At 60.2% G+C, this 57,167-nt stretch carries 53 protein-coding genes, 3 tRNA genes and 1 other RNA gene (1 of these 57 running past the window's edge); 26 read left to right on the top strand and 31 right to left on the bottom strand.

The genetic code is table 11. The features are described from left to right. A protein-coding gene (locus L1C91_RS06190) for a VIT1/CCC1 transporter family protein (RefSeq protein WP_234858496.1) crosses the window boundary here: on the top strand, window positions 1-229 show its final stretch. The gene continues 824 nt to the left of window position 1, outside the view; only the last 229 of its 1,053 coding nucleotides appear in the window; its start codon lies off the left edge, out of view; it ends in the stop codon at window positions 227-229. Between the two features lie 78 nt (window positions 230-307). Here L1C91_RS06190 and L1C91_RS06185 read toward each other — a convergent pair whose 3' ends face one another. Then, window positions 308-751 carry a Fur family transcriptional regulator gene (locus tag L1C91_RS06185; protein WP_328219595.1) on the bottom strand — a complete coding sequence of 148 codons (444 nt, stop codon included), beginning with the start codon at window positions 749-751 and terminating at the stop codon, window positions 308-310. Between the two features lie 541 nt (window positions 752-1,292). Here L1C91_RS06185 and L1C91_RS06180 point away from each other — a divergent pair. Continuing rightward, entirely contained in the window at window positions 1,293-2,672 is a 1,380-nt protein-coding gene (locus L1C91_RS06180; protein ID WP_234858495.1) for a glycine--tRNA ligase, read from the top strand. A gap of 4 nt (window positions 2,673-2,676) precedes the next feature. Then, on the top strand, window positions 2,677-3,231 hold the full coding sequence (locus L1C91_RS06175; RefSeq protein WP_234858494.1) for a hypothetical protein: 555 nt from the start codon (window positions 2,677-2,679) through the stop codon (window positions 3,229-3,231). A 5-nt stretch (window positions 3,232-3,236) separates the two neighbouring features. Here L1C91_RS06175 and L1C91_RS06170 read toward each other — a convergent pair whose 3' ends face one another. Continuing rightward, a complete protein-coding gene (locus L1C91_RS06170) occupies window positions 3,237-5,258 on the bottom strand; it encodes a TPM domain-containing protein (protein WP_234858493.1) in 2,022 nt (673 codons plus the stop codon). An 83-nt stretch (window positions 5,259-5,341) separates the two neighbouring features. On the opposite strand from L1C91_RS06170, the gene L1C91_RS06165 reads away from it, so the two are divergent. After that, window positions 5,342-6,613: a deoxyguanosinetriphosphate triphosphohydrolase gene (locus tag L1C91_RS06165; RefSeq protein WP_234858492.1), complete on the top strand. Its 1,272-nt coding sequence runs from the start codon at window positions 5,342-5,344 to the stop codon at window positions 6,611-6,613. 7 nt (window positions 6,614-6,620) lie between these two features. On the opposite strand, the gene L1C91_RS06160 is transcribed toward L1C91_RS06165, so the two are convergent. Next, the gene (locus tag L1C91_RS06160) at window positions 6,621-6,863 is read right to left on the bottom strand and encodes a hypothetical protein (protein WP_234858491.1); all 243 of its coding nucleotides are present in this window, start codon (window positions 6,861-6,863) and stop codon (window positions 6,621-6,623) included. A gap of 34 nt (window positions 6,864-6,897) precedes the next feature. Continuing rightward, entirely contained in the window at window positions 6,898-7,425 is a 528-nt protein-coding gene (locus L1C91_RS06155) for a ribonuclease domain-containing protein (protein WP_234858490.1), read from the bottom strand. A gap of 58 nt (window positions 7,426-7,483) precedes the next feature. On the opposite strand from L1C91_RS06155, the gene dnaG reads away from it, so the two are divergent. Continuing rightward, window positions 7,484-9,403, top strand: coding sequence for a DNA primase (gene dnaG / locus L1C91_RS06150; RefSeq protein WP_234858489.1), 1,920 nt, complete (start codon window positions 7,484-7,486; stop codon window positions 9,401-9,403). Window positions 9,404-9,412: 9 nt separating this feature from the next. Here the strand turns inward: dnaG and L1C91_RS06145 are convergent, their stop codons facing one another. Further along, on the bottom strand, window positions 9,413-9,655 hold the full coding sequence (locus tag L1C91_RS06145; RefSeq protein ID WP_234858488.1) for a hypothetical protein: 243 nt from the start codon (window positions 9,653-9,655) through the stop codon (window positions 9,413-9,415). 123 nt (window positions 9,656-9,778) lie between these two features. Then, window positions 9,779-9,852 (bottom strand) — tRNA-Ile (locus tag L1C91_RS06140). Between the two features lie 188 nt (window positions 9,853-10,040). Here L1C91_RS06140 and L1C91_RS06135 point away from each other — a divergent pair. Both L1C91_RS06135 and L1C91_RS06130 read left to right on the top strand, forming a co-directional pair. Beyond that, window positions 10,041-10,113: transfer RNA gene (locus L1C91_RS06135), tRNA-Asn, on the top strand. Between the two features lie 64 nt (window positions 10,114-10,177). Continuing rightward, window positions 10,178-11,086 carry a trimeric intracellular cation channel family protein gene (locus L1C91_RS06130; protein WP_234858487.1) on the top strand — a complete coding sequence of 303 codons (909 nt, stop codon included), beginning with the start codon at window positions 10,178-10,180 and terminating at the stop codon, window positions 11,084-11,086. Here L1C91_RS06130 and L1C91_RS06125 read toward each other — a convergent pair. Then, a complete protein-coding gene (locus tag L1C91_RS06125) occupies window positions 11,083-11,487 on the bottom strand; it encodes a hypothetical protein (RefSeq protein ID WP_234858486.1) in 405 nt (134 codons plus the stop codon). The genes L1C91_RS06130 and L1C91_RS06125 overlap by 4 nt on opposite strands. 7 nt (window positions 11,488-11,494) lie before the next feature. On the opposite strand from L1C91_RS06125, the gene L1C91_RS06120 reads away from it, so the two are divergent. Next, complete coding sequence (locus tag L1C91_RS06120; protein WP_234858485.1) at window positions 11,495-12,361, top strand: serine hydrolase domain-containing protein; 867 nt, start codon at window positions 11,495-11,497, stop codon at window positions 12,359-12,361. A 27-nt stretch (window positions 12,362-12,388) separates the two neighbouring features. Here the strand turns inward: L1C91_RS06120 and L1C91_RS06115 are convergent, their stop codons facing one another. Further along, entirely contained in the window at window positions 12,389-12,568 is a 180-nt protein-coding gene (locus L1C91_RS06115) for a hypothetical protein (protein WP_234858484.1), read from the bottom strand. Here L1C91_RS06115 and L1C91_RS06110 point away from each other — a divergent pair. Next, a complete protein-coding gene (locus tag L1C91_RS06110; RefSeq protein ID WP_234858483.1) occupies window positions 12,567-12,800 on the top strand; it encodes a hypothetical protein in 234 nt (77 codons plus the stop codon). The genes L1C91_RS06115 and L1C91_RS06110 overlap by 2 nt on opposite strands. Here the strand turns inward: L1C91_RS06110 and L1C91_RS06105 are convergent. Further along, a complete protein-coding gene (locus tag L1C91_RS06105) occupies window positions 12,797-13,036 on the bottom strand; it encodes an acyl carrier protein (RefSeq protein ID WP_234654015.1) in 240 nt (79 codons plus the stop codon). The genes L1C91_RS06110 and L1C91_RS06105 overlap by 4 nt on opposite strands. Window positions 13,037-13,061: 25 nt before the next feature. Between L1C91_RS06105 and L1C91_RS06100 the strand changes: the two genes are divergently transcribed. Beyond that, entirely contained in the window at window positions 13,062-13,973 is a 912-nt protein-coding gene (locus tag L1C91_RS06100) for an alpha/beta fold hydrolase (protein ID WP_234858482.1), read from the top strand. Here L1C91_RS06100 and L1C91_RS06095 read toward each other — a convergent pair. The 4 genes from L1C91_RS06095 to aceE all read right to left on the bottom strand — a co-directional run bounded on the left by L1C91_RS06095 (window position 13,912) and on the right by aceE (window position 19,876). Next, window positions 13,912-15,471, bottom strand: coding sequence for a carbohydrate-binding domain-containing protein (locus L1C91_RS06095; protein ID WP_234858481.1), 1,560 nt, complete (start codon window positions 15,469-15,471; stop codon window positions 13,912-13,914). The genes L1C91_RS06100 and L1C91_RS06095 overlap by 62 nt on opposite strands. Window positions 15,472-15,522: 51 nt before the next feature. Beyond that, window positions 15,523-16,362, bottom strand: coding sequence for a polyphosphate polymerase domain-containing protein (locus L1C91_RS06090; RefSeq protein WP_234858480.1), 840 nt, complete (start codon window positions 16,360-16,362; stop codon window positions 15,523-15,525). Then, window positions 16,355-16,882 (bottom strand): DUF4956 domain-containing protein, encoded by a 528-nt coding sequence (locus L1C91_RS06085; protein WP_234858479.1) that lies wholly within the window; start codon window positions 16,880-16,882, stop codon window positions 16,355-16,357. Before L1C91_RS06085 ends, L1C91_RS06090 begins: the two co-directional genes overlap by 8 nt. Before the next feature lie 270 nt (window positions 16,883-17,152). Continuing rightward, entirely contained in the window at window positions 17,153-19,876 is a 2,724-nt protein-coding gene (gene aceE, locus L1C91_RS06080; protein WP_234858478.1) for a pyruvate dehydrogenase (acetyl-transferring), homodimeric type, read from the bottom strand. A 143-nt stretch (window positions 19,877-20,019) separates the two neighbouring features. Here aceE and L1C91_RS06075 point away from each other — a divergent pair, with 143 nt between their 5' ends. The 5 genes from L1C91_RS06075 (at window position 20,020) to cbiB (ending at window position 25,090) form a co-directional block, all read left to right on the top strand. Continuing rightward, window positions 20,020-20,472, top strand: a complete 453-nt coding sequence (locus tag L1C91_RS06075; protein ID WP_234858477.1) for a DUF3052 domain-containing protein — start codon at window positions 20,020-20,022, stop codon at window positions 20,470-20,472. 82 nt (window positions 20,473-20,554) lie between these two features. Then, window positions 20,555-20,630: transfer RNA gene (locus L1C91_RS06070), tRNA-Val, on the top strand. 58 nt (window positions 20,631-20,688) lie between these two features. Continuing rightward, window positions 20,689-22,797: a M3 family metallopeptidase gene (locus L1C91_RS06065; protein WP_234858476.1), complete on the top strand. Its 2,109-nt coding sequence runs from the start codon at window positions 20,689-20,691 to the stop codon at window positions 22,795-22,797. 51 nt (window positions 22,798-22,848) lie between these two features. Then, window positions 22,849-24,114 carry an acyl-CoA thioesterase/BAAT N-terminal domain-containing protein gene (locus L1C91_RS06060; RefSeq protein ID WP_234858475.1) on the top strand — a complete coding sequence of 422 codons (1,266 nt, stop codon included), beginning with the start codon at window positions 22,849-22,851 and terminating at the stop codon, window positions 24,112-24,114. 13 nt (window positions 24,115-24,127) lie between these two features. After that, window positions 24,128-25,090 carry an adenosylcobinamide-phosphate synthase CbiB gene (cbiB, locus tag L1C91_RS06055; protein WP_234858474.1) on the top strand — a complete coding sequence of 321 codons (963 nt, stop codon included), beginning with the start codon at window positions 24,128-24,130 and terminating at the stop codon, window positions 25,088-25,090. Here cbiB and L1C91_RS06050 read toward each other — a convergent pair. The 6 genes from L1C91_RS06050 to gabT all read right to left on the bottom strand — a co-directional run bounded on the left by L1C91_RS06050 (window position 25,087) and on the right by gabT (window position 32,120). Next, entirely contained in the window at window positions 25,087-26,055 is a 969-nt protein-coding gene (locus L1C91_RS06050; protein WP_234858473.1) for an SURF1 family cytochrome oxidase biogenesis protein, read from the bottom strand. The genes cbiB and L1C91_RS06050 overlap by 4 nt on opposite strands. Window position 26,056: 1 nt before the next feature. Then, window positions 26,057-26,557 carry a low molecular weight protein-tyrosine-phosphatase gene (locus L1C91_RS06045; protein ID WP_328219591.1) on the bottom strand — a complete coding sequence of 167 codons (501 nt, stop codon included), beginning with the start codon at window positions 26,555-26,557 and terminating at the stop codon, window positions 26,057-26,059. An 11-nt stretch (window positions 26,558-26,568) separates the two neighbouring features. Then, the gene (locus L1C91_RS06040) at window positions 26,569-27,891 is read right to left on the bottom strand and encodes an MFS transporter (protein WP_234858472.1); all 1,323 of its coding nucleotides are present in this window, start codon (window positions 27,889-27,891) and stop codon (window positions 26,569-26,571) included. A 66-nt stretch (window positions 27,892-27,957) separates the two neighbouring features. Then, window positions 27,958-29,178: an aromatic amino acid transport family protein gene (locus tag L1C91_RS06035; protein WP_234858471.1), complete on the bottom strand. Its 1,221-nt coding sequence runs from the start codon at window positions 29,176-29,178 to the stop codon at window positions 27,958-27,960. A gap of 146 nt (window positions 29,179-29,324) precedes the next feature. Beyond that, the gene (locus tag L1C91_RS06030) at window positions 29,325-30,791 is read right to left on the bottom strand and encodes an NAD-dependent succinate-semialdehyde dehydrogenase (RefSeq protein WP_234858470.1); all 1,467 of its coding nucleotides are present in this window, start codon (window positions 30,789-30,791) and stop codon (window positions 29,325-29,327) included. After that, window positions 30,792-32,120: a 4-aminobutyrate--2-oxoglutarate transaminase gene (gene gabT / locus L1C91_RS06025; protein WP_234858469.1), complete on the bottom strand. Its 1,329-nt coding sequence runs from the start codon at window positions 32,118-32,120 to the stop codon at window positions 30,792-30,794. It lies immediately after the preceding gene. Between the two features lie 135 nt (window positions 32,121-32,255). Here gabT and L1C91_RS06020 point away from each other — a divergent pair, with 135 nt between their 5' ends. The 6 genes from L1C91_RS06020 to rnpB all read left to right on the top strand — a co-directional run bounded on the left by L1C91_RS06020 (window position 32,256) and on the right by rnpB (window position 38,246). Then, on the top strand, window positions 32,256-33,803 hold the full coding sequence (locus L1C91_RS06020; RefSeq protein WP_234858468.1) for a PucR family transcriptional regulator: 1,548 nt from the start codon (window positions 32,256-32,258) through the stop codon (window positions 33,801-33,803). Window positions 33,804-33,817: 14 nt separating this feature from the next. Then, window positions 33,818-34,960 (top strand): aminotransferase class I/II-fold pyridoxal phosphate-dependent enzyme, encoded by a 1,143-nt coding sequence (locus tag L1C91_RS06015; protein WP_234858467.1) that lies wholly within the window; start codon window positions 33,818-33,820, stop codon window positions 34,958-34,960. Window positions 34,961-34,998: 38 nt separating this feature from the next. After that, a complete protein-coding gene (locus L1C91_RS06010) occupies window positions 34,999-35,898 on the top strand; it encodes a Nif3-like dinuclear metal center hexameric protein (RefSeq protein WP_442872266.1) in 900 nt (299 codons plus the stop codon). Window positions 35,899-35,921: 23 nt separating this feature from the next. Further along, on the top strand, window positions 35,922-36,644 hold the full coding sequence (locus L1C91_RS06005; protein WP_234858466.1) for a zinc ribbon domain-containing protein: 723 nt from the start codon (window positions 35,922-35,924) through the stop codon (window positions 36,642-36,644). Beyond that, window positions 36,644-37,765, top strand: coding sequence for a bifunctional RNase H/acid phosphatase (locus L1C91_RS06000; RefSeq protein WP_234858465.1), 1,122 nt, complete (start codon window positions 36,644-36,646; stop codon window positions 37,763-37,765). Before L1C91_RS06005 ends, L1C91_RS06000 begins: the two co-directional genes overlap by 1 nt. Window positions 37,766-37,812: 47 nt before the next feature. Next, window positions 37,813-38,246, top strand: an RNA gene (gene rnpB, locus L1C91_RS05995) — RNase P RNA component class A. A gap of 34 nt (window positions 38,247-38,280) precedes the next feature. On the opposite strand, the gene L1C91_RS05990 is transcribed toward rnpB, so the two are convergent. After that, a complete protein-coding gene (locus tag L1C91_RS05990) occupies window positions 38,281-39,504 on the bottom strand; it encodes a galactokinase family protein (RefSeq protein ID WP_234858464.1) in 1,224 nt (407 codons plus the stop codon). Window positions 39,505-39,586: 82 nt separating this feature from the next. On the opposite strand from L1C91_RS05990, the gene L1C91_RS05985 reads away from it, so the two are divergent. Continuing rightward, entirely contained in the window at window positions 39,587-39,799 is a 213-nt protein-coding gene (locus L1C91_RS05985) for a hypothetical protein (protein ID WP_020976671.1), read from the top strand. A 35-nt stretch (window positions 39,800-39,834) separates the two neighbouring features. On the opposite strand, the gene L1C91_RS05980 is transcribed toward L1C91_RS05985, so the two are convergent. Next, window positions 39,835-40,428: a CYTH domain-containing protein gene (locus tag L1C91_RS05980; RefSeq protein WP_234858463.1), complete on the bottom strand. Its 594-nt coding sequence runs from the start codon at window positions 40,426-40,428 to the stop codon at window positions 39,835-39,837. 38 nt (window positions 40,429-40,466) lie between these two features. After that, a complete protein-coding gene (locus L1C91_RS05975) occupies window positions 40,467-41,558 on the bottom strand; it encodes a DUF2786 domain-containing protein (RefSeq protein WP_234858462.1) in 1,092 nt (363 codons plus the stop codon). Between the two features lie 63 nt (window positions 41,559-41,621). Here L1C91_RS05975 and L1C91_RS05970 point away from each other — a divergent pair, with 63 nt between their 5' ends. From L1C91_RS05970 to L1C91_RS05960, 3 genes are all read left to right on the top strand, one after another. Further along, on the top strand, window positions 41,622-42,953 hold the full coding sequence (locus L1C91_RS05970; protein WP_234858461.1) for a glutamine synthetase family protein: 1,332 nt from the start codon (window positions 41,622-41,624) through the stop codon (window positions 42,951-42,953). A gap of 7 nt (window positions 42,954-42,960) precedes the next feature. After that, a complete protein-coding gene (locus L1C91_RS05965) occupies window positions 42,961-45,999 on the top strand; it encodes a bifunctional [glutamine synthetase] adenylyltransferase/[glutamine synthetase]-adenylyl-L-tyrosine phosphorylase (protein WP_234858460.1) in 3,039 nt (1,012 codons plus the stop codon). A gap of 73 nt (window positions 46,000-46,072) precedes the next feature. Further along, entirely contained in the window at window positions 46,073-46,726 is a 654-nt protein-coding gene (locus L1C91_RS05960; RefSeq protein ID WP_419178724.1) for a biliverdin-producing heme oxygenase, read from the top strand. Here the strand turns inward: L1C91_RS05960 and L1C91_RS05955 are convergent. From L1C91_RS05955 to glnA, 5 genes are all read right to left on the bottom strand, one after another. After that, on the bottom strand, window positions 46,695-47,930 hold the full coding sequence (locus L1C91_RS05955) for an MFS transporter (RefSeq protein ID WP_234858458.1): 1,236 nt from the start codon (window positions 47,928-47,930) through the stop codon (window positions 46,695-46,697). The two genes, L1C91_RS05960 and L1C91_RS05955, sit on opposite strands and share 32 nt — an antisense overlap. A 2-nt stretch (window positions 47,931-47,932) precedes the next feature. After that, complete coding sequence (locus L1C91_RS05950) at window positions 47,933-48,721, bottom strand: sortase (RefSeq protein ID WP_234858457.1); 789 nt, start codon at window positions 48,719-48,721, stop codon at window positions 47,933-47,935. Next, window positions 48,718-49,842: a hypothetical protein gene (locus L1C91_RS05945; protein ID WP_234858456.1), complete on the bottom strand. Its 1,125-nt coding sequence runs from the start codon at window positions 49,840-49,842 to the stop codon at window positions 48,718-48,720. The genes L1C91_RS05950 and L1C91_RS05945 overlap by 4 nt, the downstream gene beginning before the upstream one ends. Before the next feature lie 40 nt (window positions 49,843-49,882). Next, window positions 49,883-50,440: a hypothetical protein gene (locus L1C91_RS05940; protein WP_234858455.1), complete on the bottom strand. Its 558-nt coding sequence runs from the start codon at window positions 50,438-50,440 to the stop codon at window positions 49,883-49,885. A 210-nt stretch (window positions 50,441-50,650) separates the two neighbouring features. Next, window positions 50,651-52,087 (bottom strand): type I glutamate--ammonia ligase, encoded by a 1,437-nt coding sequence (glnA, locus tag L1C91_RS05935; RefSeq protein WP_046203959.1) that lies wholly within the window; start codon window positions 52,085-52,087, stop codon window positions 50,651-50,653. Window positions 52,088-52,212: 125 nt separating this feature from the next. Here glnA and L1C91_RS05930 point away from each other — a divergent pair, with 125 nt between their 5' ends. Next, window positions 52,213-52,683, top strand: coding sequence for an RDD family protein (locus L1C91_RS05930; RefSeq protein ID WP_020976661.1), 471 nt, complete (start codon window positions 52,213-52,215; stop codon window positions 52,681-52,683). A 34-nt stretch (window positions 52,684-52,717) separates the two neighbouring features. Here L1C91_RS05930 and L1C91_RS05925 read toward each other — a convergent pair whose 3' ends face one another. The 4 genes from L1C91_RS05925 to sucB form a co-directional block, all read right to left on the bottom strand. Beyond that, a complete protein-coding gene (locus L1C91_RS05925) occupies window positions 52,718-53,461 on the bottom strand; it encodes a DUF4191 domain-containing protein (RefSeq protein WP_234858454.1) in 744 nt (247 codons plus the stop codon). 74 nt (window positions 53,462-53,535) lie between these two features. Next, window positions 53,536-54,579, bottom strand: coding sequence for a lipoyl synthase (lipA, locus tag L1C91_RS05920; RefSeq protein ID WP_234858453.1), 1,044 nt, complete (start codon window positions 54,577-54,579; stop codon window positions 53,536-53,538). Between the two features lie 78 nt (window positions 54,580-54,657). Continuing rightward, window positions 54,658-55,392, bottom strand: coding sequence for a lipoyl(octanoyl) transferase LipB (lipB, locus tag L1C91_RS05915; protein ID WP_234858452.1), 735 nt, complete (start codon window positions 55,390-55,392; stop codon window positions 54,658-54,660). 102 nt (window positions 55,393-55,494) lie between these two features. Next, window positions 55,495-57,167: 2-oxoglutarate dehydrogenase, E2 component, dihydrolipoamide succinyltransferase (gene sucB / locus L1C91_RS05910; RefSeq protein WP_234858451.1), on the bottom strand; the 1,673-nt coding region annotated here is incomplete at its 5' end.

Below are 57,167 nucleotides of genomic sequence, written 5' to 3'. Positions count from 1 at the left end.
TTTCTTCGCCACGGGGGCTCTACTGCCCATCATCCCGTTCATCTTTAACCTGCCCACCAACACAGCCGCGATTTCTTCCACCGTGATCGTCAGCGTGGCGCTACTGACTACGGGAGCGATCGTCGGTTTACTATCCGGCACCGCGCCGATGCTCAAGGCGCTCAGGCAACTTGCAATCGGTCTTGCAGCTGCGGCCACCACCTACGGCATAGGGTCGCTCTTCGGGTAGAGGAGTACCAGCAGCTAGCAAAAAGAGAGTGGGGCATCCCCTGGCTCAAGGGATGCCCCTCATGTGTGAGCGCGTGGCTTACTTGCTTTCGGCCTCTTCCTTTTCCTGACACTCGGGGCACAGGCCAAAGACCTCGGCGGTGTGGTTGGTCAGGCGGTAGCCGTGCTCGACTGCCTGCTCTCCAGCCCACTGCTCGACGGGGCCGCCATCGATTTCCTTGGTCTTGCCGCACTTGGTGCAGACCACGTGATGGTGATGGTGGCTGCTAGCGCAGTGGCGGTACAGGGTTTCACCGGTGTGCATGTGCAGCACGTCGACGGCGTTGATTTCTGCAAGAGACTGCAGGGTGCGGTACACGGTGGTCAGACCAACGCTCTCGCCGCGGACGATCAGCTCATCGTGGATGTAGCGAGCAGAGTAGAAGTTCTCGAGATCTCGAAGGACCGTGACCACAGCTGCTCGCTGGCGGGTGCTGCGGGCGCCCAGCCTCGGCATGGGCGGGTTCTTCTTGTCCTTGCTCATGTTTCTGACAGTGTGGGTTTGTGCCACAGTTATCCTCCATGTTGAAAAGTGCGAAATGTGCGAACCAAACACAACACAAAACAGACACAGTACATCGCAATCAATCGGAGCGGCTCGCCCGATCGTGTCTGCTTTTTCTTGGATCGTGCTTGTTTGGGGATCGTTTCAATACTAAGCGCGTTTAAGCGTTTTCTTAGAATTGCGACCCGCTGAGCGTGCGGTGGGCGTGTAAGCCAACGCATACTAACACCGCAGGTTAAGTCCGATTTTTGTCGATATGACCACAAAATGAAAGTGAAAAACGTTATTCATCTGCTGTGCGGAGGCATTTTTGGAAGCTGTTGTGGCGTAAGTCATGCGCTTTCATGTGACGGTAGGACTGTGGGAAGTGTCATGAGTATTCTGTCACAAAGCCCCCGCAGGCCTGCACATTGGGTGGCATTGAGGTTGGCAATTGTCCAAGCGCACCCCAGGGTGGGGCAGGGTGCGGCGATCTATTAGACTCCTAGGTCTATACCTGTTATCCAACCTTGGGAGAATCGTGGCTTCTGTAATCGACACCGTTGTCAATCTGTGCAAGCGACGCGGTCTGGTCTACCCGTGCGGTGAAATCTATGGCGGCACTCGTTCCGCATGGGATTACGGCCCACTCGGCGTCGAGCTTAAAGAGAACATTAAAAAGCAGTGGTGGCGTTCCATGGTCACCTCCCGCATGGATGTCGTGGGCCTCGACTCTTCCGTTATTCTCCCTCGCCAGACCTGGGTGTCCTCCGGCCACCTGGAGGTCTTCACCGACCCGCTAGTGGAGTCCTTGCACACCCACAAGCGCTACCGTGCCGACCACCTGTTGGAGGCCTACGAGGAAAAGCACGGCCACCCGCCGGCAAATGGCCTGGCTGATATTCCTGACCCGGAAACTGGCCAGCCGGGTAACTGGACCGAGCCCCGCGAGTTCTCCGGCATGCTCAAAACCTTCCTCGGCCCCGTCGATGACGAGGAAGGCCTGCACTACCTGCGCCCGGAGACCGCACAGGGCATCTTCGTGAACTTCAAGAACGTCATGACCTCCGCGCGTATGAAGCCTCCGTTTGGTATCGCCCAGATCGGTAAGTCCTTCCGCAACGAGATCACCCCGGGTAACTTCATCTTCCGCACCCGCGAGTTCGAGCAGATGGAGATGGAGTTCTTCGTCAAGCCCGGCACCGACGAGCAGTGGCACCAGTACTGGATTGACCACCGCTACAACTGGTACGTCGACCTCGGCATCAACCCTGACAACCTGCGTTTGTACGAGCACCCGCAGGAAAAGCTTTCCCACTACTCCAAGCGCACCGTCGACGTGGAATACGCTTTCCACTTCGCTGGTTCCAAGTGGGGCGAGCTCGAGGGCGTTGCAAACCGCACCGATTACGACCTGTCTGTGCACGCCAAGGGCTCTGGTGAGGACCTGTCCTACTTCGACCAGGAGACCGGCGAGCGTTGGATCCCTTACGTCATCGAACCTGCGGCGGGTCTGGGTCGCTCCATGATGGCCTTCCTTGTGGATGCTTACCACGAGGACGAAGCCCCCAACGCTAAGGGTGGTGTGGACAAGCGCGTCGTGCTTAAGCTTGATCGCCGCTTGGCGCCTGTGAAGGTTGCCGTGCTGCCCCTGAGCAAGAAGGACACGTTGACGCCCACAGCGGAGAAGGTTGCGGAAACCCTCCGCCAGCACTGGAACATTGAATATGACACCTCCGGTGCGATTGGTCGACGCTACCGCCGTCAGGACGAAATCGGCACTCCTTTCTGCGTGACCGTCGACTTCGACACTTTGGAGGACGGCGCGGTGACCGTGCGCGAGCGCGACACGATGGAGCAGGAGCGCGTCAAGATCGACGAGCTTGAGGCCTACCTAGCCCAGCGTCTGATCGGCTGCTAGCACCATGCACTACCTAGAGTGGAGCGGTCGCACAGAGTTGCATCGGGGCACCAGCCGCCTGGATCAAGCCCCGGAGCACCTGGCTTCTTTCACGGATACCTCCGCCACCATCGGCGAGCAGGTGTACACCCTTGATGCCTCCACCGGATCGTTTTCTGGTGATGATGCCGCGTTTTCTGCTGTCGCAGACAAAGGCTCGCTGAAGAAGGCTAAGCAGGTCACCACCACCTTGTCGGGTGGGGAGTACCAGTTGCTGAACGAGCGGAAGAAAGAATGGGTGATCCTGCACGAAGGTAACTTTGTCGCGCAGTTCACCGGTGATGATGTCCGCAACATGCTCATTCAATTTGGGCAGGCGGATGAACAAGGCCAGCCGTTGGAGACCCCCGAAGCGCTTGCTGAGCAAGCGGCCCTGCCAGAGATCACCCCGCTGGAGGAGATTTATCTGGCGTGGCTGGCCCGCACCGTGGTGGAGCAGCGGTTGGTGGGAACGACCACTATTTTGATGTGGTCGCTTATCGCCCTTACCCCGTTTATTATCCTCGTGTTTTTGATGTAGCTGGCTTAGAAGCTGCCGCTGTCAAAACCCCAGTCGCCGCCACCGAAGTCCCCTCCGAAACCTCCGCCGAAGTCTCCTCCGAATCCGCCGCCAAAGCCGCCGCGGAAGGAGGAGCTGAGGATGTTTCCGAGGATGAGGCCGGTGACAAGACCATTGCCGCCACCACCAAAGCCGGACATGTTTTGGTTTTGGTATCGGCGCACATCGCGAGTTGCCTCATCGAGAGCCTGCTTGCCCCACATCGCCGCCGAGCGCGCATGCGTGATACCTGCATCAATGCTGTTGCTGTCTGTCAGGCGCTCGGCCTCGGCCCAGTACTGCTGCGCCGTGGCCAGGCTGGTGCGTGCAGCAGAGCCCACCATGGAACCGCGGGTGTTGATGATGTCAGTCGCAGCCTGCAATTGGGCGTGCGCGTTAGCCATCGTCTGATCAAACACCTGACGCTGCACACTGTAGTCCGCAGCAGTCGAGCGAGCCTGCGCCAGAGCCGAAGCCAGCTGAGTGCTTGCCTCCAACAAACCCGTGTAGGAAGCCAAAGGATCCGCACCACCATCAGCGACCTGCAACGCTTGTGTCGCCTGATCCACCGCGGCGTCAATATCCGACAAATCCACCTCCGGGGAGGACTGCTTCAACGCGCGAGCATCCGCAACATTAGCGCGCACGGAGGCCGTCAACTGCGGCAGATCAGCATGGGCGCGACGGATGGTGTCATCAGCATGCTCCACACCAGATAGCAACATGTCCACCTGCTGCAGCGTCGTTTCCACAGCGCGGATATCGTCCACCAAACCCTGCTGCTGGCCGGCAGGTTTCGCAGCCACAGTGCGTGCGTGCTCCAGCACCCGGTCGGCGTCATTCAAGTGGCTAGAGGCAAGCTCAACGTTATCGGCCACAGAGGCGACCGATTCGCGGCCATAGGCTTCAATGAGCTTGTCCAACGCCGCCGTGGCAGCAGGGACGCGCGAGCGGCCATCAACAATCTTGCGGGTCAAAGAATCCAACGTTTCAGGGGCAGCCAGCAAAACACTGCGCATCTGCGCAAACTCTTCGGCCTGAGCATCAAGTACATCATCAGCCATGCCGCACATCGACACGATCTGCACTAAGGTGGCGTGCTCGTCCTGAGGCGTCATCGCCTGCTTTAACGCAAACGCCCGTGCCAGCGTCACCTTTGACGACTCCAACGCCTGGGTGAACTGAGCAACCCGCGCCGGCCCGAACTCTTCGCGGGCACGCTCGAGCTCTTCAGATGCGCGACGGATGGACTCGTCGGTAGACACCAACTCCTCCGCCGCCAAGGTGCGCAAGGTGGCAAGATCCTGCTGCTGCAACCCACGGGTATCGGCAGGATCCATCGAACGCGCAGCCTCAAGACGTTGCTCGTCGCCCTTCTTCCGCCGACGGCGCGCATAAGCCACCGCACCACCGGCGACCGCTAGAGCACCACCGCCAGCCAACGCAGCACCACCGGCATCAATACCGCCCCCATCAGCAGAAGACGCAGAGCCACCGCCTTCGGTACCCTTCACCGCCGAAATCGCTGCAGAAGCGGCATCAAACCACTTCTCATCAGACAACAATGACGTCGCGGCCTTCGTGATCTGTTTCGACACCTCCGGGTCAACACCCGGGCCATACACCGTGGTGTAATCCCGCTGCTGGGTGGCCACAGCAAAAATCACGCCCCTCTGCCCGCCATACGCGTCATACAGATTCGTAGCGAACTCTTTAGCGGTCTGTCCCTCAAACGTCGGCACAAACACCACGCGTATGTTGACGCCGGTGGATTCCGCGACGTCATTAATCTGATCCCGCAAACGAGAAACCTCGTCACTGGACAACACACCAGAGGTGTCCGTCACCGAACCAGTCAACTGCACAGCACCCCCACCCGACTGAGCCAACAACATAGTGTTGGGGGCAGCCAACGCCCCAGTGGGCGCCAGAACACCCACCCCAGCAACGCAAGCAGAAGAAACAACAGCGAACACAGCAACACGAGCGCGACGCGAAAGCTTAGACATGCCCTAGATCCTACGCCAGTTATCCACACAAACCCACCCGCTCAATCGCAAACAGAACCCACAGCATTAGCTACAGTAAACCTGTGCACTACCAGTACAGTTCGCTCGATGAACAACGCCGCCACCCCGAAGAAGCCAAAGGCTCGACCGTCAGCGGCACCCTGCCCGACACCAGGGGAGCGTTCGCACGAGACCGCGCCCGCGTGCTCCACTCCGCAGCGCTGCGACGACTGGCAGACAAAACCCAAGTGGTTGGCCCCCGTGACGGCGACACCCCACGCACACGCCTGACACACAGCCTCGAAGTCGCGCAAATTGCCCGCGGCATCGGAGCAGGTGTTGGCGCCGACCCCGACCTGTGCGAACTCGCCGGCCTGTGCCACGACATCGGCCATCCACCCTACGGACACAACGGGGAAGTGGCGCTCAACGAACTTGCCGGCGACATCGGCTTCGAAGGTAACGCCCAAAGCCTAAGGATCCTCACCCGGCTCGAACCCAAGATCCGCGACGCCGAAACCTCCTTCGGACTAAACCTCACCCGCGCAGCCCTCGACGCAGCCTGCAAATACCCCTGGACACGCAGCCAAGCTGAAGCGAAAAACACCAAAAAATACGGCTGCTATGACGAAGACGCCCACATCCTCGAATGGATTCGCAGCGGCAACGACACCCACCCCAAGCCCCCCATCGAGGGCCAAGTGATGGACATCTCCGATGACGTGGCCTACTCCGTGCACGACGTTGAAGACGGCATCCTCGCCGACCGCATCGACCTCAAAGTCATGTGGGACCTCGTCGAACTCGCAGCACTGGCAGAAAAAGGTGCACGCGCTTTCGGCGGAAACCCTGATGAACTCGTGGAAGCCGCAGACAGGCTGCGCCAACTCGACGTGGTCAGCCGCGCCGCCGACTATGACGCAACCTTTCCGTCGCTCGTCGGGCTCAAAGCCCTGACCTCTGAACTCGTAGGCCGATTCGTCGGCGCAATCATCACCGCCACCCGGGAGAACAATGGTGAAGCCCTCGGCCGCCACAATGGCCAGTTAGTCGTCCCACCGGATGTAGCCGCAGAAGTTACCCTGCTGAAAACCATCGCGGTGCTCTACGTGATGGACGAACCCGTCCACCTGCGCCGCCAAGACCGCCAACGCGAACGCATCTACAGAGTGTTCGACTACCTGAGCATGGGCGCGCCGGGTTCCCTGGACCCAAGCTTTGCTCACTGGTATGTGCAGGCAGATAGTGATCAGCAACGACGTCGCGTCATCATCGACCAGATCGCCAGCCTCACTGAATCCAGGTTGGAACGCCTGGCCCACCTCGCAGCCGGCGTATCCGGTTTCTATGGTTAAGGGGCGTCTAGCGTAGGTGCCATGCAACGCTGGAGTCTTTAAATACCTCCGCGACCAGCACGGTCTCTTCCAAGGTGCCCTGCCAATCCGGGGAATACACGCAGCGCACACCTGCTGCCCGGGCGTCTCTGAGCCAGTCAGCCAGCGCATCCAGATTGCCCGCACACCCCATGAGGGCCTGCGCTAATGCGCGGCGGTCGGCCACCGCGGCGTCAACACGCACAACACCTTGCGCTGTCATGGAAAACACGTGGCCCGACGGTGGGCAAGAATCGGGGTGGAGATTATTGTTCGGCATCGGGGATCTCACAGAAACTCTCGTAATGGTCGTCGGTATAGAACCACACATCGGGGTCGTTTTTAGAGCCGCCGCCCACCACAATCCGCCGGGCACCGCGGTGCTTCAGGCCAGGCGTGTCCACGGTGTATTCGCGGTAGTAATTGCGTGATTGTTGCGGCAGGACGTGCTCGTAGTTTCCAAAGCGCACCCCATCGTTGTCGGGGTGGGCGAAGGGGCCGCCGTTCAAAATGTCGTCGACCACATCCTCAGCCTCGGGAGGTAGGGAGGACAGCGGGCAGACATCCTCTTGGGTGTCTTTTGCGCGCTTGCCGGACTTGGATGCGGTGCCGGACTTGGATGCGGTGCTGGATTTGGGGGCGGTGCTGGGCGCGGACGTTGTACTGCGGGGTGCTTCGGGACGCGCGTCATTGCGTGCGGGGGAATCCACGCCGAACCATGCGGCGGCGGCAGCGACGGCAACGGCCGCGGCCGCACCAGCGACCTTTTTGTACAGCCCATTGGGACTAGACATAGCCGATAGCTTAGTAGGCCGTGGCGCAGAGAGGTTCAAGCACGTAATGTTTAGCCTTATGGGCAAAGGAAGGATTCCGGAAAGCGATATTCAAGCTATCCGTGAACGCACAGCGATTGAAGAGATCGTCGGTGAGTACGTCCAGTTGAAGCCGGGGGGCAGCGACTCGCTTAAAGGCCTGTCGCCGTTTAAAGACGAAAAGACTCCCTCCTTCCACGTTCGTCCCTCACGCGGCTACTACCACTGCTTTTCCACCGGCAAGGGTGGGGATGTGTTTAGTTTCCTCATGGAGATGGAGCACATTAGTTTCCCCGAGGCTGTGGAAGTGTGCGCGGAAAAGATCGGCTACCAGATCAACTACGAGGGTGGTGGGCCTGGCCGCAGGGAGGAGCCGGGTACTCGCCAGCGTCTGGTGGCCGCCAACAAGGCAGCCCACGAGTTTTATAAGCAACAGCTCGAAACTGATGACGCCGCGACGGCTCGCGCTTTCTTGACTGATCGCGGTTTCACTGCCGAGCATGCACATGAATTTGGCTGCGGTTATGCGCCGGCGGGCTGGGATACCTTGACCAAGCATCTCATGCGCAAGGGCTTTGATTTTAAGGAGCTCGAGGCTGCAGGGTTGTCGACGATGGGCCGCAGGGGGCCGATCGATCGTTTTCATCGGCGTCTGCTGTGGCCTATCCGAAACCTGGCGGGCGACGTCATCGGTTTCGGTGCCCGGAAGTTGTTTGATGACGACAAACTCGGCAAGTACATGAACACGCCAGAGACGATGCTGTACAAAAAGTCGAAGGTGTTGTTCGGCTTGGATATGGCTAAAAAGTCTATTGCGGCGGCGCACCAAGCTGTGGTGGTGGAGGGCTATACGGACGTCATGGCCTGCCACGCTGCGGGGATTACCACCGCTGTCGCGGCCTGCGGTACCGCCTTTGGCGAGGAACACCTGCAAATGCTGCGCAGGTTGATGCTGGATGACAACTTCTTCCGCGGTGAGCTGATCTACACCTTTGACGGCGATGAGGCCGGGCAGAAGGCAGCCATGCGTGCCTTCGAGGGGGAGCAGCAGTTTACTGGCCAGTCCTATGTGGCCGTGGCCCCGGATGGGATGGATCCTTGTGATCTTCGCCTGCAGAAGGGCGATGCTGCAGTGCGCGACTTGGTAGCCAGCCGCGTGCCCATGTTCGAGTTCGTTATCCGTTCGCTGGTGGAAAGCTATTCCTTGGACAGTGTTGACGGTAGGGTGCAGGCGATCCGACGGGCTGTGCCGGTAGTGGCCGGGATTCGTGACGAAGCCTTGCGCAATGAGTACGCCCGTCAGCTGGCCGGTTGGACTGGGTGGGGTGACCCAGCGGAGATTGTGGCGCAGGTTCGGGCGGCCAAAGCTGCCCCCAAGGCTGTAACGAAGCCGTTGCGTGCACGCCGCTTCGAGCAGGCGAGTTCTGCGCCTGTGGACACAGCACCGGCGTCAACGTTGGTGCTGCCTGATCCTAAGAACCCACGGTTGTGGTGCGAGAGGGAAGCACTCAAAGTTGCTTTGCAGTACCCCTCGTTGGCGGGCAGCTTCTTCGATGGGCTTGAACAAGGGTGCTTTAGCAACCCCGCGTATCAGGCGGTGCGCCAGGCGATTATCGACGCCGGTGGTAGCGCCACGGGTGCGACGATGAGCGATAAGCAGTGGGTCCCGGAAGTATCCGGCAAGGTCGATGATTTGGTGGCGCAGTCGCTGATCGCTGAACTGGCGGTGGAGCCGATGCATGTCAGCGACGACTCTTTGGAAGCCTACGCGGATAGTGTCTTGGCTCGTTTGCAGGAAGTCCGGGTGGGCAATCAGATTGCCCAGTTGAAGGGGCAGCTGCAGCGCATGCGCCCCAGTGATGATTCTGCAGCCTACAACTCTTTGTTCGCAGATCTGGTGGCTTTGGAGCAGGTGCGCAGGCAGCTGCTTGACCGGGCGATCAAACCCCAGGTGCGCTAGGGTGTGCGGCTAGTCTTCGTCTGGTTCGAGTACGGTATGCCCGTCTTCGGTGCGCAGGTCGCGGACTTCCTTCATGCGCGGTTGTGGGTCGAGCTTGTCTGCGAGGGCTTTACGCGTCACGCTGACTGCTTTTTGGGTCACGGGGGAGTTGACGGTTGCGAGATAGCCTTTTTTGATTTGCTCGTAGCGCTTGCGGCCGGCTTTGGTGCCGAATACGTAGCCTGCGGCGGCGCCGACGACGAACTGAATCATGGATTCTCCTTTGTGCTTTTTTGTGCCCCAACCACTGTAGCGATTTTTAGGCTGGTGGGCGGGCAAAACAGAGAAAAACCCCAGCTAGAGGCGCTCTGCTGGGGTGTGTTTCTGTGTTGTCTGTGGGGCCACCGGGGCTCGAACCCGGGACCAACGGATTATGAGTCCGCGGCTCTAACCGACTGAGCTATAGCCCCAACCATCACCCCGCGGTTAGCGAGGTAACTCAATCAGTATAGAGGCGGGGCCGCTCAGGGTTAAAAGCCGTAGAGAAAGAAGCTGTCGAGGTGGGCTATAAGGTGCAGATTTGCGCCAATTCACGCGAGGGTTATATAGTCTTATCTCGTTGCAGTGAGCACCCCAGCGGTTGCTTAAGCGCAAGTATTCCCCCATAGCTCAATTGGCAGAGCATTCGACTGTTAATCGAAGGGTTACTGGTTCGAGTCCAGTTGGGGGAGCGTTTCACCCCCGACACGTTACTAACGTTGTGTCGGGGGTTTTGTCGTATGTAAGTTATCTCTCATGCCCACTGTAGATCCCACCATTCTCGCTCTGTATCGCAGCTTGGACTTGATTGGTGTTGTGCTCAATGGCGCCATTGGCGGCACGATCGCACGCCAGCGTGGCTTTGACATCATCGGTTTTAGTTTTTTGGCGTTGTTTTCTGCACTCGGTGGCGGTATGTTGCGCGATACGTTGATGCAGCGGGGGACACCGGCGGCGATTGCAGAGCCTATGTACATGGGTTTCGCGATTTTGGGCGGCCTGTTGGCGATGCTGATTTACCTGCGGGGCCGGGCGTGGGAGTTGTTTGAGGCCCACGCGGATGCCGTCATTTTGGGGGTGTGGGCGGTCACTGGTTCGACTAAAGCTCTGACCTACGGGATGCCTTTGGCTAGTGCGCTGTTTATGGGTGTGCTGACCGCTGTGGGCGGCGGCATGATTCGCGACATCGCAACGGGGAGTGTGCCCGCGATTTTTGGTGGCAATAAGCTGTATGCGACACCCGCTTTGTTGGGTAGTGCGGTGATGGTTTTGTTCCACATGATGGGTCATGACGCCGCGGGGATGCTTGTCGCCACGACGGTGGGCGCGGGATCTGCGATTTTGGCGTATTGGCGTGGGTGGGTGCTGCCGACTAACCCGGATTGGGCGCCGGTGAATATGACTGCCCGGCAGTTTAAACAGCGGTTGAAGAGTGCCCGTGCGCAGGGTCGTGAGCAGGGTATAGCCCAGGAGCGGCAGATGTGGGAGGATGCTCTGCATATCCCGGAGGATGTGCGTGAGGATTTCGCGGAGAAACTTGCTGAGAGCCTGCACGATGCCGGAATTGGGGACACCGGCGGTGGAGATGCTGGTGGTGGACAAGCCGACGCGGGGGAATCACCGGCTCAGGATGCGGAAGGGCAGAAGCCTCGCGAGGACAGTTAGGCGCGGGCGCGCAGGTAGCGGTTGAACCAATCCACAATCATCGCGTCGTTACGGAACACCATGTATTCGTGCCCTTTCTGCAGCGCGCCGTTGGGGTTCGGTAGGTTGCTGCGAATCAGAGTGGCGGTGGCTTCTTTGCCGGAGGTCGTGTAGCTCAGCAGTTCCGCCCGCACACCGGGCACGCCCAGTTGCTGGGCGGCCTCTGGGGGGGGATGAACAGGCGCATGGGCTGGGCACTCAGCAATTGTGACGCCCCAGTTGACTGCGCCGTCAGTTGTGCCGGTGTTACTGACGCCGCAGGGCTTAGGCTGGCCACGACGGCTCCGGTGGCAGCAAGGGAGATGAGGGAAGCAGAGCATGTCGATAGCAGTTTCCTCCAGCGCATGGGATCCATTTAGCATTAGGGGTATGCAGCAACCTCCCCACACAGACCCCCTTGCTCGCACGCTCGCCCAGGTTGATGATTGGCCGGTGGACGCGGTCGCCGCTGGACTCGTCGACCAGGGGAGCACCTACTATGCCGGCACGGTGGATGCCGACCACCGTTTCGCCCTCGCGAGCGTCACCAAACCACTGGTGGCCTATGCGGTTGCGGTCGCTGTCGAAGAGGGCGTCTTCGAGTGGGATAGTCCTTGCGGGCCGGAAGGATCCACCGTCCGGCACTTGCTTGCCCACGCATCAGGGGTTGGGTTTGATAGCCCGGAGCCGCAGAAACCCGTGGGGCAGCGGCGCATCTATTCCAACGCTGGTTTTGAGCTGCTCGCAGACGCAGTAGAAGCGGAAACGGGTATAGCCTTCCCCGAGTACTTCCGCCAAGCCCTCTGCGAGCCCTTGGGGTTAGGCGCCACGCTAGATGGTTCCGCAGGCCATGGGGTGACCGCAAGCCTGCGCGACGTCATGACGTTTGTTAAGGAAGTTCTGCAGCCGAGCCTCATTCACCCCAGCACGCTGGAAGAGATGCTGCGCGTCCAGTACCCGGAGTTGGCAGGTGTGGTTCCCGGGTATGGATCGTTTAGCCCGTGCCCGTGGGGGCTGGGCTTCGAGGTCAAAGGCAGCAAGGGGACGGCCGGCAAGGAGCATTGGACAGGCACGCGCTTGCCTGCGCGCACTGTCGGGCACTTCGGACAATCGGGCACCTTCATGTGGATTGATCCGCAAGCCGAGCGGGGTTGTGTGGTGCTGACGGATCGGGCGTTCGGCCCTTGGGCTAAGCCCCTGTGGGCGGAGTTCAACGACGAGCTCAGCGGCGCATTAACACCCCCATATGCTGGTTAAAGTTGTGGTTTAGAGTTGCTGGTGGGGCTATAGTTGCCTACCTTTGAGACTGTAGCGCGGGCACACAAGCCCGCAGGCTTCGAACGCGACAACGTTGGGGAAGACGACTGTCGAACCGAAGCGAAAGACCCCACCCGTGAACCAGGAAACAAACACAACAACCACCCCACCCACCCACACCACCGCACTGCTAGAAATAACCAACATGCCACGCACGCTACGTCGGCACGTGGAACAGTTGATGCTGCAGCGCCTACCAACCCCCGCGGCGTCATCATGCGACTACCCAGACCCGTGCACGCAGTGGCGCCGGTCCCACCTGCCGGCAACCATCGGCTGCACCCAACGCATCGACGCTGCCACCGATGAACTAGACGACTTTGCCGACGCACTGACCCAGCTAGCGCAGCAGCACGGATTCAGCGCCTGCCTGAGCTAACGGCTGCTATGGCCGTCGACAAAATCCACCATGTCGGCGATGGTTCGCCAACCCAGCGCGTCCTCGTCGGTGATGCGCACACCGAACTCGTCTTCGTAGCGGACGCAAATATCAATCAGCGACAGTGAATCGATGCCTAAACCATCGATGGTCGACTCAGGGGTGATCATCGGTGCATCAAGCCCCGTGGCGTCGCTAATGATGTTGACGACGCGGGGTGTAAAAGAATCAGACATAGCTTCCAGAGTAGTCTCTACAAACATGCAGTTGAAGAAGCGGACCGGCCTCACGCCCGGCTGGTGCGGTGACCTGCCGGTGCGCTACTACCACAGTCAGGGCAGTGGCCCCGTGACGGTGGTGTTCATCCACGGGTTCACCCTCACAGCACAGTCGTTTTTCCAGCAGGTGGACTTTTTGCACTACCGCTACCCGGAAGTCAGCTGCCTCTTGCTGGATCTACGGGGGCACGGCGAAAGCGGCGAAATCGATCCAGAACTGTGCACGCTGGATGCCACGACTGATGACGTCGCGTCAGCTATCCGCACCGCCGCACCTACAGGCCCACTCGTGATTGTTGGGCACTCCCTAGGTGGGATGGTTGCGCTGAATTTCCTGCGCCGCTACCGTGACTTGGCGGGCAGGGTGCGCGGCGTCATATTAATTTCCACCGCGGTGGAATCATTGTCCAGCCAAGGCGTGCCCCAAGTGCTGGCATTGCCTGCGGCGGAGAAAATACACAATGCGGTGGAGGCCTCCCCGAAGGAAGCCCAAGCCTTCCGCACAGAAGTGGCGGCCTTGCTGGCCCCAGCGTTGGCAGCGACAGTGTTCTACCGCGATGGAGTCGCCTACGACCTGGTGCAATTCCACGCGGCGATGATTCAAAACACCCCGCTGAAAACGATGGTTGGTTTCTTCGACGACCTGCAGCATCATGAGGAGCTCGAAGCGATCGACGAGCTCAACGAAGTCCCCGGCGTGGTGATCGTGGGGGAGGAAGACCACTTCACCCCACCCAGCCAATCAGAGGTCATCGCCGACGTCTGGGGCAAATCAACCCTGTACCGATTAGCTGATGTGGGGCACATGGTCATCCTCGAGGCACCAGAAATTGTTAACGGCGCGTTGGAGCAGATGATTCGGCGCGCGACCCCGCAACCACAGACACAGAACTAGCACCAGCCTTGACCGTGTAGCTCTGGCCTGCGCTGATCTTGTCAGAGGAGTACTGCACCAGTGTGAACGGCTTGTCGCCCGCCTCGATTGTGGCGATCACCGTGCCGGAGGAATCCTCGATGGTGACGGCACCACTGGTCACCGAGCTATCAAGATGGGCGCTGATGAAGCTTTGGGTGCCGCCGGTCGGATCAGCGGGCATACCCGCAGAACCCAACCCGATGACGGTGCCGCCATCGATGCTGAAGCTACCCGCATAATCGAAGGTTCCGTTAGCGCTGTCGCTCGGGCCAAACACCAGCACGGTCCCGCCATTAATGCGTAGATCTCCATTGGAATCGATTCCATCGCCGGCCGCATTAACCTTCACTGTGCCACCACTGATCACAATCTGCTCTCCTGTGGATTGTTCCATGCCTGCCCTGGGTTGCCCACCAGAGGTGCCACCCTGCTGCGGAGGTTGCATGCCCTCCTTCGGCTGCTGCATAGCTTGGGGCGGCTCTTGTATGCCTTGGGGCGGCTCTGGCATACCTTCCGGTGGTTGTGGTCCTGCAGCTTCTTCTGACTGCTCCTGCTGCTCTTGCTCCGTTGCGGCATCGACGCTGGTGGCCCCGGAGCCGTTAATTCCATCGTCACTGGAAGTTAAGTCCACAGTGCCATCGCTGATGCTTAACAGCCCGGCTTCCAAACCTTCGGTGGAGGACGCGACGGTGACATCCCCGCCGTCGATAAGCAGGGCAACATCAGAGTGCACCCCATCGGCGCCCGCATTGACATCAACGGTGCCGCCGCTAAGGTGCACGGCGACATCGCTGAGCACACCGTCATCGCCGGCGGTGGCATCAAGGTGGCCGCCGAGCATACTGGCCGAATCCTTCCCCCGGAAAGCATCGTCTGCGGCCGTCACCTTCCACGTGCCGCTGTAGAGCGCTAGATCATCCGAGGAAGCAATGCCATCGGCACCCTCACCCTCAGAGTGCACGGTGACCGTCCCGTCACCGCTGAGCACAAGATCCGCATGAGAGTAGATCGCCGCCGAATCAGGGGCCGTCGCCGTCACCGTCGAAGAACCCACCGCATGCACCTGCACCTTATCGGCGCTCACAACGTTGATCTGCCCAGCAATGGTGGCGTTGTCCAGTATCAGAACCACGTCCGCATCACCCGCGTCCACGATGACGTCGCCCTGCTCACCGCTGATGCGGTAGGTTCCGGCCTCCGTGATGGTTCCGCCGTCGTAGACAGTGGCCGACGCGACGTCAGGGGAATCCTCCACCAACTTTGGGGTTTTAACTTCGGACGCCACAATGTTCTCGGCAGAGGGGCTGCTGCTTTGTTCGTTAGTTACGGTGCTTGTTGTTGCAGTGTTGTGTGCCGCAATCGCTGCGGTACTGCTGGCGTCCAGAGGCGCACCATCATCGGTGTGCGCGCACGCGGTTAGGGCCACGGGAAGGGTCGCCGCCAGGGCGAGGGAAGCAAGGCTTGAACGTTTAGTCATGACAATTACATCCTTCAAAGTGCAGTAAGGGGTTCGAGTAGATACGCAGCGTCAGGCTGCGGCAGGAAGATCAAAATGATGCGTGAGCGTCGAATGCCACCGATTACTCGGCAAGTGCGGGTAGACCGCTGCCATGCCTGTTGCGTACTTGGAGATCCGACAAGGCCGTATACCGTTGCGCCACAGCAGGCGGTCGATCGCGCCGGGCTGGGCCCCAGACTTGGTCTCGATGATCACCATCTCTGGGGCATCCAGGCGCGGGCACTCTGCGTCGCTGGTGCTGACGGTGCTGTCGGAGTAGGAGCGAAGCCCAATCCAGAACAGTCCGCTGTCGATGGTTGCTCGACCATTGTCAGTGAGCAGGCAGCAGCGACGGTATCCACCGTGCAGCGTTGGGCTGACCGCGGCGTCAACACCAACACGCTGTAGCTGTGCGGCCGCCCAATCCGCCTGCGGCAGTGCGTCCGGCACACCGGTGTGAAACTCGGTGGCCACCCGGATTTTCGCCGTCAGGCCCCGGGGGCCTTTATGTTTGAACTCCACAAAACTTAAACCCGAGTCCAGGTAATTGCGGGTGCGCAACTTGAAGCGTTTGCGGCGCCCGTAGGCTGCGCTGAGATAGCTGTCCAGGCCACAAGTGTCGAAATAGACCGATTCGTAGCGCTGCGACAGGGCACCACCGATGCTCATCACGGATGTTTCATCGGGCAGTTGGGCGAGTATGCTTGCGCATTGGTCGCTGCTGAGCACGTATTTTCTATCCATGCGGCTCATCATGCGGGCACGCTGATTGACCTGCTTGAGGCTTACTGTGGGCAGTGGGCTTAACAGTGCGTCGACGCTCTGCCTCAGTGCTGCGTTGAGGATCGGGAGGTCAGCTACGCTACGCATAGGTCACACTCGCAATGGTGAGGTCATTAACAGTGTCAATTTTCTGGATGCTGATGTCGCGGAGGGTGACGTCTCCAAGAACATCACGGACCATCGCTTCCAACTGCTTACCGTAGGTGGCTTTGTCGATATGAACGTCGACGGTTGTGGTTGAGGGGATGATCAGAAGGTCCACCACTGCGATGGCCAGGATGATGGTGGCGGCCAGGCTCGCTTGAGCCACAATGCTGGTGGGCATTGCACACACCAGGCCGAGGGCCAGGGCGCCGAAATAGTAGGCGACGTGGCGTTGGGTGATCTCTGAGCTGCGCAGCCGGATGATGGACAGGACACCAAACAATCCGAGCCCTAGGCCTGCGGTGATGGAGGAGTCGGTGAGGACGGAGGTCACTGCGAAGACACCGGCGTTAATTCCGATGAACGCGACAGCTAGGTCACCGCGGCGGTACCTGGGGTAGAAGACCGCGAAAACGAGGACGCCGATGGATAGGGCGTCGAGGAAAAGCTGAGGGAGGTTCATGAAAGAAGATCCTTGCTGTGTAGTAGGTCCCCGTGGTGCGGGGTTAACTACTATTGAAGACCCTCAACTTGGCAAAACACCTGGGTATAGGTGGTGCGTTCTTAGGAGAATCCTTTCAGCGCTCGAAGGTTAAAAGGCTTGATTTTTCAGGATTTTCAGGATGCTTACAGTCTTTCTCGGCATCGTCTCAGCCGGGGCTTGGCAGACAAAAAAGAGGGGCTTCCCACAGTCAGTGGAAAGCCCCCCTAGTTAGGTCGCTAGCGGCGGGTGTTAGACAGCAGTCGGATCGGACAGGTTGAAGTCCTTAGCAGCCTGGGCTGCGACAGACTTGTCAATCTTGCCTTCACGTGCCAGGCCGGACAGTGCTGCGACAACGACGGACTCGGCGTCAATGTTGAAGAAGCGGCGTGCGGCGGGGCGGGTGTCGGAGAAACCGAAACCATCCGCACCCAACGTGGTGTAATCGCCCGGGACCCACTTGCGGATCTGCTCCGGCAGTGCGGTCGCGAAGTCCGAAACAGCAACGAACGGGCCAGAAGCCTTGGACAGCTGTTGTGCGACGAAGGGTTCTGCAACCTCACGATCCGGGTGGCGCAGCTGTTCGCGCTCGAGCTTGTGGCCCTCACGAGCCAACTCGTTCCAGGAAGTGACCGAGAAGATGTTGGCCTTAACGCCGAACTGCTCGGCCAGGATCTCCTTGGCCTGGAGCGCAGCCTGCATGCCGATACCGGAAGCCAGGAGGCTGACTTCGTGGCCCTCACCCGAAGCAGGGGAGTACAGGTAGATGCCCTTGTGCAGGCCCTCAACGTCGAGGTTCTCGGGTTCTGCAGGCTGGTGGGTGGGCTCGTTGTAGATCGTCAGGTAGTAGATGACGTCCTCGCCGCGGCCTTCGCCATACATGCGGTCGATGCCCTCGCGAATGAGGTGCGCGACCTCGTAGGCAAAAGCGGGGTCGTAGGAGATCACTGCGGGGTTGGTGCCGGCCAGGATGGGGGAGTGGCCATCCATGTGCTGCAGGCCTTCACCGGTCAGGGTGGTGCGGCCGGCGGTAGCGCCGAGGAGGAAGCCGCGGGCCATCTGGTCGGCGGCAGCCCAAACGGAGTCACCGGTGCGCTGGAAACCGAACATCGAGTAGAAGATGTACAGCGGAATCATCGCTTCGCCGTGGGTGGCGTAGGAGGTACCAGCTGCGATGAATTCGGCCATGGAGCCGGCTTCGTTGATGCCTTCGTGCATGATCTGGCCGTCGACTGCCTCGCGGTAGGACAGCATCAGGTCATGGTCGACCGGGGTGTAGTTCTGGCCGTGGCTGTTGTAAATCTTCAGCGTCGGGAACCAGGAGTCCATGCCGAAGGTGCGGGCCTCGTCGGGGATAATCGGGACGAAGCGCTTGCCCAGTTCCTTGTCGCGCATGAGCTCTTTGAAGGTTCGGACAACAGCCATGGTCGTGGCGACCTGCTGCTTGCCGGAATCCTTACGCATGATCTTCAGATCATCCATGCTGGGAACCGACACGGGCTTGTAGGAGGTGCGGCGCTCGGGCACCCAGCCGCCGAGGTCTTTACGACGTTCGAGCATGTACTTGATCTCCTCGGAATCCTTACCGGGGTGGTAGTACGGCGGCAGGTAGGGATCCTTTTCCAGGACCTCATCGGAGATCGGAATCTGCTGCTTGTCGCGGAAGAGCTTCAAGTCCTCGAGGGTGAGCTTCTTCATCTGGTGGGTAGCATTGCGGCCCTCGAAGTTGTGTCCGAGACCGTAGCCCTTAATGGTGTGCGCAAGGATGACCGTGGGGCGGTCCTTGGTTTCCATGGCGCGCTTGAATGCAGCGTAGATCTTGCGGTAGTCATGGCCACCGCGGGGCAGACGCCAGATTTCCTCATCCGTCATGTCCTCGACAAGCTTCGCGGTGCGGGGATCACGGTTGAAGAAGTGCTCACGCACGTAGGTGCCGTCATTTGCCTTGAAGGTCTGGAAGTCACCGTCGGAGGTGTTGTTCATCAGATCAACGAGGGCACCCTCTTTGTCCTTTTCGAACAATTCGTCCCACTCGCGGCCCCACACCACCTTGATTACGGACCAGCCGGCACCACGGAAGAAGGATTCGAGCTCCTGGATGATCTTGGTGTTACCGCGCACAGGGCCGTCGAGGCGCTGCAGGTTGCAGTTGATGACGAAGGTCAGGTTGTCGAGGTTGTTGAGAGCAGCCTGTTGGATGAGGCCGCGAGACTCCGGCTCGTCCATTTCGCCGTCACCAAGGAACGCCCAGACATGCTGCTGAGAGGTGTCTTTGATGCCGCGGTTGTGTAGGTAGCGGTTGAACCGTGCCTGGTAAATCGCATCCATCGGGCCAAGGCCCATGGACACGGTCGGGAACTCCCAGAATTCAGGCATGCACTTGGGGTGCGGGTAGGAAGGCATGCCGCCCTGTTCGCGGGAGACTTCCTGACGGAACCCGTCCATGTCGTCTTCACTGAGGCGGCCTTCGAGGAAAGCGCGGGCATACATACCGGGGGAGGCATGGCCCTGGAAGAAGATCTGGTCGCCACCGCCCGGGTGGTCCTTACCGCGGAAGAAGTGGTTCATGCCCACTTCGTACAGCGGTGCGGAGGAGGCGTACGTAGAAATGTGGCCGCCGACACCAACACCGGGGCGCTGGGCGCGGTGAACCATGATGGCTGCGTTCCAGCGGATCCACTTGCGGTAACGCTTTTCGATGTCCTCGTCGCCGGGGAAATCGGGCTCCATTGTCGTGGGGATGGTGTTGACGTAGTCGGTGGAGGTCAGTGGAGGAAGCGGCACGCGCTTAGCGGTTGCTCGTTCGAGCAGACGGAGCATGAGGAAGCGGGCGCGGTCAGGGGATGCTTCTTCCAGGAGGCCATCAAGGGACTCCATCCACTCCCGGGTCTCTTCGGGGTCGGAGTCGTTGAGGTAGGACGCCACGCCATCGCGGATCATCGCGAAGTTGGTGTCGTCGAGTGGCTTGTCAGCCATGAATTCCTCCTGTGTGGAAATCGTTAAACAAAATAATCGCTAACCCCTAGGATACGGGGTTAACCATCGGGGGCGACATATCCCCTCGCTGAGGGGCACTTTTTCGCACATTTGCCGGGTTACTACAGTAAAGTAGTTAAACCATGAGGCCTAAAACTGAGGAGGAAACTCGCGTGGGCAGTGCCGAAGCGGCAGCCCAGAAGGTAGCCAACATCCTAGGGGTGCGCCCCGGTCAGCTGATCCAAGAGATCGGTTGGGACGAAGATTGCGACAGCGATATCAGTGTCGCTATTGAAGACGCTATCGATGACGATCTGCTGGGGGAGGATTCCCTCGAAATTTGTGACGTGGTTGTGCTGTGGTGGCGCAACGACGATGGGGACTTGGTCGACGCTTTGGTCGATGCCCTCCGCAACCTTGATGAAGGCGGATGCATTTGGGTGCTGTCCCCTGGGGCATCACAGTCGAATGCTTTGCAGCCGGGTGAGGTCGCTGAGTCTGCCCAGCTGGCGGGCTTGGTACAGACTCGTAATGAGCGAGTAAATTCTTGGCAGGGTTCTTGTCTTGTTCGCGGCGGAAAAAACGTGCGCGGCTAGTTGTTTTTAGCTAGTGCTAGCCGCCTTATGGTGCGGTTTTGTACATCGTGTTGGATAGCGTGCTAAAGTTGCTATCCGTTGCGCGCCTTTAGCTCAGCTGGAAGAGCAGCTGGTTTACACCCAGCAGGTCGGCGGTTCGAACCCGTCAGGGCGCACCAAATGAAAGCCACCGCCCACCATCGCGTGGGCGGTGGCTTTTTCGCTAGCATGGCGGATGTGGCTACTCAGACAGATGCCCATCGCGACACCGACAGTTTTTCTAACCCCCTTATCGCTCCTAGTGAGCTTCCTTTCCAGCTGCCGCCTTTTGCGGATATAAAGATCGAGCATTTCCTGCCGGCGTTCGACACCGCCCTGCTTGACCACGAAGCGGAAATCAACGCCATCGTTAACAACCCCGAGCCGGCAACATGGGCTAACACCGTGGAAGCCTTGGAGGCCTCGGGCCGCGCACTCGAGCGCGTCAGCGCGGTGTTTTTCAACCTGCACGGCACCGATTCTTCCCCCGAAATGGACGCCATCGCCGAGCAGATTATCCCGAAACTGTCTGAACACAGTGATGCCCTCTACCAGAACGAGGTGCTCTACCAGCGCCTTCAGCAGGCCACCCCGCCAGCAGATGATGGGGAAGGGCAGCGCCTGAAGGACAAGTTGTTGCGATCCTTCCGTCGCCGTGGTGCCGAGTTGGATGCGGCAGGCAAAAAACGTTTGAGTGAACTCAACAGCCGACTTGCTGTGCTGAGCGAACAATTCGGCAAAAACCTGCGGGAGTCCACCGCGGCCCTGGCCGTTGGTTTAACGGAAGATGACGTCGCGGGCTGGGACGAGGCACGCAAAGACGCCGCCCGTAAAACTGCGGAAGATTATAAGGACAATCCGCAATTAGCGTCCTTTGAATATGTGGTGCCTTTGGGTTTGCCAGCGGTACAGCCTGACCAAACTGACCTTGACAACCCTGCGGCACGCAAGGCGCTCATGGAAGCGTCGCTGAAACGCGGCGTCATTGGTGGTGACAATGGTGCCGTGGTTACCGAAATCGCCGCACTGCGTGCGCAGCGTGCGCGCCTGCTCGGCTACGACACCCATGCCGACTACGTGCTGGAAGAAGAAACTGCGGGCAGTACAGATGCCGTGATGCAGCTGCTGCGCGACCTTTCCCCCGCAGCCTCCGCCAACGCAGCAGGGGAGTACAAGCTGCTGGTTGAGGAAGCACAGGCAGCTGATCCGACCGCCACGGTGCGTGACGCCGATTGGTCCTATTGGGAGTCCAAGGTTAAGCAGCGCGACTACGGCCTGAATGAGGCAGAACTGAAAAAGTACTTCCCATTGGATCAGGTTCTGCGTGATGGCGTGTTTTTTGCCGCCAACCGTTTGTACGGCATCACCGTGGAGCCCCGCGATGATCTGCAGGGCTACCATCCGGAAGTCGCCGTCTACGAGGTTAAAGATGCGGACGGCTCCAGCATCGGGTTGTTCCTCACCGACTATTTTGCGCGCCCGTCTAAGCGCGGCGGGGCATGGATGTCGAGTTTCGTTGATCAATCCCGCATCCTGGACACCAAGCCGGTGGTCGTCAACGTCATGAACATCACCAAGCCAGCCGACGGTAGCCAACCGCTGCTGAGCATCGACCAGGTCCATACCCTGTTCCACGAATTTGGCCACGGGTTGCATGGTTTGCTGTCGGATGTTCGCTACCCGACGTTCTCCGGAACTAGTGTGCCCCGCGACTACGTTGAGTTCCCCTCTCAGATCAACGAAAATTGGGTGTTTGACCCGGCTGTGGTGCGCAACTATGCGCGCCATGTCGACACCGGTGAGGTGATTAGCGATGAGTTGATCGCAGCGGTTGATGCGGCCTCCAAATTCGGCCAGGGGTTCGCCACTAGCGAATATCTTGCGGCGTCGATTATTGACATGGCGTGGCACACCTTGACCCCCGAGCAGGCCGCCGCCGTCGACGATATTGATGCTTTTGAACGCGCGGCTCTTGCAGACGCTGGCCTGGAAGTCGACAATCTGCACGCGCGCTACAAGTCGCGCTTCTTCAACCACATTTTTGGTGGCGGTTATTCTGCAGGCTACTACTCCTACTTGTGGGCCGAGGCCCTGGATGCCGATGGTTTCGAGTGGTTTAAGGAAACCGGTGCGGCAGGTGATTCCAGTGATGATGCCGCGGCACGTGCGGCCGGCGCGCGATTCCGCGAGCTGGTGCTGTCCGCCGGCGGTTCCAAGGATTATGAGCAGGCTTTCACCACCTTGCGTGGGCGCCCAAAGGATGTCACGGCATTGCTCGAACGCCGCGGTCTAGCAGGGGCGCGCTAAAGCCCCTGTGAGCTTTGGCCCTCGGCAAGCACTGAGCCTAGGCTTGAACACATGGAACTGCAGGTCGCCCCAATTAGCGGAATCAATTCGCCGATGCCCGTCGTGGTCAGTGGGATCGCACCCGGGGCTGACCTGGAGCTGAAGGTCAAAGCGGTGGACGCCGCCAATCGGATTTTCAGCTCCACCACTGTGTTCAAGGCCAACAGTGACGGGGTCGTGGATACCTCCAAGCACCTTCCGCAGGACGCCGGGTGGGTGAACCCCAGCAGTCTTGGTGTGCTGTGGAAGATGATGGCCCAGGACGGTAAAGACGCCACCTTCGCCGTCGATGGTTTGAACCCCATGCAGGTTGAAATTCAGGCTCGCGTTGAGGGACAGAAGGGCAAGGGCACGCACGTCACCAGGACTATTTCCCGCACTGCTCGGGAAATTACCCCGCTTCCGGCCTCGTGCCGGGGTCGTGCCTTTTGTCCCGACGAACCCGGCCCTTTCCCCTTGGTCGTGTTGTTTGGTGGGGCCGGTGGCGGGGTAGATTCGGCCAGCGCCGCGGCCCTCGCGCATCATGGTGTGGCCGTGTTCAGCTACGACTATTTCCCCACGAAGAAGGGCGGCGTGGTCGACGTTGATGCCGTTCGCCGGATGCTCCGGGGGATCCGCCTGTTGCCGGAAATTGATTCCAGTCTGCCGGTGGCATTGTGCGGAACCGGCCGCGGCGCGGAGCTCGCACTGCTGATCGCAAGCTTGGAGCCGAACCTCGTCGGTCCCGTTGTTGCGCATTCGCCCAGTGACGTGTTGAGTGCGTGGCCGGACAAAGACTCGCAGCCGGATGTGTTCGTCGGTTCCGGGTTGCCGAAGGTCACCATCAAAGCCCCCGGTAAGCAGGATGTTGCTGCGGATTGGCATGCGTTTATTCAGCCGAAGCTCAAAGGCCAGCCCTGGCGCTTGCGTGCCTATTATGATTCCGCCCGCGAGCACACCAAGGACATTGAGTCCGCGGCCATTGAGGTGGAGAAAATGAGCGGGCCGTTGTTGCTTACAGCAGGCAGCGAGGACGCCGTCTGGGACAGTGCCAGCATGTCGCTCACCCTGCAATTACGTGCTTCGGACGTGGAGGTTTTCCGCTACGTCGCTAAAGGCGCGGGCCACAATGTTGGTTATCCTTTCTACTTCCCGGGGCTGCCCGCGCAGAAGACGATGAACGCCTACGGCTATCGCATTGCTCTCGGCGGGCATAGCGTGACCAATGGCCAGGCAAGTGTGGACAGCCGGGTGCAAGTCATCAGCTTCTTGCGTAGCGCTTTCGGTCTTGAGGATTAAGGTGCGCGTGCCAGTGAGTTTTCCATGGGGCCTGGTTGCCGGGATCGCTGCCGATAGTGTGTTCGGTGACCCCAAGCGCCACCACCCGGTGGCCTGGTTTGGGCATTACGCCACATGGTTGGAACGCGCACTGTATCGCGACACACGCACCGCCGGCGTCATCTATTGGGTGGCGGCGGTTGCTCCACCGGTGGCAGCGGCGGTTGCGTTGCAGATGGCTGCCCGCCGATTGCCGACGCCGCGTGCCCAAACCATCGCGCGGGAAGGCCTGCTGGGCCTTGCTGTGTGGGCCTCCCTTGGTGGTCATACGCTGCGCTGGGTGGGGCGGAGCATCCACCGCGACCTCTATGTCGAGTCAGATATTGAGCGCGCACGCACGTGGGTGCCGTGGCTGTGCTCCCGCGACCCTCAGCAGCTCGATGCTCAGGGCATGACGCGCGCGGCAGTGGAGTCGCTGGCCGAAAATACCTCTGATGCTGTCACCGCGCCGTTGGTGTGGTCCCTACTGGGCGCACCCGGGGTGGTATTCCACCGCTGTGTAAACACGCTGGACGCAATGGTGGGTTACCGTAGCCCCAGGTATGAGCGTTTCGGTTGGTGCAGCGCTGTTATTGATGACGTCGCGGCCTACCTGCCTGCACGCATGAATGCGCTGAGCAACACGGTGTATGCTGCGTGCGCTCGACCGGCAGGCTTGGAGGGCTTGCGGGCGGCTTTGAGCGCGTGGCGTGATGACGCACCTAAGCATCCAAGCCCCAATGCGGGCCCAGTGGAGGCGACAGCGGCAGCTGCCCTTGGCGTGCAGTTGGGCGGGCGCACAGTGTATGACTATGGGGTGGAGCACCGGCCTGAGCTGGGGCACGGCGCCGCACCTGGTGAGCAAGCACTGCGGGCGAGCATCCGGCTGTCGCGGTGGAGCCAATCAGCGGCGGCCTTGGTGGTTGGCGGGCTGTCGGCTATGCGCAGACGGCGCTAGAAGCGTTCTTCGTTTTTCTCAGCCAGCTTGCCCCAGTGGTCCGAGCGGGTGCCGCCGTATCGGCTACGCTGCCGGCGGGCTGGGGTCGTGGGAATGCTGGCGGGCTGGACTGCATTGTGCTCGACGCTCGCGTCGGTGGGTTCTTCGGAGCTTTCAGAGCCTGCAATACTGGGGGCAGATAGCTGCGTGCGGTCGCGATCCTCGCGGCGTCGTTCCTTGATCTCAGCCCACACAAAATACGCGAGGCCCAGGGGCGCCATGATGCCGAAGGCAATCCACTGCACACCGTAGGACAGGTAGGGGCCGGAATCCAGCTTCGGCAGGGGGATCGCTGTGACTTCCCCGGGCTGGCCCTCTGCTAGTTGGATCCAGTCGTGGGCCAAGTGCACTCCAAGTTCGCGACCAATCTGCTCGGTGTTGATGCCGCTAACCTGCACGGGGTCCACGTTGGTCAGTGGTGCGTTGGCTGGTGGGTCTTCGTCTAAACGGGCATAGCCGGTGATGGTGGTGACGACACTGGGCGGTGTGTTCGCCGATGGGCTATCGCCTGCGCTTTCATAACCACGGTTGACCAGGAAGGTTTCCCCGGTAGTGGTTTCGAACGGTGTGAGGAATTGGTAGGCGGGCTCGGAGTTGACTGGTCGCATCCGCAACACTGCTTGGTTGTTCAGGTAGTGCCCGGCCAGCGTTACTCGCGTCCATTCCTTATCCGCGGGGATGGAGCCTTGGGTAAAAACGGAACTGTAGGCAACGGGGTCTGCGTCGAATGCTGCCGAAACTTGGTGGTTGCGGGCGGAGGTTTTTTCGTTTTTGCCCAATTGCCATGGGGCCAGCACGGTGAACGCGAGGTAGGCGAAGGCGATAACCGCGACAGCTGTGATCACCCAGCCGGGTTTGAGGAAAGCCAACGCCAGGGACTTGACGGAGGCGGTTCCAGATACGCGGGTAGAGGAGGTGCGCGACATATCAGCGGTCCGAGGATGATGTGAGGTGCTCGCGCACCCAGGTGATCAGCCCCGGAATGGAGGCTGCGATTTCTGCCCGGGTGCGGTCGAATCGTGCGTCGTCACCGTAGTAGGGATCAGCGACGATGGCGCCGGCGGGGGAGTCTGGATCGAAGGAGCGCAGCAGGTGTATTTTGTGGCGGTCGACGCCCAGCGCCTGGAGTTCCCGCACGTGGCCTTCAGCCATGGCTACAAATAATGTGGCGTCGGCGTGCTCGGGTCCGAATTGGGCGGCCCGGTGGTTGCTGCCGTCGTGTCCTGCTGCGGCCAGGGAGGCCACGGCGCGCCGGTCGGCTGGATCGCCGATGTGCCAGCCGCCGATGCCGCAGGATTTCACTAGTACGTCATTTGATAGTCCGGCATCTTCAATTGCATCGCTGAACATGACATCCGCCATGGGGGAGCGGCAGATGTTGCCGGTGCAGACGAAAACAACGTATAGGGATTGCGTGCGCTCGTTCACACCACACGATGTTAGCCGAGGAGTGTTTGGTTGCGTTGTTCGGGCAGAGCGAAGGTGGATGCTGCGGCGATCGCGAAGGCGAGGCCGAAGACTGCGAACAGTGCGCCGGTGCCGGGAATCAGCGGCACCATGAAGGGTGCGAGGATGCCGGCCACGCGTCCGACGGCGGCTGCGCTTCCTGTTCCGGTGCCGCGGATGTGGGTGGGGTAGAGCTCTGGGCCGATGGCGTAGAGGGCTCCCCAGGCGCCGAGGTTGAAGAAGCTCAGCAGGCAGCCGGCGACGATGATGCCTGTGGGGCTATGCTGCATTCCGAAGAATGCTGCTGCGACTGCGGAGCCGGCGAGGAAGGTCGCCAGGGTTGCTTTACGCCCCCATACTTCGATGAGCCAGGCCGCTACCGCGTAGCCGGGTAGCTGTGCAAGGGTGATGATCAGGGTGTATTCGAAGGATTTCACCAGCCCGTGGCCCTGGAGGACGAGCAGTGTGGGCAGCCAGATGAATGCGCCGTAGTAGGCGAGGTTGAGGAAGAACCAGATGGACCACAGCCCCGCGGTGCGGACGCGTAGGGCGGGGGCGAAGATCGAGGTGGCTTGTTCTTCTGCTGTGGTCGCGGCGGGGGCTGTGGGGGTGTTGACGTCGCGTGCGTCGCTGGTGTGGACAGCGTTGCCGTCTTCAAAGTACGCGACGGCGGCCTCGGCTTCTGTCAGTCGGCCTTTGTCCACGAGGTATCGCACGGATTCGGGCAGTCCGCGGCGGACGACGAGCGCGTAGGCGGCGGGGACGATTCCCACCAATAGTGCCCAGCGCCAGCCGGGCCAGTTGGCGAAGGTGTGGGGGACTACGAAGTAGCCCAGTAGTGCCGCGCCAATCCAGCCCAAGGCCCAGAAACTTTCGAGGGCTACAACCATGCGGCCACGGATGTGGCGGGGTGAGAATTCAGAGACGAGGGTGGACGCTACGGGTAGTTCCGCGCCGAGGCCGACACCGACGATGAAGCGTAAGACGATGAGGACAGCGAGGCCGCCGGCGAAAGCTGAGGCTCCGGTGGCGATACCGTAAATCAGTAGGGTGAGGGCGAAGACGGAGCGGCGCCCGATTTTGTCGGCGAGCAGTCCCCCGAGGGTGGCGCCGATCATCATGCCTATAAAACCAGCTGAGGCCAGCCCGGAGAGCTGGCCTTTAGTCAGTCCCCATTCCGCGGCGAGGGCGGCCATGATGTAGCTGATCAGGCCAACATCCATGGCGTCGAGTGCCCAGCCGATGCCGGAGCGGAAGAGGAGTTTTTTATGTGGTTCACCAAAGCGGAGCGTATCTAGACGCTGGTTATAATCCATTAGAAAAGGATACGCATTACCGACTCTGATTTTTATGTTCTGCCCATTTTTGGGGGTGAATCAGGTTTACCAGCCTTGGGGTAGAAGGCCAACGATGGATAGCAGCGAGTAGATGAACGCGATGCCGTAGACCACGATGATGGTCACCTGGATGACGGGATTGCCCTGCCAGGTGACATTCCATGCTGGCTGGCGGTCACCATTGTTGCGTGCTGCGCGCAGCAGCATCACGGGGATCACCGACATGACGGCGCCCGCGAAGCCACCTGCGTAGCCGAGGGCGTCGACGAAACCGCCCCAGCCGGCGAGGGAGATAGCCAGCGGAGGGATAACCGTGAGCAGCACGGCGATGAGACGAGGACGGCCTTGGTCGCCCCAGTGCAAAATGTCCAGAATGTTACGCATGGTCGTGAAACCGATGGCGAGGAAGGAGGTCAGCATAGCCAGCAGAGCAAAGAGGTTCGCCATGATGAACGCGGTGTTGCCGAGGGACTCGCCCCAGGCGATGGTGACGACCTCGGTGACGTTGTCGCCCAACAGGCCCAGTGCGGCAAAAGGCACCAGCGCGAGGGTGAAGCCGGTGATGCACATGCCGGCGATGATGACCTTCGGAATGGCGAGGGGGTTGTCTTCTTCCAGACCACGGGTGAGCTCGGGCACGACGTACTGGGCGAGGAATGTAAACACCGCGAGGTTCATGATCGGCACGATGTAGAAGGGGCGCAAAATGATGAGGTTTGCAGCTTCAATACCAGGGCCGATAAACGTCCAGCCGCACAAAATGAGGATGATGACTGCCATACCGGTGGTGATGGCTCCCTCGACGACGCCGGTGGCGTGCAGGCCCTTCCACATGACGTACGTGCCGAAGGTGAAGAACAGCAGAGTACCGACGACGGGGTTGAGACCGAAGAGTTTGTTGAGCAGGTTGCCGGAGCCCGCAGCGTAGGCGATGAGTGCGCCGACGCCGTTGACGATCACCGCGATGAACACAAGCCAGCGGCCCCACTGTCCGAGGTATTTCTCCGCTAGACCGGACAGCTGGAGTGGCTGCTTGGTGCGTAGGCTGACCTCGGCCACATAGAGCATAGAGATGGTGGTGAGTGTACCGGCGATGAGCAGAGCGATGACGAGGGCGAGGAAGCCACCATTTTTGCCGGCGTAGGGCAAGCTCAAGATGCCTGCGCCGATGTTGGTGCCGAAGATCAAGGCGACGCCTTGGGCGACCGTGAGTTTATGACTGCTTCCCAGCAGCTCGTGTTCGAGATTTTTAGTGGTGGTATTCATGAACATATTCCTTTGTGTGAAGTTTGGTTGTGGCTACGCGCAAACGACGCCCCGATGACCGCTGAAAACCCGGGCGGTTTCGGGGCGTCGCTGGCTAGTTCAACAGGATTGGCAGGTGCATCCCGGGGCTAGGCCCCGAGGATGTGTTACTGCAGCGCGAGGTAGACGGTATCGAGGTATTCCTCGATACCTTCGGTGCCGCCCTCGCGGCCGAAGCCAGACTGCTTGATTCCTCCGAAGGGGGCCGCGGGATCGGAAATGGCTCCACGGTTGATGCCGATCATTCCGGCGCGCAAACCCTGGGCGAGTTTACGGGCGGTGTCGGTGTTGGAGGAGAATCCGTAGGCAGCCAGGCCGAACGGGGTGTCGTTGGCGCGTCGGATGCCTTCGTCGAGGTCGTCGAAGACGCTCACTGTAGCCACGGGGCCGAAGATTTCCTCGGTGAGGATCTTGGCGTCGGCAGGTACGTCCTTGAGGACGGTGGCGGGGTAGAAATAACCGGGGCCTTCAGGCACTTCGCCGCCGACGGTGGCGACAGCACCACGGTCGCGGGCATCCTTGACTAGCTCGGCGATGCGGTCGCGCTGCTTGGCTGTGATGACGGGACCGAGGGTGGTGCCTTCTTCCAAGCCGTGGCCCATGACGACGCCTTCCATGGTTTCGGTGAGGCGGCGGGTGAACTCTTCGGCGATGGAGCTGTCAACGAGGAAGCGGTTGGCCGCGATGCAGGCCTCGCCACCGTTGCGCATCTTTGCTTGCATGGCACAGGTGAGCACCAGGTCGAGATCCGCGTCTGCTGCGATCACGAAGGGGGCGTTGCCGCCGAGCTCCATGGAGGTGCGCAGGAGGTTGTCGGCAGACTGCTTGACCAGAATCTTGCCAACGGGGGTCGAACCGGTGAAGGTGACCTTGCGCAGGCGTGAGTCTGCCATCAGGGTGCTGGACATGTCCGAGGCGTGGGTGGTCGGAACAATCGATACAAGACCTTGGGGGGCGTTGAAACGATCGAATACCTCTGCGATGACCTCGCCGAGAAGCAGCATGGTCAACGGGGTTTCGTGGGCGGGCTTGACCACGATCGGGCAGCCTGCAGCCAGGGCCGGGGCGATCTTGCGGGTGGCCATCGCCAGCGGGAAGTTCCACGGCGTGATCGCCAGAACGGGGCCGACGGGGCGGCGGGTGACAGCGATGGTGCCTACGCCCGCGGGTGCCTCGCCGAAACGGCCGGGGAAGCGCACGGCTTCTTCAGAAAACCAGCGGAAGTATTCGGCACCGTAGGCAACTTCGCCTTGCGCCTCGACGAAAGGCTTGCCCATTTCGGTGGTCATGACGCGGGCAAAGTCGTCGGTGCGCTTGGTTACTTCGTCGAAGATCGCGCGGAGCACCTCTGCCTTCTGACGGGGGGTGAACTCTGCCCACTGCTCCTGGGCTTCAACCGCCTTGTCGAGGGCACGTACGCCATCGTCGACGGTGGCGTCCGCGATGGTGGCGATTACTTCTTCGGTGGCGGGGTCGTGGACGTCGAAGGTCGCCTTGTCGGAGGAATCAACGCCCTTACCTGCCAGGAGAATCTGGGTGGGGACGGAGACGCCGGAAACAGTTGCGTGAGTCATTTATGCGAACACCTTCTTAATGTTGTTGACCAGGACGCGCATGCCATCGCGGAGGACCTCTTCGGAGATCACGAGCGAGGGCAGCAGGCGGATAACGTTGTAGTCCATGCCGCAGGTGAGGATCAAAACGCCCTCTTCCTTACAAGCGGCTGCAACAGCCTTGGTCTCGTTGCCGGCGGGCTTGCCGTCCTTGAGCAGCTCGATAGCAATCATGGCGCCGCGGCCGCGGATTTCCGCGACGTAGGGCTCGTCAGCGATGCTAGTGAATTCTTCGCGAATGATCGCTTCGATTTCTTTTGCACGGCCGGCGAGGTCGTGGGTTTCCATTTCGCCGATCGCAGCCATTGCTGCTGCACAAGCAACGGGGTTACCGCCGTAGGTGCCGCCCAGGCCGCCGACGACGGGAGCGTCCATGATCTCGGCGCGGCCGGTGACTGCGGACAGAGGCAGGCCGCCGGCGATGCCCTTCGCGAGGGTCACAAGGTCGGGTACCACGCCTTCGTCGTTGACTGCGAACCAGTCGCCGGTGCGGCAGAAACCCGCTTGGATTTCGTCAGCGACGAAAACAACACCGTTGTCGGTGCACCACTTGGAAATTGCGGGCAGGAAGCCTTCTGCGGGAACGATGAAGCCGCCTTCACCCTGGATGGGTTCGATGACAACGCAGGCGAGGTTTTCTACGCCGATTTCTTTTTCCATCACGTGGATGGCGCGGTCGGCTGCTTCCTGGCCGCTCAAGCCGTCGCGCACCGGGTAGGACATGGGCACGCGGTAGATCTCGGCGGCGAAGGGGCCGAAGCCGGTCTTGTAGGGCATGTTCTTGGCGGTCATCGCCATGGTGAGGTTGGTGCGGCCGTGGTAGGCGTAGTCGAAGACGGCGACGGCGTTGCGGCCGGTGTGGGCGCGGGCGATCTTGACGGCGTTCTCGACGGCTTCGGCGCCGGAGTTGAGCAGGACGGACTTCTTGGCGTGGTCACCGGGGGTGACCTCTGCGAGCTTTTCGGCGACAGCCACGTAGGACTCGTAGGGGGAGACCATGAAACAGGTGTGGGTGTTGTGGGTGGCGGCTTCGGCGGTGGCCTTGGCGACCTCGGGGTTGGAGCCGCCGACGGAGGTAACTGCGATGCCGGATGCGAAGTCGATGAAGCTGTTGCCGTCGATGTCGAGGAGGATGCCGCCGTCGGCGTCCGCAACGTAGCCCGGCAGACCGGGGGCGAGGGCGCGGGCGCAGCTGTTTTCGCGGCGGGCGTCAAGGGCTGCGCTCTTGGGGCCGGGCAGTTCGGTCACCAGGTTGCGCTGCTGGGGGATGCGGTAGGTGAAGTCCTTCATGAGGGTCTCCTTCGTCAATCAACGGTGTGCGTTAGGGGTCACACAAATTATGGGGCTGATAACCGGATTGCATGGGCTAGACGTTCTGGCGAATGAGTGCGCTAAAGATTCGCCGCATCGTATAGATTGTTTAGTGTGACCCGCCCAGCAGCCCCCGTAGCCGCCACCGATATCGCGTTTAGCTGGCTCTATGAGCAGAAATCTCTCGGCCTCGTACCTGTCCACAGTCAAGGGGGCAGTTTCGAATATGTGCAGGTCAGTGAGATGGCCGAGCCCGAGTTCATCACAGCAGGAACCCTGGTGCTCACCCTCGGTTTATCCTTTGAAGATGACGTCGCGGAGCTCAAGGCCTATGCCTCGAAGCTTGCTGCGGCAGGGGCAACCGGCATCGGATTCGGAATTGGCGTCGAATTTGATGACGTACCTGCCTCCCTCATTAAGGGGGCACAGGCCGCCGGTTTGGAAGTGTTCGCGGTGCCCCGTGCCGTGTCCTTCCAGAGCATTGTGCACGCGGTCCATGCGGAACAAAATCGTCGCCTGCAACAGGACTACCGGGCCTTGACCCGTCAACAGGACCGACTCAATCGTGCAGCTGTCGATGGTGGCATTGTTCAATTGCTGGATGTGCTCGCCAAAGACCTACGCGCAGACGTCGCATTGGCCGATAACGACGGCCGCGTGGTGTACCCAGGTGCGGGGCTGGCTAAGCGGTTGATCATTACAGATTTAAGCCAGCTGCCCGCAGGCAAGGGGCCCAGCGCAAGTTCCGCGCGCTGGCGAGCCCTCGATGACGGAGACCTCGTGTGCGAGATGACGCACGTTCTGGGTTCGCAGGGGGAGCGCTACCACGTGCTGAAACTGGTGCGCGAGCAGGGGTTTAGCCGCTCGGAGCTCTCAGCCATCACCCACTGCATGGGCCTGGCGGACATTGTGCTCCAGCGCCCCCGCACATTGCGTAAAGCCCGCAGCGAACTCAATTCACTTGCCCTAGCTCTGTTGCTTGGAATCGAAGGTGGGCAACGCACACTGTCCCAACTGATCTCCAATGCCACCGACGCCTACGGCCGAGTCCGGCCCGCCGTGCTCTACGCCGACGACCCCGAAGCACTAGCGCCAGCGCTCCGTGTTGTCGACGAGCGTCTCGAACAACAATCCCGAGCCCTGTTTTCCGTCCCCCTCGACGACAACACGGTCGTGGTACTGTTCCGCGGTAACCGAACCCATACCAACGTGCGCAGTTATTGCAGCGGCCCCACATTCCAGCGCATTCGCCTAGCCATCGGCGAACCCACTCTGTGGTCAAAACTCTCCATGGCTGATATTGACCTGCTGCGCACCGCCGCCCAATCCGCCGAGCTGGGCCGCAGCGTCGCAGGCGAAGACGTCGCACTGCAGTGGCTGCACAACGACACCGTCCGCAAATTGCTGACCGCCCGCGCCGACCAAACCCTCGGGGCGCTGCGCGAATACGACCGGATAAACGCCACCGAACTCGCACGCACAGCAGAGGTCTATGCCCGCAGCGGATTCCAGCTCAGTGACGCTGCGGACGTCCTCGGCGTCCACCGGCACACTCTGCGCAGCCGCATAGCCCGCATCAACAAAGTCTGCGGGATCGACCTTTCCAGCCCAGCCACCCAAGCCGAGCTACTCATCATCACCCTCGCACTCGGCGAAGGCTAAAAGGCAGCATATTCATGAACAACGTCACCGAACAGCCCAACCAGGACTACAGCTACCTCCGCCACCACGGAGATATTGACGCCGCGCAAGCCGATGCGCGCATCGACCTGTCGGTCAACGTCGTCGACAACACGCCACCGCAGTGGCTCCGCGACGTCATTGCTGAACACATCCCACACCTGCACAGCTATCCCTCTGAACAGCTCTACCAGCGCGTCAAAGAAGGCATCGCGGCCCACCACGGCATCGACGCACGCTGCGTGCTGCCCCTTGCCGGCGTAGCCGAAGGATTCTCCTTCCTCCCACAACTGTTCAACACAGCCGGCCTACGCACAGCAGTCATCCCGCACCCAGGATTCACAGAACCAGAATGGGTACTGCGCCGAGCACACATCCCCGTCAGCACGCGGATACTGCAACCGCCCTTCGAACTCGAGGTACCCCGTGAACACGGTGACGCCAGCGCGCCGGGCCCAAGCCAACTATGGGTTATCGGCAACCCCACCAACCCCACAGGACAACTCCACGATCTAGCGTCCCTGGCCGAACAATTGAGCAAACTCGACGGAGTACTTGCAGCCGACGAGGCATTCATAGACACGCTTACACCCGCACTCCAGGAACGACACAGCCTCGTGCAGCGCGCCGCCATCACCACCAACACGATCGTGTTCCGCAGTGCCACCAAAACCTACGGGCTCGCCGGCCTGCGATGCGGATACGCCGTCGCACACCCCGACCTGATTGAACAACTCACCTACCTTCGTCCCCACTGGCCGCTGGGCACACTGCAACTAGCCGCCCTCGACGCCATCTACAACCCCGCAAGCCCCACCCACGCGCAGGCAGAACAACACCGCAGGCAGGTCCAACGCGACGTCATTGCGCATAAGAGGCACCTCATCGACGCACTCACACCCCTAGGCTTCGACACCATCGAAGGACACGCACCCTACATCCTCACGCGCACCCCCTGGCAGCCACAGACAACCGAAAACATCAGGCAACAACTCGTAAGCCAACACATCAGCATCCGCCGATGCGACACCTTCCCGGGACTCGACGCGAGCTGGTGGCGCCTAGCCGTCCGCAACCCCGCAACAACCGACGCATTCATCCATACCCTCACCCACACACTCAACAACGCCCACACCTAGCCGTAGAGACACGCGCGCAACCATGGAAGACTAGACACGTGAACAGCAACAACACAGCACACGCAGGAAACACAGCACCCACCACCACAGCCAGCACTGCCAGTACAACCAGCACAGCCACTGTCGCAGATGTCATCGCAGTCATGGAAGACGCCTACCCGCCAGCGCTCGCAGAAAGCTGGGACAAAGTAGGCCTGATCTGCGGAGACCCCGACGCGCCCGTGCGTCGCGTCGGCTTCGCCCTCGACTGCACCAACGCCGTCGCACAAGCAGCAGTCGACGCCGACATTGACATGCTCATCACCCACCACCCACTACTGCTGCGCGGAGTCCACAGCGTCGCCACCAACACCCCCAAAGGCGCCACCGTCACCACCCTCATCAAAGGTGACGTCGCGCTATTCGCAGCCCACACCAACGCTGACTCCGCACGCCCCGGAGTCAACGACCAACTCGCAGAAATCCTCGGAATAACCCCCGGGCAGCCCATCGCACCCAACAAAAACAACCCCGAGCTCGGCCTCGGGCGCATCGGCACCCTCGACACCCCCATGCCCTTAGCCGAATTCGTCCAACGCGTCGCCGACCGACTACCCACCACCGAATGGGGCGTACGCGCCGCCGGCGACCCCGACGCCACCATCACCACCGTCGCCGTCGCATCAGGAGCAGGCGACAGCTTCCTCGACACCATCATCGAACTATCCGCCACCACCCCCATCGACGCCTACCTCACCTCCGACCTACGCCACCACCCAGTCGACGAATACCTCCGCGCCGGCGGCCCCGCAATCATCGACACAGCACACTGGGCTAGCGAATCACCCTGGCTCACCCAAGCACAACAACTCATCCAGGACACACTCGGACTAGAGTGTCACATGATCGATATCCGAACCGACCCGTGGAACCTCGCCGCCAAGCAAGCGGCCAAATAAAACCACCCCAGTAGGAACACACCATGAAGATGACCGCCAGCGAGCAACACCTCCTGCTCGAACTCGCAGACCTCGAACTCGCCGCACGCATCGCCCCCGCCGAACTACCCGAACGCGCTGCCCTCGAGACCCTGCGCGCGCAACGCACCGAACTGCGCGACGGCGCCGCGGCGTCATCAATGAGCGTCCAAGACATCCAACGGCGCATCCACGCCATCGACGAAGACCTCAAAAAACTCAACAAGCGCCAACAAGCCGACGCCGACGAGCTAGCCCGTTACCCCGAAGACCCCGGTCAACGACGCGAACTCCACCGCGACCTCGAACAAACACAACGCCGCATCGACAACAAACTCGCCGAAAAAGACGGACTACTGAAACGCTGCGACGCCCAAAAGCTCAACGCCCAACACAACGGGGCCCACCACAGCGAACTCGACGACAAAATCGCCGCAGCCACCCGCGCACTCGAAGTCGCGCAGCGCGCACAAGAAGAACACACCGAACAACGGCTCCAACAAATCAACGCACTGCGCACCACCCTTGGCAACACCCACCCCGATGTTCTCGCCGCCTACGACCAACAACGCGAAGACACCGGCATCGGAGCCGCACGACTGCAAGGGCGCAGCTGCCACGGCTGCAACCTCATCCTGCCCCCAGCCACCATCAGCGCCCTGCGCCACGCACCCGCCGAAGAACTACCCACCTGCCCCGAATGCGGCACCTACCTGGTGAGGACCTAATGCGCATCCGCATCGAAGCCGACGGTGGATCCCGCGGAAACCCCGGTGTCGCAGGCTCCGGCACCGTCCTCATCGAGGTACCCAGCGAACGAGTCCTAGGATCCATCGCCTACTACGGTGGAAAAACCACCAACAACGTCGCCGAATACTCAAGCCTGATCAACGGCCTGGAAGCCGCACGCGAGCTCGGCGCCACCGCCGTCGACGTGTTCATGGACTCCAAACTCGTCATCGAACAAATGTCAGGGCGCTGGAAGGTCAAACACCCCGACATGAAGGAGCTGGCGCTCAAAGCACAAAAACTAGCCGCCACCTTCGATTCCATCAGCTACACCTGGGTGCCGCGCGCCAAAAACAAAGCAGCCGACGCACTAGCCAACCAAGCCATGGACGCCGGAGCTAAAGGAGCCCCCGTCGGATTCGTCAGCCGCGACATCGGTGAAGCCGGCGAAGACAGCACCGACAACCAAACCGACAAGGCTACCGCAACACAGGCTGCAACACAGGCCCCCGCGACGTCAGCACCCACCCGCCTGATCTGCTGGCGCCACGGAGAAACCGACGCATCAGTCAACGGCCGATACAGCGGCGACACCGGAAGCGATGGGCCCGAACTGACAGAACGCGGACGCCAACAAGCACAACGCACCGCCGACTACCTGAAAAAAATTGGCGGAATTGACGCCGTCGTATGCTCGCCGGCACGACGCGCGCAACAAACCGCCCAGATACTTACCGACGACTACATAGTCATCGATGACCTGCACGAAATGGACTTTGGCACCTGGGAAGGGCTGACATTTGGCCAAGCCCACGACAAAGACCCCGAACTGCACAGCACGTGGCTGAGCGACCCCGCAGCCGCACCACCCGGGGGAGAATCCCTCAACCAGGTGTCCCGACGCATCAAAGGTGTTTTAGCGGAACTCACCGACACCCACGGGGCCGCCAACATCGTTGTCGTCACCCACGCCACCCCCATCAAGGCGCTAATCAAACTAGCCCTCGACGCCGCCCCCGCGATCTACTACCGCACGCAGATCGACCTATCCTCACTGACCATCATCGAGTTCTACGCCGACGGCCCCACCTGCCTCCGAGCAATGAACACCCGCCCCTAGGACGTACTTGTCACACCCCACCCACAGTCCTATAGTGGAAACGCGAATGAGTTAGCCAGGGCGAACGCGAGTCACGTACCCCTGCGAGGTGCCCCTTCGGGGTATCCCGCAGACGGCGTGTTTACTCGAGGAAAGTCCGGACTCCACAGAGCACGGTGGTCACTAACGGTGACCCAGGGTGACCTGCGGGACAGTGCCACAGAAAACAAACCGCCCACGGTGAAAACACGTGGGTAAGGGTGAAAAGGTGCGGTAAGAGCGCACCAGCACCTCAGGTGACTGAGGTGGCTAGGTAAACCCCACCGGGAGCAAGGCTAAAGGGCGCATCACTACGGTGTGCCTGCATGGATTAGGCTGCTCGTCTACCGTATCCATGGGTGAGCCGCTCGAGGCCGCATGCCGGCCCTAGATGGATGTTCGCCACCGTCAGCACTATTGATACTGACGGGAACAAAATCCGGCTTATCGGCTAACTCATTCGCCCTAGTAACCCCCAGGGGCAGAGCCCAGTAGTGCTAGCAGACAGCGCAGTGCTCAACCTCAGCCCGAGACCCAGGATCAAGCGCCAGCACACTCAAACCAGGCTCTGCATCGGCAATAAAACGATCAACGCTGGCCGAAGGCACGTACGCGATCACCGCGTAACTATGCCCACCATGGGCCGCACGATACGCCACGGCCCCACGCTCTGCAGCCAGCAACCCCACAGCATCAGCAGCCGCGGGGAAAGAAAACTCCTCCGCTACTGCGCAATGGCTCTGCTGCAACACATCGGCGGCCTCCCGCTGACGCCGCGAACGCAACAACGCAACCGTCTGCTGCGCACGCTGAGTTTCCGCATCCAAAAAATCCAACCACCGCTGAGCCACAGGAACAGCGGGAGCAGAAGAATCCGGCTTGACCGAATGCACAGCCGTCAACCACTCAATCACCCGCGGAGAAGCATCCGGAACATGGCGAATCTCCGACACCCCATAGGCATGGGCGGCATCAAAAAGGAAACGACACATCTGCGACAACTCGGCACTGGGCTTCGGCGGCTTCGACGCATTGACCACAACAGGAACCACATCACCCAACGGCGGGGCAGTGGTCAACGACTTATCCCGATAATCCAACACAGACACCCCGCCCGGGCTACGCAAAGCAACCTCATAACGCACACGTTGTACCGACGCATGCTCGCGAGGATCCGATGACGCCGTAACCAACGCGGCGTCATCACATTGCTTGCGCAACAACGTGGCTGTGTCTACCAGCGCCTCCGCAAGCTTGGCGCGCAGGGGAGCGTCGTCATCATCAACATGGGGGCGAACAATCGCCAACGCAAACGCACACTCCAGCGCCTCAACCACACCTAAGCCAACGCCCAAAGGGAACTCCGAAGAAACCTCAACGACATAGCCATTATGCTCGCGAGTGATCAACTGCTTGTTAATCAACATGTTTGCAATAGAACCGAAACGCGCAGCAAGGTTGGTCTGAGGGCCAGCATGCTTGCTGACAGCCCCCGCAGCAGTAATCGGCAACTCCGACCAGCGGGCAGAGCAATCCTCAATCCCATCGATGCTGCTCGACACCTCAACCACACCACTGGTCGTGCGCGTCACCGCAACCCGAACCCGCGGCGTTGCTACACCCATCAACACAACCCCACCAACAGCATCAGTGTGCTCACCGATGACATTAAACGTTGCCGGCGCTGAGGCCACGATCTCCATCTGGTTGACTCGCTCCATCCCTACATAGTAACTGCGACAACTACAATGATTCACGGCAGCCCACACAGGTGGGTACAACAAACAACAGAAAGGCACCCCCGTGGACGACCTCGACAACAAGTGGTACTTCAACCCCCAAACCGGCGAAGTAGCACAAGGCCTAGAATTCGACGCAACCCACCGCATGGGCCCCTACGACAGCGAGCAAGCAGCCCGCGAAGCATTGGAAACCGCACAGGCACGCACCGAAGCCGCTGACGAATACGACGAGCAGGGCGACAACTGGGGCAAGCCAGCATCCTGGGAAAAGTAGCCCTACCGGCCTAGAGATCTAGCTAGGATCTCTACCTAGATCTCTAGAGCCTGAGCCAATTTCGATGGGCTCACAGATACCGGCACACCCGCGGAGCGCACAACATCGCAGGCTTGTTCAAAGGCAGTGATCGCCGCGGGTGAATCTCCGATACGCTCGCACTCCCACTCCCGCCACGAACGGCTGCGACCCTCGTGGTAGGCAGTGACGTGGTCATCAACAAACTCCACCACCGGGCAATCCCCAGCGAGCAGCACATATTCGTGGCGCTCATTGTCGATGCGCGCGACCTCCACAAGCTCACTGCCGCCCACCAGATCAGCGACATGGGCCAGCAGCTGCGCAGGAGGGGATTGCTCGCCCTGGGTGGCAGGGCTATGCAACTCCACCCGGCCACCATCACCAGGCAGCTTCACATGCCACCCATCATCTTTGCCACCAGTGCGGCGGCGCAACGTGATTTTATTGCGCGACAACACACCATCAGCTGTATCGAAATACAGCGCGGACAAATGCCGAACCACAGGACCAGACACATCATCGATAGACTCTGCGGCGGAAAAGTCCGGAACCACCGCATCCCCCGGAGAAAACTTTAACTCGACCTCAACGTTCGACTCGACACTCATACAACCCGTTCTACCAGGCGTGAGCGAAGGAGCGTTTCCTAGCCGCCGGACTCCAACGACTTCTGGGCATCAATCTCAGCCCCGCCCAACCGTGAACGCTCCGCGGCGTCAACACCCGCCGAATAACCAGACCAGTTTTTGACCGCCAAACTCGAAGAACGAAGATTGGTATACAAGTCTTCCACCGCACGATCTACCGCCGCACCACGCAACGCCAACGCCTTTTCCGCCGATGAACGCGCAACCTCATCGCGCGGCAACGCATGCTCATTGACCTCAGACAACAAGGTAGAAATCCGCGCAGCATAAGCCAGCAAAAAACTACGCTTAAACGGCGCAAGCTGCTTATCCACACGAGCCTGTTCAGCCCGAGGATCCGTCGACATGTAGTAATCGCACTGCACCTGCAAAGACTCATACATCTGCGCAGTATGAGCGCACGACTCTGGCTCACCAACAACCGACACTAAACCCAACGGGTGCACCAAAATTGCCCGACACCCATTCGCCCGAGCCACACCCCCCAACAAGCGGAAACGATGCTTAACATACGGCCCACTAATACACACCCTATGGGTGCGAATCGTTTCCGAAGAAGCACCAGAAGCAACCAACCCATCCAATACATACTGCTGCTGCAACTGCTGAGCCTTCGCCACCAAAGCCTCAGCCTCCGCAGCGAACGTCGTCGACTCCGCCTTCCGTAGCAAACTCAACACTCGATCGCGCACCTTCGACACACTAGGATCCGCAGCCAACTGATCCTGCACCTCCCACTCGTGTAGAGGCCACGTACGACGCAAACGATCAGCCAACGCCCACCATGCTTTCTCCCCACCCTTCAGCACAGCCCGCTGCCCCGACTTATCAAGCACCCGCGACCACTGCAGCCCCCGCCGCCAGTCCGCAACCACAGCAGCGCTACCGCAAGCCGACACGACGTCATCAAACCACACCAAAGCAATGAACTGCCCCTTCACACCAAAAACATGCGAAAAATCCCCAGCAGTCCACCCGCCCCGGCGCACAAAAGTCACCAAACAACTCCGAAGCTCGGAGGATAAAAACTCCGACAAACACGAGCCATCAGGCAAAAACAAACGACCAGAACGATAAAAATCAACAGACATTAAAAACCCCCAAAAGATCGGGCCGACCCCCACAGCAGCCAGTATAGAGATAGATTAATACCCATGGATAGCCAACAGGAATACGTGCTCCGCACCGTTGAAGAACAAGACATCAGCTTCGTCCGACTGTGGTTCACAGACATCCTCGGCACACTCAAATCTGTGGCCGTCGCCCCGGCAGAGCTAGAAAGCGCCTTCGGGGAAGGCATCGGCTTCGACGGCTCAGCAATCGAAGGCTACTCGCGCGTCAGCGAAGCAGACACCATCGCGCTGCCCGACCCCTCCACCTTCCAACTGATGCCCAGCAGCACCGAACCACACACCGCCCGCATGTTCTGCGACATCGCCATGCCCGACGGGCAACCGTCCTGGGCCGACCCCCGGCAAGTGCTGCGCCGCCAAGTACGCGCCGCAGCCAACGAAGGTTTCACCTGCTACGTCCACCCCGAAATCGAGTTCTACCTACTCAAAACACTCAACACCGGTGGCCTACGCCCAGAACCCACCGACAACGGCGGATACTTCGACCAATCCGTCAACGACCTGGCCCCACAGTTCCGCAGGCAAGCCATCCAAGCCCTCGAATCCATGGGCATCAGCGTCGAATTCTCCCACCACGAAACCGCCCCCGGCCAGCAAGAAATCGACCTGCGTCACGCCGACGTGCTGACCATGGCCGACCACATCATGACTTTCCGCTTCCTGATCAAACAGGTCGCCATCGCCAACGGCGTAGCCGCCACCTTCATGCCCAAACCCTTCGCCGAATACGCGGGCTCCGGCATCCACACCCACATGTCGCTATTCGAAGGCGACATCAACGCCTTCCACGACCCTGACGACGAATACAACATCTCCTCCACCGCGCGACACTTCATCGCAGGCATCCTCCACCACGCCCCAGAAATCTCGGCTATCACCAACCAATGGGTGAACTCCTACAAACGCCTGATGTTCGGTAACGAAGCACCCCCAGCAGCAACATGGGGTGTGTCCAACCGATCTGCCATGGTGCGCGTGCCCACCTACCGCCCCGGCAAAGTCGAATCCCGACGCGTTGAAGTACGAAGCCCCGACAGCGGCTGCAACCCCTACCTCGCGTTCTCCGTCCTGCTCGCCGCAGGCCTCAAAGGAATCACAGAGGGCTACACCCTGCCCGAACCCGCAGAAGGCGACGTATCAGCGCTGAGCCGCCGGGAACGCTTCGCCCTCGGATACACCGAGCTGCCGACCTCCCTCGACCAAGCCCTCCGACTCATGGAACAGTCCGAACTGGTCGCCGACACCCTAGGGGAGCACGTCTTCGAATACTTCCTGCGCAACAAGTGGCGTGAAATCAACGACTACCAGTCGCAAATCACCCAATGGGAACTGAAAACCAACCTGCACTACTAGGCACCGCATGTACTCTTCACGCACCACCCGCCGAACACTGCCCACCAACGCGGCCCTCGGACTGACCAGCCCCACAGCCACCGCAGACCTTGAGTCCCTCGGCTGGCTCAACGAAAACTCCCTCGACATACTCTGGGCACTATCGGGGGCAGGCGACGTAGACCTCGCCCTCAACACCGCCGTCCGGCTCAAATCAGCCCTCGGTGACGACTATGACGCCCTTGATCGCGCCATCCGCAAAGACCCCGCCATCCGCGTCAGACTGCTGTCGCTCATCGGCGGCTCCACAGCACTAGGTGACCACCTCGTCGCCCACCCAGAGCTATGGTCCGAACTAGCCGACGAGGTCCCCACATTCTCCGAAATGATGCAGGCCATGCTCGGCAGCGTCGAAGCAACACCCGAAGGAATCGAAGGCGACCCCGCCAACCCCTACCTATCCACCGCAGGCACCTACCGCGCCGCCATCACCGGCCCAGAGGCACAGACCGCACTCAAAAACACCTACCGAACGCTCCTAATGCGCATTGCCGCGCACGACCTTGCCGGCACCTACCCCGAATCCCCGCGGCGCACCGGGCAGCCGACGGTTCCGTTTCGAAAAGTGGTGGGAGAGCTCAGCGACCTAGCTGATGCCGCACTCACCGCAGCATTGTCGGTAGCCGTCGCCCAAGTGTTCAAAGACAAACCCATGGAGGGGCGGCTAGCGGTCATCGCCATGGGCAAGTGCGGTGCCCGCGAGCTCAACTACATTTCTGACGTCGACGTCATCTTTGTCGGCGAGCCGGCGGACACGAAGATCACGCGCCTGGCGGGGGAGTTCATTCGCATCGGCTCCCAGTGCTTCTTCGAAGTTGATGCGGCCTTGCGCCCTGAAGGAAAACGTGGCGCGTTGGTGCGCACCTTGGAATCCCATGTCGCTTATTACACTCGGTGGGCGCATACCTGGGAGTTCCAAGCTTTGCTTAAAGCCCGACCCATGACCGGCGACAGGGCCCTGGGGGATGCCTACATCGAGAGTTTGAGCCCCATGGTGTGGGCCGCCAGCGAGCGCGAAAGCTTCGTCGAAGACGTGCAGGCGATGCGCAGCAGGGTATTGGACAATGTGCCCGCAGAGTTGCGTGAACGCGAGCTGAAGCTTGGGCGCGGGGGCCTACGCGACGTCGAATTTGCTGTCCAATTGCTGCAGTTGGTGCATGGTCGCAGCGATGATGCTTTGCGCGTGACCAGCACTGTCGATGCGCTCGAGGCTTTGATCGAGGGCGGTTACGTTGGTCGCGAGGACGGCTACCATTTCATCGAGGCCTATGAGTTTTTGCGGTTGCTGGAGCATCGTTTGCAGTTGCAGAGGGTTAAGCGCACCCACATGATGCCCGATTTGGCTGATGACGTCGCGTTGCGCTGGTTGGCGCGCACCTCTGGGGTTCGCGAGGGTGAGCTGGGCGCTAAATATCGGGCGGTGCTTAGGCAAATTAGTCAACTCCACGCCAAGCTGTTCTTCCGCCCTTTGCTCAACTCTGTGGTCAACCTGGATGTGGGCACGCTGCGGTTGTCCCCGGATGCCGCCCAGCGGCAGCTTGCCGCACTTGGCTATGTGTTCCCGGGTCGTGCTTATGAGCACTTGAGTGCCTTGGCTTCCGGTGGCTCCCGAAAAGCCAAGATCCAAGCCATGTTGTTGCCGACGTTGATGGAGTGGCTCAGCCGAACTTCCGACCCGGATGCTGGGTTGTTGAATTACCGTAAATTGTCTGAGGAGTGCGAGGAGCGACAGTGGTTCCTGCGGCTGTTGCGTGACGAGGGCATCGTTGGGCAACGCCTGATGAAGATCCTGGGTAATTCCCCTTACGTGTCCCAGTTGATTATTGATACCCCGGAAACCCTCAAGCTTTTAGGCGATGGTGCTTCTGGTCCGAAGCTGGTCAACCCGCATCCCGAAACTGTGTCGAAGTCTTTGGTGGCGGCGGCGTGCCGCAAGACCAACCCGGACGCGGCTATTGCGGCGGCCCGTGGTTTACGCCGCGCAGAACTGGCTCGCATCGCCGCTGCAGATTTGCTCGGAATGATGGATGTCAAGGAGGTATGTCGCAGCCTGTCCCTGGTGTGGGATGCGGTTCTGGAAGCTGCTCTACGGGCGGAAACTGCTGCATCAGATGAGTCACTGGCGACCATCACGGTGATCGGCATGGGCCGTTTGGGTGGTGCGGAGCTGGGGTACGGCTCTGACGCTGACGTAATGTTCGTGTGCGAACCTCTGCCTGGCATTGATGAGACCGATGCCGTGAAGTGGTCGATCGGTGTGTGCGATCGTATGCGCCGCAGGTTGAGCAAACCCAGCAAGGACCCCTCGCTTGAGGTCGATTTGGGGCTTCGGCCGGAGGGTCGCTCGGGCCCCGTTGTTCGCACCTTAGAGTCCTACCGGGCGTATTACGAGCGCTGGGGCGAGACTTGGGAGATTCAGGCCCTGCTGCGTGCAGCTGTTGTCGCAGGCAACCCGGAGCTCGGGCAGCGCTTCATCGACATGATTAACCCCCTGCGCTATCCCGCTGCAGGAGTGGGGGAGGACGTGGTGCGGGAAGTTCGCCGCATGAAGGCCCGGGTGGATAACGAGCGGCTGCCGAGGGGTGCTGACAGGAACACCCACACCAAGCTTGGTCGGGGTGCGTTGACCGACATTGAATGGACAGTTCAGCTACTCACCTTGATGCACAGTGATGTTGAGCAGCTGCACACACCCTCCACTCTTGAGGCCCTCGACGTCATACGTGATCAAGCGATTATCCGGCCGCAGCAGGCTGAAACATTAAAGTCCGCCTGGCTGGCTGCGACGCGTGCTCGTAATGCGCTCGTGTTGGTCAAGGGCAAGCGCACCGACCAGTTGCCTTCCCCGGGGCCGCAACTGGCTACGGTGGCTGCCGCAGCCGGCTGGGATCATGCCAACTACCAGGAGTTTTTAGAGAATTATCTGAAGCTGACACGCAAGGCTCGAGCTGTGGTTGATGAAGTATTTTGGGGCTCTTCCGGGTTCGAATTGGGGCCAATGGGTTGACATTAGTGGAGGTCTAAAATCCACCAAAAGGTTGATATGCTGCGAGCCTTGCCTAAGTTATGATTTACTCATGATTACCGCCCTGACTGCACCCCTGTCCCAGGCTTTGCGAACCTCAACTGCAGCCGCCCACGAAAAAGCTGAGCACTCCACTTTCATGGACGAACTCCTCAAGGGCAACCTCGGAGTAGAAGAATTCATCGTCCTTCAGGAGCAGAGCTGGTTGTTCTACAGCGCGCTGGAAGAAGCCGCCCGCGCAGTTGCAGAAGACCCCATCGCCGCCGACATCGTCGACCCTGCCCTCGAACGCGTTCCCTCCCTGGAATCCGACCTCGACGCCCTGCACGGCTCGACCGAGTGGCGCGACAACGTCACCATGCTGCCGGCTACCGAGGCCTATGTGCGACGCCTTCAAGAAATCGGCGAAAGTAAAGACGCCGCCCGTCTGATTGCCCACCACTACGTGCGCTACCTCGGTGACCTTTCCGGTGGCCAGGTTATTGGCCGCATGATGCAACGCCACTACGGGGTAAGCGAAGACGCCGTCAGCTTCTACCGCTTCACAGAGATCCCGAAGGTTAAGCCCTACAAGGACAACTACCGCGCCGCGCTCGACGCACTGCCTCTGTCTGAGGAAGACCGCGAGTGCCTGCTCAACGAGGCCGCTGAAGCCTTCCTGTTCAATCTGAACCTTTTTAACGGTATCGAGAAAGTACTCGCGAAGTAACAAGACCCACTAGGCCGAGCCCCAGCATCACGGCTATCGACCACGAGGCCACCTGGAAATCTTCCCACCGGTAGATTCCTGGGTGGCCTGTTTTGCGTGCGGACACATCCAAAAGCACACCGAAAGCTTGCGCCGTGATCATGCCGGAAACGAAGCCGCCCATGTTCGCCAACCCCGTGCCCGTAGCAAGCACTCGGCGATCAATATTTTCCCGCACCATGTCGAAGCCATAGTTAGATAAAAGTGACATCACGCCAAGCACCAGGCTTAACACCATCACCGAGGACTTGTGCGTGAAAAACCATCCAGCGGTACCCGCCACGATGAATGCTCCGGTGATCACAGCCCACACACGTTGCGGGCCGAGCCTTGAACTAATAAACCCGTGGATGGGGGAGACAAACACCTGCACCACGCTATTTACAACCAGTGCCGCGCCGGCGTAAGCAGGGGAGAGGCCCAGCCCTAAGGTGATCAATGGAACGCCCCAGAGCAAAAGGAACATCAAGTTGGGCATGAGTCCGATCCAGTGGCTGAAAAAACCCTCCCAGCACACGGGGCTGCGGACAACTAAGCCGAGTTTGCTGCGCAACGGCAAATCTGCCCCGGGGGTGTGCAGGGGTGCATGGGGCGCATCTGCAATGAGCAGTCCTGTAACCACTGCTAACACAGCGATCGAGGTGCCGAGGCTGACGAAAGCTGGCGTCCATCCTTGGGCATGCAACATGGCCATAAAAGGAACTGCAGACAAGAATTGGCCTAGCTGCCCCAACGCAGCCGTGAGCTGTGTAAATACGGGGGTCTTACGCAAAGGAAACCAGGCGGGCAGGATGCGCATCACGGATAAAAAGGCGGTGGCATCTCCAGCACCAATAAGTACGCGGGCGGCAATAGCAACCCCATAGCTACTGGTTAGTCCCAAGATGATCTGGCCGGTAGCCATAATGACTGAACCAACAAACAGAAGCTTCCTGGGGCCGAAGCGGTCAATCGCCACGCCTGTGGGAATCTGTGCCAGAGCGTACACGCCCACCTGGACTGACGTGAACACAGCCAGCCGGGAGGCGTCAATACCAAAATGATCAATAGCCGCAGTGCCGGCCACACCCATGGAGGTGCGCCCGGTGACCGCAGCGATGTAGACAGCGACCGCCGCAGCCCACACCACCAGCGCACGGGTGGTGACTTTCTCTGGGGTACTCACGTTTAGGCGTTCTCCCCGCCCGGCTGGGGCCGTGCTTCGGTCTTAGCCTTAGGCAGCTGTTCATCGACCAGGTGTCCAGAGACGATGACATTGAAGCCTAGGTCGTTGCTGCCATCGACGCTGCATGCAATTAATACGATGCGCCCAGGGGCGTGTTCGTCCACAAGTTCGGAATCGTCAATGGCTTCGTATTTGTCCACCAACCATGAGTTGTCGACTTCCCAGCGCCGTATCGCGCCATCGGTGCCGGTCATGGTGATTAATGATCCATTGAGGACGTCGCTTGCGTATCGGCCCACAGTTCCCCCACCGACGGCAGGCACGCGCTGCGCAGGTGCAGACAGGTTCACTGCTGCGGTGACGACTTCCGAGAAGGGATTGAACACGAGGCGCTGTTGGCCCCACGCGTGGCCCAGGACGTACATCGTGCCGTCTGCCGCGTGGTCGGGGTCAACACCCCAGCCGTCGACCCATCGCACCATTGTGGCTTGAGGCCCGGCAGGGTTGAGGGGGATGACATAGGGCATCGACGCATATTGGGCGTCGTGGATAGCGGCGGGCCCGTCCATTTCGAAGCGCCCAAAATCGACAGGTACGGGCTTGTCCGCTGGAGGCGGTAGCTCTTTGGTGCTGGGAGTCGCCGGCGCTGCCGTAGACGATGGTGTCGATTTGGTGGTGCTGGCAGGGGGTGGTGTTTCCTCCCGGTGGATCGAGCACGCGGTGAGTCCGGTGAAGCATAGGGCTGTCGCTGCGACGATCGTGGGTACTGCGGGCGTGAGAGGAAACTTCATGGGCTTAAGGGTATCAATAGTGGCCAATACACTAGGTCCTTATGATTCCCTTCATTGATGTTGATTTGCCCCCGACCGGGACTCGGGAAGCGTTGCGTGATGCGCTGCTGGGTGATTTTGACCCGGCCGATGACGCCACCAGGCTTGGTGTTCCTGCGGGAACCGGCCAGTTGTTGGCTATGCCTTCGGCTGTAGGCAAGTGGGCTGGCTGCAAGGTGGCGACTGTGGCGCCGGTTAATCCGGCGTGGGCTCTGGCCCGGGGTGGGCTCGCGGTAGTTGAATACCTCCTGGTAGGAAGTGCCGTTTTCCGCAGTCGGCTGGTTGTAGGTGTCATTCCAGGGGTAGACGCGGATGATCTTCTCCGGAGCCTTGCCTGCAACATCTTCAGGCGCGACGTCATCAGCATTGTCAGAACCTTCGGCGCCTTCGGCTTCGTCAAAGACGGACTGAACACCGTGGCCACCGAACTCGGACGCACTGAGCTTCTTGATCTCCAGCAAGCTCGGGCGCTCACGGTAGGTGCGGTACAGCTCCTGGCGCAGACGTACCTTGCCGTTAGTCGGGTCGATGGCGAAGGTGTACGGAAGGTTGCCTTCACGGATGTCAGAGTAGACGTAGACGTAGGCGTCACCGGGAGTCTTGGGCTTCAGTTCGTTCCACTCGGCCTCGCTCATGTTGGAGCAGGAATAGGGCTGAACGGGTTCCATGATGCGCGCGGGACGAATGCTGGTTTCGTTATTCCAGTACACGCGGTGAAGGTTGAGGTCCTTGAGCTGGTTCGGCTTGGACAGATCCTCCAACTTCAGGGGAGTAAAGACACTGTCGATCTTTTGCTGGGCAGTCGCCGAAGCAAAAGGCGTACCGGTCTGCTTCTCAGTGCGATCGATGAACTTCGCGTCCGGGGCATAGTCCAGCAGAGCACGGTAATCCTTATCGAGGACGTCGTGAATCTGGATCTCCGGCAGGCGGTAGTACAGCTGGCGGCTACTAATAACACCGGCACTTGTTCCACCACCAGTAGTGTGCTGGTACTGTGCGGTGCCCATACCCAGGAAGTTGCCGCCCGGGATCGTCATCGGGCTGGTCACCAGCTGATCCACTGGATCGCCGTTTTTCCACACCAGGAACTTGTAGGGCTGGCCGTCTTCACCGTACTGGGTATCAGGGCTGTTGGCTGTTGTACTCCGGGACCAGCTCGCCGTTGTGCTTCATCCAATCCAACGGCAGGTAGTAGGTGTTTTTACAGTCACCCCAGCTGCCGTCGACGTCTTCGGTGCGGCACACGGTGCCGTTCTGGCCGTAGGTCGTCTTGGCGTAGTTTGCCTCCACAGCACCACGGAAGTCGTAGCGCTGGAGAGTGTGCACGATATCGCCGGGCTGGAAGTAGTAGCTAGAAGCATCGACAAAGGACAAAATACCCGTGGTCGGATCCTCTAGAAAACGCAGATCAAAGCGGTTAACGTTCTTGGAATATTTGTTCCACGCATCACGGTAGTAGCCGCTGTAGTACTGGAGAAGTTCGTGCTCGTGGCCCTCAGGAACAGTCGCAAGAAGCTCCTTCATCTTCTGAACGACAGTCCAGTAGGTGTAGGAGGCAGTGACCACACGACCGTCGGACATTTCAAAGGTGAGGTCGTGACCGTCGTAGGTCAGGGCATCCCGAAGAGCCTCGGGGTATTCATCGGTGTGGTCGGTGCCGTCATAGAGCTTAACGTCCAAGGTTGGTCGATCTAGACCAGCAGCCCAAAGTCCCTAAGCTCCCAATACTGGGGGTAGCAGATATTGTGCACCCTCTCAGGTTTTTACCCCATCCGCGCCAGCAAACTTAAAAACGGCGAGCCAACGAGGGAAAAGAAAAACGGTGCCAGGACGTTTATGTCCTGGCACCGTTCACAGCGCCCGGGGCGTTAAGAGACGATGGTCTACTGCTTAGCAGTCGTAGTACAGCTCGAACTCCAGCGGAGTCGGGCGCATGCGCGACGGGGTGATCTCATTGTCGTACTTGAGCTTGATGTAGGTATCGATCAAGTCCTCGCTGAACACATCGCCTTCGGTGAGGAAGTCATGGTCTTCAGCCAACGCGGCCAGGGAAGCCTCCAAAGAAGTCGGAGCCTGAGGAATCGACGCGGCCTCCTCCGGGGGCAACTCGTAGAGATCCTTATCCACCGGTGCATGGGGCTCGATGCGGTTCTTGATGCCATCCAAGCCAGCGAGCATCATCGCAGCAAAACCGAAGTAGGGGTTGCCCGACGGGTCCGGAGCACGGAACTCAATGCGCTTAGCCTTCGGGTTGGAACCGGTGATCGGGATACGCACAGCCGCAGAACGGTTGCGCTGCGAGTACACCAGGTTGATCGGCGCCTCGTAGCCCGGAACCAGACGGTGGTAGGAGTTTAACGTGGGGTTGGTGAACGCCAACACAGCGCCCGCGTGGTGCAGGATTCCGCCAATGTAGTAGCGGGCCATGTCAGACAAGCCAGCGTAGCCAGCCTCGTCGTGGAACAAGGGGGTGCCGTCCATCCACAGCGACTGGTGGGCGTGCATACCGGAGCCATTGTCACCGGCCAGGGGCTTCGGCATGAAGGTGGCGGTCTTGCCCGCGCGGAAGGCGGCGTTCTTCACGAAGTACTTGAAGGTCTGCAAGTCATCAGCGGCGGCCAACAGGGTGTTGAACTTGTAGTTGATTTCCTGCTGCGTGCCGGTGCCGACTTCGGGGTGCTGGCGTTCGATATCGAAGCCGACACCACGCAGCAAAGAGCACATCTCGTCGCGCAAGTCCTGGTACTGGTCCATGGGGGAGGTCTGGCCGTAGCCGCCCTTGAAGCGGGTCTTGTAGGCCTTGTTGAGGCTGCCGTCGAGGTTGACGTCCTCGCCGCGGTTCCACCAACCGGTGTCGGAGTCAATGTCGTAGTGCGCGGTGTGCGCATCAGCGGTGAAGCTGACCTTGTCGAAGAGGTAGAACTCGGCCTCGGCGCCGAAGAAGCAGGTGTCAGCGATGCCGGTGGATGCCAGGTACTCCTCCGCCTTGCGGGCAACGTTGCGCGGGTCACGGCTGAAGGGCTCGCGGGTGAAAGGATCGTGGACGAAGAACTTCATGTTCAACGTCTTGGCGCGACGGAACGGATCAACATAAGCCGTCGCGACGTCAGGGTGAAGATTCATGTCGGATTCGTCAATGGATGTGAATCCGATGACCGAAGAACCGTCGAAGGCGAAGCCTTCCTCGGCTGCCTCCTCAGTGAAGGTATGAGCAGGGATGGTCATGCGCTGCTCGGTGCCGGGAACGTCGGTAAATCGCATGTCGACATACTCGACGTCGTTGTCCTTGATGTACTTGACGACATCTTCGGTTGTCTCGAAGGCCATGGTTTCTCCTCGCGGGGATCGATGCTAGTGCTGGCTTAAGCTTAGCGAATATCTGTCGATCGACCATATAACCCACCGGTGTGGAAGTAGCCCCGTTAAGGTGCAAGGCCCTATCCTCAGTAAACATGGAGAAACGCAGTTGGCTTAGCGGCCCAGAAATCCCATCCCAATTTGATGATGACGGCGCGCCCTCAAGGTGGCCGGGCGAAAAACTGGGCCTGCCGGAACACGGCGAAGGTTCTTTAGCATCCGTCATGCGACGGGTCGGTGGAATCACCATCGATTGGTTTTTCGCGATGTTCATCGCGATCATCATCGGACAGCTCAGTGGCAACGGACAGTTCTACGCACCCAGCCTCACTCTGGGGATCTTCGTGATTATCAGCATCGTTAGCGTGGCTCTATTCGCGCGTACGCCCGGGCACATGATGCTGCGCATGGGTGTTGCCAGAATTGACGCTCAAGAGCGAGTAGGGCTGTGGCGATCGGTGGTCCGGGCTGCGCTGACCGTGTTTATTTTCCCCCCAATTATCGTTGATGCCGATGGCCGAGGTCTTCACGACCGGGCCACCGGCACTGCAGTCATCCTCGGGTAGTCACCGGCGACTGCCTATCAACAATGCACTAAGTTTAGTGCTTTTGGGCGCGCTTCATCCTGCGGTTCATCCCCGACACACGAGCGCCCTTGGGGATGGGGCCCTTCGGAAGAGCCGCACCAGCGCCCATGGTCCTGTCGATGGACTCAAGGCGAGTAGCCAGGGAGTGCACTTCGTTCTTCTTGATGTTGCGGGGGAGCTTCACCAACTGGCGCTGGAGCTTAGCGAGTGGCACTTCGCCTTCGCCAGTACCAGTGTGGATTTCGTAGACCGGGGTGTTGCCGACGATCTTGGAGATGCGCTTGCGCTGCTTAGCCAGCAAGGACTTGACGCGGTGGGGATCACCCTCGGAGATCAAGACGACACCGCACAGTCCAACGACACGGTGAACGGCGTCAAGCTGGGGGGTTACTTCCACGTTGGGGGTGGAGCGCCAGACCATACCTGGGCCGGAGCGCAGGTTTTCTACCGCCCACGCAGCAGCGCCAGGCTGTCCTTCTGCTTGTGCGTAGACATTACGTTCCATGCGGCGTGTAAATACCCACAATGCTGCGAGGATGCCGAACATGATGCCGATGATCAGCATGAACCATTCGCCGCCCCACAACAGTCCAATAAGGAAGAACGCCAGGGCAACCCCAACGACCGTTGCGAGCATGATGGGAAGCAGCGCCTTGTCTTGTTTGCGTTGCATGTTGAACGCTTGCCAGAACTGGCGGTACTGCTGTTTCCTCTGGGCGCGTTTCGCGGCCCGTGCTTCCTTTTTCGCGTCAGACATGACTACAACAATAGGGCACGCGGCCCAACGGTGCCCCTTAGGGTGCTGTAGCTCGTCTGACGAGCGGTTGACGTTTAGCGGGCAGCCACGGGGGTGTCCTCGGATGCGCCGTAACGCTCGAGTAAGGACGATGCCTCTTGGGCAGTGGAGCCTTCGGTGGTTTCCGCCAAGTGGGCTAGGTTTTCCGGCAACTGTTGACCGCGAGCCGCAATGGTTTGAGCGTACAGGCGTCCGGCGCGGTAGGAGGAGCGCACGAGGGGGCCGCTCATTACACCGGAGAATCCCATCTCTTTAGCGGCCTCGGAGTGCTCGACGAACTCTTCGGGCTTCACCCAGCGTTCGATGGGGTGGTACATGGGGCCGGGCCGCAGGTATTGGGTGATGGTGAGGATGTCGCAGCCGGCGTCAGCGAGGTCCTGCATCGCATCGTGGACTTCTTCGGGGGTTTCGCCCATGCCGAGGATCAGGTTGGATTTGGTGACCAGACCAAAGTCACGTGCCTGTCGGATGACGTCGAGGGAGCGGTCGTAGCGGAATGCCGGACGGATCCGCTTGAAAATGCGGGGCACAGTTTCGATGTTGTGGGCGAAAACTTCGGGGCGTGCTTCGAAGACTTCCTGCAGGAGGTCCGGTTTGCCGGAGAAATCGGGCACGAGGTTTTCCACGCCGGTGTTGGGGTTGAGCTCGTGGATTTGGCGCACTACTTCTGCGTACAGCCAGGCGCCTTCGTCCTCGAGATCATCGCGGGTGACGCCAGTGATGGTGGCGTAATTTAGCCCCATTTCCCGCACGGACTCTGCGACGCGACGGGGCTCGTCACGGTCGAGGGGTTCGGGCTTGCCGGAGTCGATCTGGCAGAAGTCGCAGCGGCGGGAGCATTGGGAGCCGCCGATGAGGAAGGTTGCTTCGCGGGATTCCCAGCATTCGTGCACGTTGGGGCAGCCTGCTTCTTGGCAGACGGTATGGAGGGATGCACCCGCGACTCGCTTTTTCATGTCTTTAAATTCCGGGCCGGTTTTTGCCGTGGTCCGGATCCATCGAGGTTTGCTTTCGATGGGGGTCTGGGAGTTGCGAGCTTCGATGCGAAGCATTTTGCGTCCGTTGGGTGCTACAGTCACGGTGTCTACCCTACATGTGTTGTCAAAACAGGGCCACAGGTGGCTTTAACCTGGGGTGATGAGTGTTTTTGTTGTTTCTTATTTCGTCGGGTTGTCTGCGGTGGCGAAGGTGTGGTCGGCAACCGTCATTTCACCTGAGAGCGCCTTTTCAAGGCTGTCGCTCAAGCTGTCGATGGGTTCTTGGGTGGTGACGTCGCGTCCCAGTTCCTCGGACAGGGTGGTTACGCCCGCATCGCTGATGCCGCAGGGAACGACCAGGTTGTAGGGGTCGAGGCTGTTGTTGCAATTGAGGGAAAGCCCATGCATGGTGACGCCTTGGGTGACGCGTATGCCTAGGGCTGCTACTTTGCGATCGGGGCGGTGGTCATCGGAGGGGATCCATACGCCGGAGCGGCCATCGATGCGTCCTGCGTGTGGCAGGCCTAGGTGGCGGATGGTGTCGATGAGGGCTTCTTCGATGCGGCGGACGTAGTCGACGACGTCGATCGGAGTGACAAGTTTGATGATGGGGTAGGCCACTAGTTGCCCTGGGCCATGCCAGGTGATGCGGCCGCCGCGGTCGACGTCAATGCAGGGGATTTCGTCGGTGGTGGGGCGATCTTCTGGTTGGGTGCGTTTGCCGGCGGTGAAGGTGCTGGGGTGGGTGAGTAGCAGGACGGTGTCGTTGATGTCGCCTGCGGCCCTGCGTGCCGCTAGTTCGGCTTGGAGGTTCCACGCCTCCATGTAGTCGATTTCGCCTAGGTGACGAAACTCTAGTTTGTGTGTGAGATCGCGGATGGGTTGGTTGGGAGCCATGAATGGTGCGCGGATCATAATGCGCTCTAGTGTAGCGCCCGGGGGTGAACAGACAACAGCCCCGCCGCCTTCGGCCGTGAAAGGCCTGAGGGTGACGGGGCTGGTGTTTAGGAGGGGCGTTTAGAGGTCGAGGTCGTACTCGAAGTCTGCGGTCTCAAGGCGGTCGCGGACGGTGGTCATGAAGCGTCCAGCGTCGGCGCCGTCGACGATCTGGTGATCGTAGGTCATCGGCAGGAAGACCATCTGGCGGATGCCGATGGCGTCGGTGCCTTCTTCGGTCACAACGACGGGGCGCTTGGTGATTGCACCGGTGCCCACCATGGCGGCCTGCGGGGGCACCAGGATCGGGGTGTCGGACAGTGCGCCTTCGGAACCAATGTTGGTGATGGTGAAGGTGCCGCCGGACAGATCAGAGGGCTTGAGCTTGTTGTTGCGGGCACGGTCGGCGATGTCGACGATTGCCTTAGCTAGCTCAACAAGCGTCATATCCTGGGCATTGTGGATGACCGGGGACAGTAGACCTGCGGGGGTGTCCACCGCGATACCGAGGTTGACCTGGTCGTGGTAGGTCATTTCCTTGGTCTCAGCATTGTAGGAGGCGTTGACGTTCGGGTGGCTGACCAGTGCCTCGACCATGGCCTTCGCGAAGAAGGGCAGGTAGGTCAGGTTGACGCCGTGCTTGTCCTTGAAGGCCTGCTTGTTAGCCTTGCGCAGCTCTGCGACCTTGGTCATGTCGACCTCGTGCAGCTGGGTGAGCTGTGCAGCGCCATGGAGGGACTCGAGGGTCTTCTTCGCGGTCAGCTCGCGGATGCGGTTGACGCGCTGAGTGGTGCCGCGCAGCTTTGCCTTCTCCGGGTCAACGGACTTCGTGGAGATCGCAGAACCGGACTTCTTGGTTTCGACGGGAGCGGAGTCGCCTTCGCCCTTGGCCGCTGCCAAGACGTCCTGCTTGCGGATGCGGCCACCAACTCCGGTGCCCTTAACAGTGCGCAGATCTACGCCGTGCTTGTCGGCAAGCTTGCGGACCAGCGGGGTGACGTAGGGAACGTCATCGCCGTCGTTGACCTTGGACTCGGAAGAAGCCTTGGGCTCTTCCTTAGCCTCGGCCTTCGGCTCTTCCTTAGCCTCAGCCTTGGGCTCCTCGGCCTTGGGTTCTTCCTTGGCTGCGGGCTTGGCGTTGCCGTCGCCGATGCGGACGATGACGGCGCCGACGTCGACGGTGTCGTCTTCTTCAGCGAGGATTTCGACGATGGTGCCTGCGACGGGGGAGGGGACTTCGGTGTCGACCTTGTCGGTGGACACTTCGAGGAGGGGTTCGTCGACTGCGACGGTGTCGCCGACCTTCTTCAGCCAGCGGGTGATGGTGCCTTCGGTGACGGATTCGCCGAGTTCGGGCATTTCAACGTCGGTTGCCTCGCCAGATGCGTTTGCAGAATCGTCCTGCTTGGGCTCTTCCTTAGCCTCAGCCTTGGGCTCCTCGGCCTTGGGTTCTTCCTTGGCTGCGGGCTTGGCGTTGCCGTCGCCGATGCGGACGATGACGGCGCCGACGTCGACGGTGTCGTCTTCTTCAGCGAGGATTTCGACGATGGTGCCTGCGACGGGGGAGGGGACTTCGGTGTCGACCTTGTCGGTGGACACTTCGAGGAGGGGTTCGTCGACTGCGACGGTGTCGCCGACCTTCTTCAGCCAGCGGGTGATGGTGCCTTCGGTGACGGATTCGCCGAGTTCGGGCATTTCAACGTCGGTTGCCTCGCCAGATGCGTTTGCAGAATCGTCCTGCTTGGGCTCTTCCT

Source organism: Corynebacterium argentoratense, assembly GCF_021491455.1.
GTDB classification, from domain to species: Bacteria; Actinomycetota; Actinomycetes; order Mycobacteriales; family Mycobacteriaceae; genus Corynebacterium; species Corynebacterium argentoratense_A.
This window is presented reverse-complemented; position numbering and strand designations above follow the sequence as displayed.

Excerpts from the sequence above, each read along its gene's own strand:
- L1C91_RS06185 (WP_328219595.1), bottom strand. The coding sequence starts at position 751 with ATGAGCAAGGACAAGAAGAACCCGCCCATGCCGAGGCTGGGCGCCCGC.
- L1C91_RS06175 (WP_234858494.1), top strand. The coding sequence starts at position 2,677 with ATGCACTACCTAGAGTGGAGCGGTCGCACAGAGTTGCATCGGGGCACC.
- L1C91_RS06170 (WP_234858493.1), bottom strand. The coding sequence starts at position 5,258 with ATGTCTAAGCTTTCGCGTCGCGCTCGTGTTGCTGTGTTCGCTGTTGTT.
- L1C91_RS06155 (WP_234858490.1), bottom strand. The coding sequence starts at position 7,425 with ATGTCTAGTCCCAATGGGCTGTACAAAAAGGTCGCTGGTGCGGCCGCG.
- dnaG (WP_234858489.1), top strand. The coding sequence starts at position 7,484 with ATGGGCAAAGGAAGGATTCCGGAAAGCGATATTCAAGCTATCCGTGAA.
- L1C91_RS06145 (WP_234858488.1), bottom strand. The coding sequence starts at position 9,655 with ATGATTCAGTTCGTCGTCGGCGCCGCCGCAGGCTACGTATTCGGCACC.
- L1C91_RS06130 (WP_234858487.1), top strand. The coding sequence starts at position 10,178 with ATGCCCACTGTAGATCCCACCATTCTCGCTCTGTATCGCAGCTTGGAC.
- L1C91_RS06125 (WP_234858486.1), bottom strand. The coding sequence starts at position 11,487 with ATGCTAAATGGATCCCATGCGCTGGAGGAAACTGCTATCGACATGCTC.
- L1C91_RS06120 (WP_234858485.1), top strand. The coding sequence starts at position 11,495 with ATGCAGCAACCTCCCCACACAGACCCCCTTGCTCGCACGCTCGCCCAG.
- L1C91_RS06110 (WP_234858483.1), top strand. The coding sequence starts at position 12,567 with ATGCCACGCACGCTACGTCGGCACGTGGAACAGTTGATGCTGCAGCGC.
- L1C91_RS06115 (WP_234858484.1), bottom strand. The coding sequence starts at position 12,568 with ATGTTGGTTATTTCTAGCAGTGCGGTGGTGTGGGTGGGTGGGGTGGTT.
- L1C91_RS06105 (WP_234654015.1), bottom strand. The coding sequence starts at position 13,036 with ATGTCTGATTCTTTTACACCCCGCGTCGTCAACATCATTAGCGACGCC.
- L1C91_RS06100 (WP_234858482.1), top strand. The coding sequence starts at position 13,062 with ATGCAGTTGAAGAAGCGGACCGGCCTCACGCCCGGCTGGTGCGGTGAC.
- L1C91_RS06095 (WP_234858481.1), bottom strand. The coding sequence starts at position 15,471 with ATGACTAAACGTTCAAGCCTTGCTTCCCTCGCCCTGGCGGCGACCCTT.
- L1C91_RS06090 (WP_234858480.1), bottom strand. The coding sequence starts at position 16,362 with ATGCGTAGCGTAGCTGACCTCCCGATCCTCAACGCAGCACTGAGGCAG.
- L1C91_RS06085 (WP_234858479.1), bottom strand. The coding sequence starts at position 16,882 with ATGAACCTCCCTCAGCTTTTCCTCGACGCCCTATCCATCGGCGTCCTC.
- aceE (WP_234858478.1), bottom strand. The coding sequence starts at position 19,876 with ATGGCTGACAAGCCACTCGACGACACCAACTTCGCGATGATCCGCGAT.
- L1C91_RS06075 (WP_234858477.1), top strand. The coding sequence starts at position 20,020 with ATGAGGCCTAAAACTGAGGAGGAAACTCGCGTGGGCAGTGCCGAAGCG.
- L1C91_RS06060 (WP_234858475.1), top strand. The coding sequence starts at position 22,849 with ATGGAACTGCAGGTCGCCCCAATTAGCGGAATCAATTCGCCGATGCCC.
- L1C91_RS06050 (WP_234858473.1), bottom strand. The coding sequence starts at position 26,055 with ATGTCGCGCACCTCCTCTACCCGCGTATCTGGAACCGCCTCCGTCAAG.
- L1C91_RS06040 (WP_234858472.1), bottom strand. The coding sequence starts at position 27,891 with ATGGATTATAACCAGCGTCTAGATACGCTCCGCTTTGGTGAACCACAT.
- L1C91_RS06035 (WP_234858471.1), bottom strand. The coding sequence starts at position 29,178 with ATGAATACCACCACTAAAAATCTCGAACACGAGCTGCTGGGAAGCAGT.
- L1C91_RS06030 (WP_234858470.1), bottom strand. The coding sequence starts at position 30,791 with ATGACTCACGCAACTGTTTCCGGCGTCTCCGTCCCCACCCAGATTCTC.
- gabT (WP_234858469.1), bottom strand. The coding sequence starts at position 32,120 with ATGAAGGACTTCACCTACCGCATCCCCCAGCAGCGCAACCTGGTGACC.
- L1C91_RS06015 (WP_234858467.1), top strand. The coding sequence starts at position 33,818 with ATGAACAACGTCACCGAACAGCCCAACCAGGACTACAGCTACCTCCGC.
- L1C91_RS06005 (WP_234858466.1), top strand. The coding sequence starts at position 35,922 with ATGAAGATGACCGCCAGCGAGCAACACCTCCTGCTCGAACTCGCAGAC.
- L1C91_RS06000 (WP_234858465.1), top strand. The coding sequence starts at position 36,644 with ATGCGCATCCGCATCGAAGCCGACGGTGGATCCCGCGGAAACCCCGGT.
- L1C91_RS05990 (WP_234858464.1), bottom strand. The coding sequence starts at position 39,504 with ATGGAGCGAGTCAACCAGATGGAGATCGTGGCCTCAGCGCCGGCAACG.
- L1C91_RS05980 (WP_234858463.1), bottom strand. The coding sequence starts at position 40,428 with ATGAGTGTCGAGTCGAACGTTGAGGTCGAGTTAAAGTTTTCTCCGGGG.
- L1C91_RS05975 (WP_234858462.1), bottom strand. The coding sequence starts at position 41,558 with ATGTCTGTTGATTTTTATCGTTCTGGTCGTTTGTTTTTGCCTGATGGC.
- L1C91_RS05970 (WP_234858461.1), top strand. The coding sequence starts at position 41,622 with ATGGATAGCCAACAGGAATACGTGCTCCGCACCGTTGAAGAACAAGAC.
- L1C91_RS05965 (WP_234858460.1), top strand. The coding sequence starts at position 42,961 with ATGTACTCTTCACGCACCACCCGCCGAACACTGCCCACCAACGCGGCC.
- L1C91_RS05950 (WP_234858457.1), bottom strand. The coding sequence starts at position 48,721 with ATGAAGTTTCCTCTCACGCCCGCAGTACCCACGATCGTCGCAGCGACA.
- glnA (WP_046203959.1), bottom strand. The coding sequence starts at position 52,087 with ATGGCCTTCGAGACAACCGAAGATGTCGTCAAGTACATCAAGGACAAC.
- L1C91_RS05930 (WP_020976661.1), top strand. The coding sequence starts at position 52,213 with ATGGAGAAACGCAGTTGGCTTAGCGGCCCAGAAATCCCATCCCAATTT.
- L1C91_RS05925 (WP_234858454.1), bottom strand. The coding sequence starts at position 53,461 with ATGTCTGACGCGAAAAAGGAAGCACGGGCCGCGAAACGCGCCCAGAGG.
- lipB (WP_234858452.1), bottom strand. The coding sequence starts at position 55,392 with ATGATCCGCGCACCATTCATGGCTCCCAACCAACCCATCCGCGATCTC.